The following is a 40,395-nucleotide window of genomic DNA, read 5'->3' on the forward strand; positions in this document are numbered from 1 at the left end:
GCTCGAAAGCGGTGGTGAAGCGCTTCGACATTATCCCCGGCCGGATTCCCGGCCTGCCGCCAAGTCTTGCCCCTGAAGGGTAGACCGCGCACGTGGGGACTGTCTAGAGGATCTGTCGAAGCGCTTCGATAGTTTCGTCCTCCGACGCCACCCGGCGTCCGCGTTTCCCCGAGGCTACCCGGTGAAACCGCCGTGACGCGGCAAGGTGGCTGATGGATACGGCCCCCCGGTCCCGGCGCGGCGGGACCGAGGGGCCGTGGCTCAGGCGGCACGGATCTCGACCTCACGGGTGCGATGGTCGAGCACGAAGACGCGGTCTCCCCGCCGGACCGCCTCCACGCCCTCGGGCAGATCGGGCAGCACCGGCGCGACTCCGGCCTCGGCCGCGGCCCGGCGCAGCACCCGGCCGAGCGCCTCGGCGTCCGGCAGCGTGGCGACGTACCAGGCCGAGCCCTCGCCGAAGGTGTTCACGGTGACCGCGGGATGGCCGGCCAGCACGCCGTCCTCGATCCGGGCCACCACGCGCGCCGTGGTGGACGCGAGGTCGAACCACTCGGCCCAGGTGGAGGCGGTGAACGCGCCGAGTTCGGCCGAGCCGACCCGCAGTTCGAGGCCGTCCACCAGGGGCCAGTACTCCTCGATCCGGATCCCGAGCAGCTCCCGCAGGGACGCGGGGTAACCGCCGAGGCGGATCCGCTCGTCCGGGTCCGTCACTCCGCTGAACGGCCCGACCACGAGCGTGCCGCCGGCTTCGACGTGGCGCTCCAGGTTCCGGCCGGCCTCGTCGGAGAGCTGGTACAGGCTCGGCGCGAGCACCAGCCGGTAGCCGGACAGGTCCGCCTCCGGCGCCACGAAGTCGCAGGTGATGTTCGCCTGCCACAGCGCGGTGTAGTACTCGTAGAGCCGGTCCACGTACTTGAACCCGGAGTGGGGCTGGTGGTCGAGTTCCACGGCCCGCCAGGCGTCCCAGTCCATCACGATCGCGACCTCGGCCGCGACCTCGGTCCCGGCCACCTCGTGCATGCCGAGCAGGTCCTTGCCGAGCTCGCACACCTCGCGGAAGACCCGTGAATCAGGGCCCGCATGGGGAATCATGGCGCTGTGCGTGCGCTCGGCGCCCTGCTTCGAGGCGCGCCACTGGAACTGCAGCAGCCCGTCCGCCCCGCGCGCGAGCGCCTGGAGCGACCAGAGCCGGAACATGCCGGGCGGCTTGGGCGTGGACACCTGGCGCCAGCCGACGCCGCCGGTGGACTGCTCCATCATGATCCAGCCGCCGCCGCGGGTGGCCTTGCCCAGGGAGCGGGTCAGGTCCTGCGAGAACGCGCCCCAGCACGCACCGAGCGGATCGTTCGGGTCCGGATACGAGTCGACCGAGGCGAAGTCCTCCTCGGGCGCCCAGCTCCACGAGTCGGTGTCCTTGAAGAACCCCATGAAGTTCGTGGTGACCGGGATCGCGCGGTTGCGGGCCGAGACGATGTCGCGCTCGGTCTTGAAGCCCTCGAGCAGCAGGTCCGAGGCGAACCTGCGGTAGTCCTGGTCCTGCATCGGGTTGATCACGTACTGGACCTTGCGCGGCGGGATCACCTCGGTCCAGTCGCCGTAGTGCTGCGACCAGAACCGGGTGCCCCAGGCCTCGTTGAGCCCGTCGAGGTCGGTGTACCTGGCCTTGAGCCAGGTGCGGAACGCCTCGGCGCAGCCGTCGCAGTAGCAGACGGTCCCGAACTCGTTGCCGATGTGCCAGATCCGCAGCGCCGGGTGGTGCGCGTACCGCTCGGCCAGCGCGGCGCAGATCGCGTCGGCGTGCCGCCGGTAGACCGCCGAGGAGGGACAGTACGCGTTGCGCGACCCGTAGGTGCGCACGGTGCGGTCCTTGTCCTGCGGCGAGGTCTCCGGCCAGCGGTGGTGCATCCACGGCGGCGCGCTCGCGGTGGGGGTGGCCAGCGCGACGCCGATCCCGCCCGCGTGCAGCAGGTCCAGGACCTCGTCGAGCCAGCCGAAGTCGTACTCACCCGGCTTCGGCTCCAACAGGGCCCAGGAGAAGACGCCGACCGTGGCCAGGTTCACACCCGCCTCGCGCATCAGCCGGACGTCGTCCTCCCAGACCTCGCGCGGCCACTGTTCGGGGTTGTAGTCGCCCCCGAACAGCAGCTGGCCGCGCGTGGCGTCGTGCAGAGAAGCCATGAGCTCTTCCTACTTCTGGTTCTGGCCCTGGTTGTTCTGGTTCTGGCCCTGAGCCGAGACGTCGATCGTCTCGATGCCCCGACCGTTGGTGCCGACGTAGACCCGGCCGTAGTGGTTCGGGTCGCCGACGATATCCGGAATCCAGCCGAAGTTCTGCTGGTCGCTGTTGATCTTGGTCCAGTGCTTGCCCAGATCCGTGGACATGTAGAACCCGGTGACGGAGTCGACCGTGCCCACCAGGTAAAGGGTCTGGTTGTGCGTGCCCGGCGCGGCCGCGCCCTCGCCCACGGCGTAGGCCGCGGAGACGTCCGCCGAGTCCACCTGGGTCCAGGTCGTGCCGCCGTCGGTCGAGTGCATCAGACCGCCGGTCTGCGCGGCGAAGTAAAGCTCGCCGGCGTGGCCCGGGATGGTCTGCAACTGGTCGTTGCTGACCGCGCTCAGTCCGGTGGCGGCCGAGGCGAAGGTCTCGCCGCCGTCGGTGGAGCGGTAGAGCACGCCGGTGCTCGAGTCGATCGCGTAGTACACCTTCGCGTTCACCGGGTCGGCGACCGGAGCCACGCCCGTGGGCAGGCCGGACACGGCGGTCCAGGTCTGGCCGCGGTCGGTCGAGTAGACCGGGGTCGTGCCGTCGGCCGGGTTCCACACGATGCTCGAGCCGTCCGCGGCGACCGCCACCTGGCCCTGGCCCCAGCTCATCGAGCTGGGCATGGTGAACTGCGTCCAGGTCTTGCCGCCGTCGGTGGAGTACTGGCCCATGGCCTCGTTGTTGCCCTCGCCGACGAACGCGATCAGGTCGCCCTTGGCGTCCTGGGCGATGCCGGAGCCGGTGCTGTAGGTCGCGTCGAACGTGTCGGTCGGGGACTGGGTGAGCGAAGTGTGGCAGAACCCGCCGAGGTCGCCCAGGGCACTGATCAGCTTGCAGTCGCTCGGGCCGTTGGGCACCAGCAGGGCCTTGACGGAGGTCTCCTCGACACCCTTGGCCGCGGCGCTGGAGAAGTCCACCGTGCCGCCGCTGTCGAGCGCGCCCATGTTGTCGGTGCCGTAGAGCGTGGCGCCGGTGCCGTACACGACGTGGTTCGAGTCGAACGGGTCGACCGCGATGGTGCCGATCCACCAGCCGAACTTAGGCTGCGCGCCCCAGGCCAGGTACGGCTCGGAGGCGACGTTCAGCGAGGTCGAGGCGGACACGTCGGCCCAGGTGCTGCCGCCGTCGGTGGACCGGTAGATGGTATCCACCGGGCTCCACCGGTCGTTGGTGGAGACGTACACGGTGTCCGGGTTGCTCGGGTCCACGGCCAGGCCGTCGTAGCCCCACCAGGCGGAGGAGCCCTCCGGCGTGATGTCCGTGGCCGCGCCCACCGCGCCGTTGCCGTGGCGCGAGGTGGTGCCGGCGGCGAACTTGTAGAGCTTGCCGGTGCCCATCCAGTACGGGCCGGTGTACTGATCGTAGACCACGTACAGCGAGCCGTCGCCGGAGAACTGCGCCTTGATCGGGAGGGTGCCGGCGCCGCCGGAGACCGTGGTCCAGGTGGCGCCGCCGTCCGTGGTCTCGTACAGCGTCGAGTCGTCCGCGTCGCCGACCACGATGTGCTGGGTCGGGGTGCCGCGGTGCTTCTCGGTCTGGTCGAAGGTCACGAACTGCAGGCCGTTGGTGGAGTTCGAGCCCAGGTCGGGGAAGCTCTTGTCCTGGGCCCAGGTGCGTCCGCCGTCGGTGGACTTCCACAGGCCGTCGTTGCGGGTGCCGAAGTAGAGCACGTTGTCGTCGTTGGGGTCCACGACGAGGCGCTCACCGGAGTCCCGGCCCTGGTCGTTCGAGCCGTTCTCGAACGGCACGCTGAACGAGGTCCAGGTGCGTCCGTAGTCGTCCGAGCGCAGGATGGCCGAGGGCTGGCCGTTGTTCCAGCTCTCCGAGTAGGAGCCGACCGCCGCCCACACCACGTTCGGGTGGATCGGGTCGGTGGCGACCGACTCGACGCCGAGCTCATTCCAGTTCTGGAAGCTGGTCGAGTCCAGCAGCGGGATCCACGTCTTCGACGACGCGTTCCAGCGGTAGAGCCCGCCGATGTCCGTGCGCAGGTAGGCCAGACCCGGCTGGGTCGGGTTGTACACGACGCCGGTGATGAAACCGCCGGCGCCGACGTTCACGTTGTTCCACACATATCCGTTGCCACTACCCGCGGAGCTGCTCGTGGCCGAGGCCGACGGAGCGATGGCCAGCGGGGCAGCGAGCAGCCCGGCCGCGGTGCAGGCAAGGATCGCCCTCTTCTTCGAGGTGCGCATGGGGATGGTCGTGTCCTCTCAGCCCTTGACGGCGCCCGTGAGCATGCCCTTGGCGAAGTGCCTCTGCACGAACGGAGTCAGGACGACGATGGGAATGAGTGAAAGGGTGACCGTGGCCATGGAGAGCCCGGTCTGGGACGCCTGCGCGAGACCGCCGACGCCCGTGGTGCCCATCCCGGGCATGGTGGTGCCCAGGAGCGTGTAGTCGTAGATGACCACGGCCAGGGGGTTGTTGGTGGCGTTCTCGGATTCGTAGAGGATCGCGTTGAAGAACGTGCCCCAGTAGGCGACCGCGTAGAACATGGTGATGACCGCGATGACGGCACGCGAGGTCGGCACCACGACCGACCACAGCACCCGCCACTCGCTCGCGCCGTCCAGCCGCGCGGCCTCGATCAGCTCGGACGCGGTGCCGGTGAAGAAGGCCCGCAACACCAGGATGTTGAAGACGTTCACGGCCGAGGGCAGGATCAGCGCCCAGAGGCTGCCGTAGAGCTTCAGGTCGTTGACGACCAGGAAGGTGGGGATGATGCCGCCGTTGAAGAACATCGTGACGACGAGCGTCATCAGCACCGGGCGCTGGGCGAAGGAGCTGGACCGGGAGAGCCCGTAGGCGCACAGGACGCTGACCACCATCGAGATCGCCGTGCCGACGACGGTGATCAGGACGGTGACGAACAGGGCGCGGCTGACCGTGCCGCCGCTGAAGATCAGCTGGTAGTTCTGCAGGCTCAGGCCGTGCGGAATGAGCACGAGGCCGCCGCCGGCCGAGTTGATCGAGCCCTTGTCGGAGAAGCTGGTGAGCACCACGCCCCAGACCGGGACGAGGATCAGCAGCATCACGACGGTGATGACGGAGCCCTTGCCGAACTGGCCGTACCAGCTCGGCTTCTCCTCCCAGACCGGACGCCGGTTCTGGTCGGGCTTGCGGAATCCGCGGGCGGAGGCGGGACGGAAGCGACGCCCGGTTTCAGTGACAGTGCTCATCGCCGGTACAACCCATCCTCACCGAACATGTGCGCGATCTTGTTCGCGCTCAGAATCAAGACCAGGGACAACACGCCCTTGAACACACCGACCGCGGCGCCATAGCTGTAACTGCCGCCGATGGAGGTGGTCCCTCCGAAGCCGCCGCCCAGGCCGGAATAGATATAGGAGTAGGTGTCGAGCACGTCGGCCGCGCTCGCGCCCACCGCCTGGCGCTGGATCAGCATCTGCTCGAAGCCGACGCTGAGCGCGTTGCCGAGGCGCAATACCAGCATCAGCACCACGATGCCGCGCAGTCCGGGCAGGGTGATGTGCCGCATCCGGCGCCATCGGCCGGCGCCGTCCACCGCGGCCGCCTCGTAGAGGCTGTTGTCGATGGCGGCGAGCGCGGCCAGGAAGACGATCAGGCCCCAGCCCGCCTCCTTCCACACGGCCTGCGCGGTGACCAGGTATTTGAAGGTGCCCGGATCGGTCATGATGTTCCACGACGAGATCCCGTGCTTGTTGAGGAACACGTTGAGCACGCCGGCGCCGCCGAGGAACTCCTGGAACATGGTGATGACCAGGACGTAGCTGAAGAAGTGCGGCAGGAAGACGATGGCCTGGATGAACGACTTGATGCGCGGGCTGAGGATCGTGTTGACCAGGAGCGCGAGCACGATCGGGATCGGGAAGTAGAGCACCAGCTGAACGGCGGCGATCACCAGCGTGTTCTGGAAGGCCTGCCAGAACCCGGGGTCGGTCAGCGCCTCCTGGAAGTTGGCGAGTCCGACGAACTGGCTGTGGATCAGGCCCTGGTAGATGTCGTAGTTCTCGAACGCGATGATGATCCCTGCCATCGGCAGGTAGTTGAACAACACGATCAAGATCAGCGCCGGCAGGCACATCAGCAGCAGCGTCTTGTCTCGCCGCAGCCGGATGCGCCAGTTCAACCGCTGTTGTTTCGGCCCCTTGGCCTTAGCTCGGCCGACGCCCAAGCGCCGACGTTGCGTGGAGGCTTCCGCCTCCTGGGTCGTGATCGCCGCCACCGGCCGCTCTCCCATTCTTACGCGTTGACTCGTGCCGCGGTCTCCCACCGACCACGGCCGGACCGGACGGATCCGGGCATGGTCCATCGCCCGAATCCGTCCGGATTCCCCCGCTCAGACTTAGTTGCCGGTGCCGTACTGCTTGGCCACACCCTCGTAGAAGGTGCGCAGCGTGTTGCCGGCCTGAGACTTCCAGGTGGTCAGCGCGTTCTGGTAGTCGGTCACGGTCTTGCGGCCGAGGCGCACGTCGGTGATGACGGACTCGAGGGCGGTGGTCGCCTTCGAGGTCGAGGACGGCTCGGTGATGTTCATGGCCCAGAACAGCGGCTTGTACGCGTGCGCGACGGCGTCCGCCTGCCAGGCCGCGTAGTCCTGCGTGATCTGGTTGTACCCGGCGTTGAAGGTGACCGCCTGGCAGTTGGCCAGCTGGTCGAAGGTGTCGGTGACGACCTTGTTGCCCTCGGCGGTCAGGGTCGGGCCGGAGGAGGTCATCGTGTAGTCGGTGCCCTCGGTGCCGTAACGCGCCACCAGGTACTCCGCGCTGCCGAACGGCGCCGCGAGGTAGTTCGCGATGTTCAGCACTTCCTTGACCTGGGCGTCCGAGAGGTTCTTGTTCAGGTACGAGAACATGCTCGCGCCGGCCTCGAGGCCGATCTTCGGCGTGCTGCCGTCGAACGAGAAGACCTTGAAGCCCTGGCGCTCGTAGGACGGGCTCGCCGAGGCGCCGGACTGCGCGTCGGCCTTGTTCCAGGCGCCGGTGCCGTCGGCGGTGATGACGGTCTTGCCGGCCCAGAAGCGGCTCTTCGCGTCGGCGCTGTCGCCGGCGATGGCCGAGGGGTGCACGTAGCCGCTGGTCGAGAGCGAGGAGGCGAACGACAGCATCTCGACGAACTCGGGCATCTCGTACTTGCTGACGAAGTTGCCGCTGGAGTCCTTGGTGAAGCCCACACCGGAGGAGACCGGGATGTTGAACACCTGGTAGAGGAAGGTGCCCAGGTCGTCGAAGGCGTACTGGCCCTTGGACTTGACGGTCAGCTCGGCACCGAGCGCCTTGAGCGCGTCGGCGCTGGTGATCGTGGAGGCGTCGATGCCGGCGGTCTTGAAGATGTCCGCGCGGTAGAAGACCATGCCCGCGAACGAGGCCGAGGAGACCCACAGCGGGATGCCGTAGAGCTTGCCGTTCCACACACCCGCGGACCAGCCCGTGGAGGGGATCGCGGCGAGGTTCGGGTAGTCCAGCGACTTGTCGCCGGCCAGGTAGGGCGTGAGGTCCTTGAAGTACTTCTCGACACCCTCGGAGAAGTTCTGGATGGCGGCGGTGTTCCAGCCCGGCACGTCCAGCCAGTCCGGGATGTTCCCGGAGGCGAACAGCGTCGAGAGCATGGTGGCGTAGTTGTTGCCGTCCGAGGGGTTCTCGTTCAGCGTCGCGCCGATCGCCGCGTTCACGGCCTGGTAGTAGCTGTTGCCGGCCGGCGGGACCGAGCCCCAGACCGGGGTCACGGCCTTGTAGGTGCCGCCGGAGCCGATCGTGCCGGTGACGGACTTGACCGGAGTGGCCGGGAAGTTCAGGAAGGCGGGGTCGGAGGCCGCGCCGTTGATCCCCGTCACGGAGGGGATGTCGGCGGTAACCGCGTCAGAGGCCTTATAGGTCGGGATCACGGTCTTGACGGTGTTCGAATTCGTCACACCGGAACCTGAGGCACTGGCGCTGCTGCCACAGGCGGAAAGCAGCGGCATGGCGGCTATCGCGCCGGCGACACCCGCGGACGTGGTCACGAAACCACGGCGGGTGAAAGCGGTGGAGCTCGGCATTGAACTCTCCAAGAGTGTGGGGTCGCGTCGGCCGACCCGCGTTGGAGGGAGTCGTCGAAGCGCTTCAATGTTGGCTTGAGGTTAGGTCAGTAAAACGGCCCATGCAAGGGACTTCGGTTACAATTCGATGACGGGCGGGCGAGAGGCCCGGTGGTCGATACCACTGCTCACCTCCTGCCGGGGTTGACCCTTACAATGCCTTTGACGTGCGAAGATTTTGTTCCGACCGCTCCATCCCGGCTTGTGTGCACGCGCCCGGGGATTGACAGGAAGGGGGGTGGGATGGAACTTTCGAAGCGCTTCGATCAGATCTACGTTTCCGAACCATCGCCTTCGCACCCCCCGCGAGAGAGAGTGGCCCCCGTGACCCCCACGCCCGAACAGCAGGCGCAGGCGCTGCTGGCCGAACTGACCGTCCAGGAGAAGGTGGCCTTCCTGCACCAGCACCAGCCGGTCGTGGAGCGGCTCGGCCTGGAGAAGTTCCTGACCGGCTGCGAGGGGCTGCACGGCGTGGCCTGGATCGGCAAGGCGACGGTCTTCCCGCAGGCCGTGGGCCTGGGCGCGACCTGGGACCGGGAGCTGGTGCGCCGGGTGGGCGAGGCCGTGTCGACCGAGGTGCGTGCGTTCAGCCAGGACACCGCGAACGCGTACCAGGACAGCGGCCAGAACGAGAAGCCGCCGCAGGTCACGCTGAACGTCTGGGCGCCGGTGGTGAACCTGCTGCGCGACCCGCGCTGGGGCCGCAACGAGGAGGGCTACAGCGAGGACCCGTACGCGACCGCGCAGATCGCCACGGCCTTCTGCCGCGGCCTGCGCGGGGACCACCCGACGGTCTGGCGCACCACGCCGGTGCTCAAGCACTTCCTGGCCTACAACATCGAGACCGACCGCGACATCGTGGACGTGCGGGTGCCCGACCGGGTGCTGCACGAGTACGAGTTCCCGGCCTTCCGCGGCCCGATCGAGGCGGGCGTGGTCGCGGGCGTGATGCCCGGCTACAACCTGACCAACGGCGTGCCCAACCACGTCCACCCGTTGATCAACGAGGCGCTGCGCTCCTGGGATCCGGAGGTCGCGGTCTGCTCGGACGCGCAGGCCCCGTCGAACCTGGTCGAGCGGGAGAAATACTTCCCGGACCACGTCGAATCGCACGCCGCCGCGCTGAAGGCGGGCGTGGACAGCTACACCGACAACTCCGCGGACAGCGCGCCCACGATCGAGCGGTTCACCGCCGCGCTCGAACGCGGCCTGATCACCGAGGCCGACCTCGACCAGGCCGTACGCCGCCTGCTGCTGCTGCGCGCGCGCACCGGCGAGTTCGCCAAGGACGCCGACCCATACGCCGGCATCCGCGCCGAGGTCATCGACAGCGCGCCGCACCGGGCGCTGGCCCGCGAGGCGGCCGACGCCTCGGTGGTGCTGCTCAAGAACGAGGACGCCGCGCTGCCCCTGCCGACCGGCCAGGACGCGCCGGGACGCATCGCCGTCATCGGCCACCTGGGCACCCGCGTGCTCACCGACTGGTACAGCGGCACGCTCCCGTATTCGGTCAGCATCGCCGACGGGCTCGCCGCCGCGTACGCCGAAGCCGGCACCGAGGTGGTCACCGCCGACGGCGCCGACCTGGTCGTATTGCGCGTCGCGGACGAGCAGGGCGCCGAGGCGGCGGCCTTCGGCCCGTACCGGCACCAGGACTGGGGCACCAGCGTGCAGTGCCCGCTGCCGGTGCACACCCTCCAGGCCGAGGACAACGGCCGCTACCTGGGCCTGACCGGCGAGGACGACCTGGTCGCGGACGCGGTCTCGGCGACCCCGGACGGCTGGTTCGTCAAGGAGCTCTGGGAGTTCGAATCCGCGCCGGGCACCGCCGCGGACGCCGCTTCCGGTGAAACTTTCACGCTGCGCGCCAACTCGCCGCACAGCCGCAAGTACGTGCGCGTCGAGCCGGGCACCGGCCGGCTGCTGGCCGATATCGAGGACGCCGCCGCGGCCACCCGCTTCCAGCTCGAGGTGGTGCAGGACGGCGAGCAGGAGGCGGAGCGTCTCGCCGCCTCGGCCGACCGCGTCGTGCTGGTGCTGGGCAACGACCCGCACATCAACGGCCGCGAGACGGTGGACCGCGACGGGCTCGCGCTGCCGGCCCGGCAGGAGCGGCTGCTGCGCGTGGTGCAGCGGGCCCATCCGGCCGCGGTGCTGGTCGTGGTCTCGAGCTACCCCTACGCGATCGACTTCGCGCAGGAGAACCTGCCGGCGATCCTGTGGAGCTCGCACGCGGGCCAGGAGATCGGCAGCGCGCTCGCGGGGGTGCTCACCGGAGCGCAGAGCCCTTCGGGCCGGCTGCCGCAGACCTGGTACGCGGGCTCGGCCGTGCTCCCGGACCCCACCGACTACGACGTCGTCGGATCGCGGTGGACCTACCGGTACTCGCGGCGTGACCACCTCTATCCGTTCGGTCATGGTCTTTCCTACGCGACGTTCGAGTACTCGGATCCGACCGCGCAGGTGCGGGCCGAAGGAGCGGGAGCGTTCACAGTAACCCTTGACTTGGACGTGACCAACACCGGCTCCCGATTTGGTGACGAAATCGTGCAGATCTACGCGCGCCGGACGGGCGGCGAGGACTTCGACGCCGAGCGCGAGGCGCTGCGGGTGCTGGTCGGATTCGCCCGCGTGCCGCTGGCGGCGGGCGAGCGGCGCGAGGTCGCCTTCGAGGTGGCCGGCGAGAGCCTGGCGCAGTGGTCCGAGGCCGAGGGCCGCACCCGCGTCCCGGCCGGCGAGTACGTCTTCGAGGCCGGTGCCTCCAGCACGGACCTGCGCACGAGCGTGCGGGTGAAGCTTTCGTGACGGCCCGGCCGACGCGCTACGAGGCGACCTGGGAGTCCCTGGCCGCCTATGAGGTGCCCGAGTGGTTCAGGGACGCGAAGTTCGGCATCTTCATCCACTGGGGCCCGTACTCGGTGCCCGCGTGGGGCAACGAGTGGTACGCGCGCAACATGTACCAGATGGGCTCGCCGGAGTACGAGCACCACCGCGAGGTGTGGGGCCCGCAGAACGAGTTCGGCTACAAGGACTTCATCCCGCTGCTGACCGGCGAGTCCTTCGACGCCGACGCCTGGGCCGCGCTCTTCCGCGAGGCCGGGGCGCAGTACGTGGTCCCGGTGGCCGTGCACCACGACGGTTTCGCCATGTACCGCAGCGAGCTCAACCCGTGGAACGCCGCGGTGATGGGTCCGAAGCGGGACGTGATCGGTGAACTGTCCGAGGCGGTGCGGCGCCGGTCGATGACCTTCGGGGTCTCGACCCACCGGGCCGAGCTGTGGTGGTTCCTCAACGGCGGCATGGCCTTCGACTCGGACGTGCGCGATCCGCGCTACAGCTCGTTCTACGGCCCGGCCCAGTCCCAGCAGCTGGAGCCGAACGAGCAGTTCCTGCAGGAGTGGGTCGCGCACACGCTCGAGCTCGTGGACGCCTATGAGCCGCAGCTGCTGTACTTCGACTGGTGGATCCACCGGCCCGGGTACCTCCCGTACCTGCCGAAGATCGCGGCGCACTACTACAACCGGATGGCCGAGGCCGGCCTCGGGCCCGTGCTCACGTACAAGGACGGCGCCTTCCCGGCCGGCACGGCTGTGGAGGACGTCGAGCGCGGCGCCAGCGCCACGCTGCGGCCGCAGCCGTGGCAGGCGTGCACCTCGATCGGGCGCGGCGCCTGGTGCCACGTCGAGGGCGAGGACTACAAGACCCCGGGCGAGCTCGTCGGCACGCTGGTGGACACCGTCGCGAAGAACGGCAGCCTGCTGCTGAACGTCGGCCCCAAGGCGGACGGGACGATCCACTCCGCCGAGGCCGAGGTGCTGCGCGAGATCGGGGCCTGGCTCGCGGTCAACGGCGAGGCGATCTACGGCACCCGGCCGTGGTCCGTCTACGGCGAGGGCCCGGCCCGCGCGGTGGAGGGGAAGTTCATGGAGCGCGATCAGGACGGCTTCGGCCCGCGGGACCTGCGCTTCACCACCCGCGGCGACGTGCTGTACGTGCTCGGCCTTTCCGCGCCGCAGGACGGGCGGATCGAGATCCGCTCGCTTGGCTCGGACCTGACGCTCTACCAGGGCGAGGTCAAACTGATCGAACTGCTCGGACACACCGGCGAGTTCACCCCGGTGCCGCTGGAGTTCGAGCGCGGGCCGCACGCGCTCACGGTGCGTCTGCCCGAGTCCTGGACCGCAGGGCACCGGGCGGCCGTGCCGCTGCCGGTGCTGCGCATCACGGCTGCCTGACACGCACAGGGAACGCACGGCGCCCGCCCGATCGCGAGATCGAGCGGGCGCCGTGTGGTGTCCGGGGCGGCCGGGCGGCCGGAAGCGGTCCGCCGGGCGGCCTACGGGTAGCCGGGGCCGCCGTCGATCGGGATGTACCCGGCGTACCAGCCGGCCGCGACGGCGAGCACGCCGAGCACGACCCACACCACCCAGCGGCGGCGCAGCGAGGCCAGCCAGCCGGCCGGGGCGAGCAGTAGCGGGAACGCGGCGAGCATCTCGCGCGGCACGACCGAGTAGTCGTGGATCGCGGTGTAGATGATCACCGCGACGATGCAGGTGTAGGTCAGCAGCTGCCAGGGCTGGCGCTGCAGGAACATCGCCAGGATCAGGAACGGGACGATCAGCAGCACCGCGGTGGTGATGTGGGCCTGGCCGGTGTCGTAGCCGCCGTGCGTGGAGCCCTCGAGGCCCAGCTTGATCCGGTGCAGCACCTGGCTGCTGTTGCCGAAGCCGGTGCCCCACTTCTTCTGCGCGCGCATATAGCCGCCGAGGCTGCCCATCCGGTACGCGACGTAGGACAGGAAGCCGACGGAGCCGAGCGGCGCGATGACGAAGGCCGCCCAGGGCCGCCAGCCGGCGCTCGTGCCCTGTCTGCGGGCCCGCAGGAACTCGACCACGGCGCCCACGCACACCGTCGCCACGATCGCGTTCGCGGTGGGGCGGGTGGAGCCGGCCAGGCAGGCGAGCACGGCCGCGGTGACCAGGTTGCGGCGCAGCAGCGCGTACAGCGCCCAGGCGGACAGGCAGATCGCGAGGGTGTCGGCGTACAGGGCGCCCTGGATCACGGCGGAGGGCATCAGCGACCAGAGCACCGCGAAGATCAGGCCGGTGCGCGCGTCGCGCACCAGGGCGCCGATCTCGGACAGCGCCCAGGCGCAGGCGAGGGCGGCGATCCAGGTCACCGCCAGTCCGATCGCGGTGACGCTCAGGCCGGTGATCGTGTGGCCGAGCCCCATCAGACCCGGATAGAGCGGGTCGAAGGCGAAGGGCGAGAGGTTCGGGGAGATGGCGGTGTCGTAGCCGCGCAGGGCGATCTGCTGGTACCAGCCCGAGTCGACATACACGAACATGCCGCGGCTGGCGTAGCCGTGCCCGCTGGAGAGCAGTCCGAAGACCAGCGTGCTCACCAGGCGCGCGGCCAGGTACGCGGCCATCGCGGGCCAGGCCCGCCGGGCCGAGCGCGCCACGGCGCCGCGCGCCGCGGCGAACCGGGCGGGAGCCGACTGCTGATCCGGGGCTTGTTGCTCGGTCGTGCTACTGGTCACGGTCGCGCTGTCCGTCCTTCATGCCGTACCGGCGCTCGGCGCGGGATGCGCGCCCGACCACCTCCGGCAAGCCTGCGGGTGAACCGCGCGCGAACGCGCGGTGTGGGTGAGCTCACGCCGGATCCTATCGCGCCGTCCGTACCGGTCCCGCCTGCGCGTTGTCACGGGATCGGTACGGACTCGGCCGCGCCGGCGGTCACACCCCGGCCGCGCGCATCCCGCGCAGCTCCTTCTTGAGCTCCGAGATCTCGTCGCGGAACCGCGCGGCGAGCTCGAACTGCAGCTGCGCCGCGGCCGTGTGCATCTGCTGGGACAGGTCCTCGATCAGCGCCTCGAGCTCCTCGGCCGGCTTGCCGACGTAGTCCACGCTGGTCACCCCGCGCGCGCCGACGCCGGGGACGGGCGAGCGGCCCTTGCCCTGCGGACGGCTGAGCAGCTCGCGGGTGTCGGCGTCCTCGCGGATGAGCGAGTCGGTGATGTCGGCGATCTTCTTGCGCAGCGGGGTCGGGTCGATGCCGTGCTCGGTGTTGTACGCCCGCTGCTTCTCCCGGCGCCGGTTGGTCTCGTCGATCGCCTTGGCCATGGCCGGGGTGATCTTGTCCGCGTACATGTGCACCTGGCCGCCGACGTTGCGCGCGGCCCGGCCGATGGTCTGGATCAGCGAGGTGGGGCTGCGCAGGAAGCCCTCCTTGTCCGCGTCCAGGATCGCCACCAGCGAGACCTCGGGCAGGTCAAGGCCCTCACGCAGCAGGTTGATGCCGACCATGACGTCGAAGACGCCGAGGCGCAGTTCGCGCAGCAGCTCGACCCGGCGCAGGGTGTCGATGTCCGAGTGCAGATACCGCACCTTGACGCCGAGCTCGAGCAGATAGTCCGTCAGGTCCTCGGACATCTTCTTGGTCAGCGTCGTCACCAGCACCCGCTCGCCGCGCTGCTCGCGCTGGCGGATCTCGTGCACCAGGTCGTCGATCTGACCCTCCGTCGGCTTGACCACGATCTCCGGGTCCACCAGGCCGGTCGGCCGGATGACCTGCTCGACCACCTCGCCGCCGGCCTTGGCGAGCTCGTAGGGTCCGGGGGTGGCCGAGAGGTAGACCGTCTGCCCGATCCGCTCGACGAACTCCTCCCACTTGAGCGGGCGGTTGTCCAGGGCCGAGGGCAGCCGGAAGCCGAAGTCCACCAGGTTGCGCTTGCGCGAGGTGTCGCCCTCGTACATCGCGCCGATCTGCGGCACGGTCTGGTGCGACTCGTCGATGACCAGCAGGAAGTCGTCGGGGAAGTAGTCGAGCAGGGTGTTGGGCGCGGTGCCGGCCTCGCGCCCGTCGATGTGCCGGGAGTAGTTCTCGATGCCGTTGCAGAACCCGACCTCGCGCATCATCTCCACGTCGTAGGTGGTGCGCATGCGCAGCCGCTGCGCCTCGAGCAGTTTGCCCTGCCGCTCCAGCACGGCCAGGCGCTCCTCGAGCTCCGCCTCGATCCCGGCGATGGCCCGCTCCATCCGCTCCGGACCGGCCACGTAGTGGGTGGCCGGGAAGACGTAGATCTCCTGATCGTCCGTCAGGATCTCGCCGGTGACCGGGTGCAGCGTCATCAGCCGCTCGATCTCGTCGCCGAACATCTCCACCCGGACCGGGTGCTCCTCGTACATCGGGAAGATGTCCACGGTGTCCCCGCGCACCCGGAAGGTGCCGCGGGTGAAGGCCACGTCGTTGCGCGCGTACTGCACCGCGACGAGCCGGCGCAGCAGCTGGTCGAGCTCGAACTCCTCGCCCACGCGCAGGCGCACCATCCGGTCCACGTACTCCTGCGGCGTGCCCAGGCCGTAGATGCAGGAGACCGAGGCCACCACGACCACGTCGCGCCGGGTCAGCAGGGAGCTGGTGGCGGAGTGGCGCAGCCGCTCCACCTCCGAGTTGACCGAGGAGTCCTTCTCGATGTACGTGTCGGTCTGCGCCACGTACGCCTCGGGCTGGTAGTAGTCGTAGTACGAGACGAAGTACTCGACCGCGTTGTTCGGCAGCAGCTCCCGGAACTCGTTCGCGAGCTGGGCGGCGAGGGTCTTGTTCGGGGCCAGCACGAGCGTGGGCCGCTGCAGCCGCTCGACCAGCCAGGCCGTGGTGGCGGACTTGCCGGTGCCGGTCGCGCCGAGCAGCACGACGTTGCGCTCCCCCGCCTTCACCCGCTGCTCGAGTTCGGCGATCGCCTGCGGCTGGTCGCCCGAGGGCTTGTAGTCGCTGACCACCTCGAAGGGGGCCACACTGCGTTCCAGATCCGTCGTCGGTCGCGTCATGTCATCCAGGCTAGAGCCGCCCTCGGACAATCGGCGTCAGCGCAGGTCGGCGCGGGTCACCGGACCCACCAGACGCGGATCTCGGTGCTCGGCTGGCGACGCGAGAACAGGCCGGAGGGCGAGGCCTCGGCCAGCAGCAGGCGCAGCTCGGCCTCGAACTCGGGGAGCCGGTCGCCGAACAGGTGCGGCGCCGATCCGGACAGGGAGAACACCTCGGCCACCACGACGTCGGCCGTGCGCTCGAGGGGTCGGCCGCCCGGGACGAGGTGGCACTCATGGCTGCCGAACCCGGCCCGCTCGAGCACCGCTCCCTCGCCGCCCGGTGTGCCGTTCGGCAAGGTGCCCCGGCCGGCCCGCCACACAGGGCCCAGATAGCGCTCAGCCAAGGCCTTGATCCGTGCGGTGGGTGCTTCCGGATGCGGCATCGGGCCGTCCGGCAGAGCGTCCACGTGCGGGGCCGCGACGAGCACCACCGCGCCGCCGGGCGCGAGCGCGGCGCGCATGGTGGCCGCCACCCGGTCGCGGTCCATCCAGTGGAAGGACTGGCCGAACGCGGCGACCGTGAAGGTGCCGAGTCCGTCCGGCCAGTCCTCGGCGCGGGCCTGGATCCAGCGGCTGCGCTCGGCGTGGCCCTCGGCCTCGGCCTGGCGCGCGGCCGCGGCGATCATCCCGTCGTCCGGGTCGAGGCCGACCACCTCGGCGAAGCGGTCGGCCAGGGCGAGCGCGAGCGTGCCCGGGCCGCAGCCGACGTCGGCCAGCCGGCCGGTGCCGTCGAGGTCGAGCACCTCGACGCACACGTCCACCCAGCCGGGCGCGTACGGCGGCCGGCCCGCCGTGTAGAACTCGGACGCGCCCTCGAACAGGGTCTCGTCCCACACCCAGTCGCCGATCGTCACAGCGGTCCCACCCTTCACCGGAAACGGGCAAAGGCTGGATTATGGCAGGGCTCGATGAACGGCGCCGCCGACTCAGGCGGCGTGTCGGTCAGGCCTGCTTGTCCACGACCTTGCGGAAGGCCGGGCGGGGCAGGTGCCGCAGCCCGGAGAAGACGTAGCGCAGCTGGGCCGGGACCCAGACCAGGTCGGCCTCGCGGCGCAGGCCGTCGACGATGCCCTCGGCCACCGCCTCGGGGGTGGTGGACATCGGCGCCTTGGGCAGGCCCGCGGTCATCTTCGAGTCCACGAACCCGGGCCGCACCACCATCACGTGCACGCCGGTGCCCTGGAGCGAGTCGCCCAAGCCCTGCGCGAAGGTGTCGAGGCCGGCCTTGCTCGAGCCGTAGATGAAGTTGTCCTTGCGCCCGCGCTCGGCCGCGACCGAGGAGAGCACCACCAGCGCGCCGTGGCCCTGCTTCTTGAGCGCCTCGGCCACCACCAGCGAGGAGGTGACGGCGCCGACGTAGTTCGACTGGACCACCTTCGCGGCGGCCAGCGGGTCGCGCTCGTCGGTCTTCTGGTCGCCCAGCACGCCGAAGGCGAGCAGCACCACGTCGATGTCGCCCTCCTCGAACAGCGGGGCGAGGACCTTCTCGTGCTCGCCGAACTCGAGGGCGTCGAAGTTCACCACCCGCACCTCGGCCCCGAGGCCGCGCAGCAGGTCGGCGCCGGCGTCCAGCCGCTCGGAGGGCCGGCCGGCCAGGATGATGCGCTTGGTCCGGTCCTGGGCCAGCTTGCGCGCGGTGGCCAGGGCGATGTCGGACCCGCCGCCGAGCACGAGCAGCGACTGGACCGAACCGAGGGAGTCCTTCATGGCAGATTCCTTACAGGCTGAGTCGGCGGGACTGGTCGGAGACGAACACCCCGTGCGGATCCACCTCGGCCCGCACCTTCCGGAAGTCCTCGAGCCGCGGGTACATCGCGGCCAGGTCTCCGGGAGACATCCTCGAGTCCTTCGCCAGGTAGAGCCGTCCGCCGGCCTCGAGCACCTGCGCGTCCATCCAGCGCAGCAGCCCGGCCAGCCCGGGCGTCCCGGTCGGGAAGTCGTAGGTGAGCGTCCAACCGTCGGTCGGGAAGGACAGGTAACCGGGGCTGGCCGGCCCGAAACGCTTGAGCACGGTGACGAACGAGGGCGCGCCCTGCACCGCCACCCGCTCCACGACCCGGCGCAGCGTCGCGGCCGCCTCGAACGGCACCACGAACTGGTACTGCAGGAACCCGGCCGCGCCGTAGACGCGGTTCCAGTCGTGGATCGCGTCCAGCGGGTGGAAGAACCCGCCGATGCTGGCCAGGTGCGGGTGCGCGTCCTTGGGGGCGCGGCGGAAGTTCGCCTCGTTCATCAGCCGGATGGTGCGGCGGTTGAGCAGGCCGCTGGGGAACAGGTCCGGCATCGCGGCCAGCGGCTTCGGGTGGAAGGCCAGCGGAGTCTCGCGCAGCTTGGCGGGCAGGTGTTCGAGCCCGGCGAAGTTGCCGCTCTCCACCCAGCCGCGGCCGAGCGAGGGGCCGGTGGCCAGGTTGTCCAGGGAGGCGACGGAGAAGCGGTAGTCCGCGTCCGTGAGCGTCATCCGCTCCATCGCCTCGTCGAGGTCGGCCACGCGCTTGGTCTCCACCAGGATGCGCGAGGTCTCGACCCGCATCATCTTCAGCTTCGCCCGCACGATGACGCCGGTCAGGCCCATGCCGCCGGCCGTGGCCCAGAACAGCCCGGGGTCGGACTCGGGTGTCAGGGTACGCACGGAGCCGTCGGCGAGCAGCAGGTCGAGCTCCAGCACGTGCTGGGCGAAGGAGCCGTCGGCGTGGTGCGACTTGCCGTGGATGTCGCAGCCGATCGCGCCGCCGACGGTCACGTACCTGGTGCCGGGGGTGACCGGCACGAAGTAGCCGAAGGGCAGCATCGCCTGCATCAGCTGCTGCAGGCTGACGCCGGGCTCCACCTCCACGGTGCCGGTTTCGAGGTCCACGCCCAGGATCCGGTTCATCCCGGTCAGGTCGAGTACCCGGCCGCCGGCGTTCTGCGCCGGGTCCCCGTAGGAGCGGCCCAGGCCCCGCGCGACGATGCCGCGCGCTCCGGCGCCGGCCACCGCCTCGGCGACCTGCTCCCGGGTGCTCGGCCGCACCACCTCGGCCACGGACGGCGCCGTACGGCCCCATCCGGTCAACTTCTCCCGACGCGGCTGCGGCACCGCCGCCACCTCCAAGTCCGTGCCGGGCACGCGCGTGCCCGCTCGATCAGTGCCCATTGAAGACTCCGATGGCGAACAGCACCAGCCAGCCGGCGCCGATCGCCATGATGACCTTATCGCCCAGCACGACGTCCTCGGGCTCGCCGGCCTTGCCCGCGTCCACGAACATCGCGTAGCGCAGGAACAGGAAGGACCAGGCCACGATGGAGATCTCGTGCCAGTGCACCCCGTGCGCGGACCGGTCGAGGTCGAAGGCCCAGAGGCTGTAGGTCAAGATGGCCAGGCCCGCCATGGTCTGCCAGATGAAGCGCAGGTACGAGGTCGTGTACATGGCCAGCGAGCGGCGGGTGGTCGCGGCGCCCTCACCCATCAGGATCATCTCGGAGAAACGCTTGCCGGCCACCATGAACAGCGAGCCGAAGGCCGTGGTCAGCAGGAACCACTGGGACAGGTCGATGCCCGCGGCCACGCCGCCCGCCATGGCCCGCAGCAGGAAGCCGCCGGCGACCAGGGCGAGGTCGACCACCAGGACGTGCTTGAACCAGGCGCTGTAGGACAGGTGCATGGCCAGGTAGATCGCCACCAGTGCGGCCAGCCCGGCGTTCTCGGACGCCGCCACCACCAGCGCCGCCGCGCCGAGCACGGCCGCGCAGACCCAGGCCAGCTTGATCGGGACGATGCCCGCGGCGATGGGCCGGCGGCACTTGGTCGGGTGGGCCCGGTCGGCCTCCACGTCCAGCGAGTCGTTGGCGTAGTAGACCGCTGAGGCGGCGAGGCAGAACGCGACGAAGGCCACCGCGACCGGTCTCAGCGTCTTCGTGTGCCCGATCGTGCCGGCCGCCAGCGGCGCGGTGAGCACCAGCAGGTTCTTGATCCACTGTTTGGGCCGGGCCTCGCGCACCAGGCCGCTCAGCAGCGAGCCGCCGGAGCCGAGCGCGACGGCGGCCGGGTCGAGCGCGAGCTCGGAGTCTGCCTGGAGCTGAGCTTCGTCGAGCATGTCCGACTCGTGTTGTTGTGCCGGGAATGAACTCACGACGTGCTCCTCACAGCGCTCTGAGAGCCGGGCAGACGGGTGCTCGCGTCGGCGGGGTACGGCTTGGGAACCCTATCAGGATCTGTGATGCAGCTCGGTGAGCTCTCGCCAGAGTGCGTCGACGGCCTCGACGAGCTCGCTCTCGGTCCCGTCGTTGGCGAGGAGGTGGTCGGCCGCCGCGTTGCGCCGCTCCCGGGGCGCCTGGGCCGCGATCCTCGCCTCGGCCTGTTCCCGGCTCATCCCGCGCAGCCGCACCAGCCGGTCGATCCGGGTCTCGTCGCGCGCGTCGACGACCACGACGACGTCGAACAGCGGCTTCAGCCCGCTCTCGACCAGCAGCGGGATGTCCTGCACCACGACGCTGCCCTCCGGCGCCGCCGCCGTGCGCTCGGCCATCCAGGTGCGCACCCGCGGGTGGATGATCGCGTTGAGCTCGCCGCGGCGCCGCTCGTCCCCGAACACCAGCTCGGCCAGCGCGGCCCGGTCCAGCGCGCCGTCGGGCCCGAGCACCTCGGGTCCGAAGGCCTCGGCCACCGCGGCGAGGCCCTCGGTGCCGGGCTCCACCACGGCCCGCGCGGCGAGGTCGGCGTCGAGCACGAGCGCACCCAGGGCGGCGAGGCGGGCGGCCACCGTGCTCTTGCCCGCGCCGATGCCCCCGGTCAGTCCGACATGCAGCGTGCGCATCAGTGCCCGTACCTTCCCTCGCGGCCGTTCGGAGCAGAGTCCGGATATCCGGAGGGTACCGTCCGCGCCCGCGGGCACGACGAAGGGGCCCGCCCACCGTGTGGTGGACGGGCCCCTCTCAGGCTGTCTCAGACCTCAGCCGGGCCCGGGGGCCCGAAGCGGTCCTCGGCTCAGCTCTGGCCGCCGGCCAGCTTCTCGCGCAGTGCGGCGAGCTGGTCGTCAGAGGCCAGGGTGCCGGTGGCCTCACCGGACGCCGTCGAGGAGTAGCTCGACGGGGCCGGGCCGCCCTCGGGCGCAGCAGTGCCGTTCGCAGCGGCCTCGGCGTCGGCCTTGCGGGCCTCGGCGATCTGCTTCTGGTGCTGCTCGAACCGGGCCTGCGCCTCGGCGTACTGCGCCTCCCAGGCCTCGCGCTGCGTGTCGTAGCCCTCGAGCCACTCGCCGGTCTCCGGGTCGAAGCCCTCCGGGTAGAGGTAGTTGCCCTCGGCGTCGTAGGAGGCGGCCATGCCGTAGAGGGTCGGGTCGAACTGGTCGACCGTCGAGTCTCCGGTCAGGCCCTCGTTCGCCTGCTTGAGCGAGAGCGAGATGCGCCGGCGCTCGAGGTCGATGTCGATGACCTTGACGAAGATCTCGTCGGACACCTGGACGACCTGCTCCGGGATCTCCACGTGGCGCTCGGCCAGCTCGGAGATGTGCACCAGGCCCTCGATGCCCTCGTCCACCCGGACGAACGCGCCGAACGGCACCAGCTTGGTGACGCGGCCGGGGACGACCTGGCCGATCTGGTGGGTCCGGGCGAACTGCTGCCACGGGTCTTCCTGGGTCGCCTTGAGCGACAGGGAGACGCGCTCGCGGTCCATGTCGACGTCCAGGACCTCGACCGTGACCTCCTGGCCGACCTCGACGACCTCGGAGGGGTGGTCGATGTGCTTCCAGGACAGCTCGGAGACGTGCACCAGGCCGTCGACGCCGCCGAGGTCCACGAACGCACCGAAGTTGACGATCGAGGAGACCACGCCGGAACGTACCTGGCCCTTGAGCAGGGTGGTGAGGAAGGTCTGGCGGACCTCGGACTGGGTCTGCTCGAGCCAGGCACGGCGGGACAGGACCACGTTGTTGCGGTTCTTGTCCAGCTCGATGATCTTGGCCTCGAGCTCCTTGCCGACGTACGGCTGCAGGTCGCGCACGCGGCGCATCTCGACCAGCGACGCGGGGAGGAAGCCGCGCAGGCCGATGTCGATGATCAGACCGCCCTTGACCACCTCGATGACGGTACCGGTGACGATGCCGTCCTCGTCCTTGATCTTCTCGATCGTGCCCCAGGCGCGCTCGTACTGGGCGCGCTTCTTGGACAGGATCAGTCGGCCTTCCTTGTCCTCCTTCTGGAGGACCAGGGCCTCGACGTGGTCGCCGACCGACACGACCTCATGGGGGTCGACGTCGTGCTTGATCGACAGCTCGCGCGAGGGGATGACGCCCTCGGTCTTATAGCCGATGTCGAGCAGGACCTCGTCGCGGTCCACCTTGACGATGGTGCCGTCGACGATGTCGCCGTCGTTGAAGTACTTGATGGTCTCATCGATCGCGGCGAGGAAGTCCTCCGCCGACCCGATGTCGTTGATGGCGACCTGCGGCGTGCGGGGGGTCTCGGTGCTGCTCGTCATGGGGGAAAGGGCTCCGGGGCGGATGTGGTCGACTATTCACGCGGCGGAGGCCTGACTCGGGTGGCTGTTAACGTCCTGGTCGCGACGAGCGGTTCGAGAACAGCGGTTCAGTCGGTGCGGTTCCCTCGGTCTGAAACCACACGGGTTCCGCAGCGCAAAAGCCAGGATAGGCTCTGTGCGTATCCATGGTCAATCGCGCACGCCAAGACGGTGCGCCGGGCGGCGTCACGGGCCCGCGGAAACGTCGCCGGAACAACACGGCGAACGGGCACCCGGGCCTGGTCAGGAAAGGATAAGGGCGTGGAGGGCACGGAGTCGAGAGGTTCGGCGGACGGATCCGCGACGGCGGTGGCCGAGCTGGTCGCGCGGCGCGAGGCGTCGCAGGACGAGACGGTCCGGGCCAACCGCACCTGGTGGGACGCGAACGCGGACGAGTACCAGGCGGACCACGGCGAGTACCTGGGGGACGCGCGGTTCCTGTGGGGTCCGGAGGGGCTCTACGAGGAGGACGCCGGCATGCTCGGTGAGGTGGCGGGCCTGGACGTGCTGGAGATCGGCTGCGGCGCGGCGCAGTGCGCCCGCTGGCTCGCGGACCGCGGCGCCCGGGTGGCGGCGCTTGACGTCTCGGCGCGCCAGCTCCAGCACGCCCGCCGGATCGACGAGCAGCAGGGCCGGGCGCCGCTGCGGCTGGTCCAGGCGGACGCGACCCGGCTGCCGTTCGCGGACGAAAGTTTCCACATCCTGTGCTCCGCCTTCGGGGCGATTCCGTTCGTGGCGGACTCGGCCCTGCTGATGCGCGAGGCGGCCCGGGTGCTGCGGCCGGGCGGGCGCTGGGTGTTCGCGGTGCCGCACCCGGTGCGCTGGGCCCTGCCCGACCTTCCGGGTGAGGAGGGCCTGGTGGTGCGCCACTCCTACTTCGACCGGCGCCCCTACGTGGAGCAGGATGAGGACGGCTCGGCCGGCTACGTCGAGCACCACCGCACCCTCGGCGACCGTATTAGGGAACTGACGGCGGCGGGGCTGCGGCTGGTGGACCTGGTGGAGCCGGAGTACCCGCGCGACCTGGGCGAGCCCTGGGGCGGTGGCTGGTCGGCGCTGCGCGGCGGGCTGATCCCGGGCACGGCGATCTTCGTGACCCGCAAGGACGGCTGAGCCGGAGCCGGCGGCGCGCCGGGCGCCCGGACACGCCCGGGCGGCGTCGCTCAGCGTGCCCGTGCCGTGGCGGATACTGGAGCACGGGCCGCGGCCGGTTTACAGTTTCGGCTGACGGGGGGTCACCGCTCCGGCCCCGGCCGACCACTCCCAGAGAGGGGCCGCATCCCATGGCCCGACGGCTGCTGGCCGACAGTGCGATCGTCGCGGTCGGGATAATGGCGGGCAACGTCCTGTCCTACGGGTTCAGCTTCGCCCTCTCGCACCAGCTCGGCTCCACCGGCTACGGGCAGATCGGCGCGCTGCTCGCGCTGTTCCTGATCGCCTCCATCCCGGCCACGGCGCTGCAGGCGGTCACCGCCCGGCGGGTGGCGACCGCGACCGCGCAGGACGGCGGGATCGCCGGGGACCACGTCAGAGCCCTGGCCGGACCGCTGATCCGCTGGTCGGCACTGGTCGGCCTGGGCGAGGCGCTCGTCCTGCTGCTGCTCTCCCCCGCGCTCTCGGCCGCGCTGCCCGCCGTCTCCGCCGCGCAGGTCGCCTGGACCGCGCTCTCGCTGCTGCCCTACACCGTGATCTCCGGCTACTTCGGCCTGGCCCAGGGCACGAGCCGGTTCGTGGCGTTCACGACGCTGTTCATCGCCATGAACGCGGTGAAGTTCGGCTCGGGGCTGATCGTGGGCGGGGCGGTGCGCAACCCGACCGTGGTGATGGGCGCGGTCGCGCTGTCCTGGTTCGCCGTGTGCGCGCTGTGCCACTACGTCCTGCGCGACCTGGTCACCACCCGCCGGCTGGTGCGCGGAGACGGGTACCTGCGCGAGCTCGGCACGGCCAGTTGGGGCATGGGCGCGGCGCTGATGCTCTCGCTGCTCGACGGCCTGCTCTCGGCGCACTACTACCGGGGCGCGACCCTCGGCAACTACCAGGCCGGGGCGCTGTTCACCCGGGCGGGGTATTTCGGCCCCCAGTTCGTCGCGATCCTGGCCTATCCGCGGCTGGCCGTGCCCGCCACCCGCCGGGTCGCGCTGCGCGCCGGGGTGGCCGCCTCGCTGGCCATCGGGCTGGTCACCACCGTCCTGGTGGCGGCCACGGCGGGCCCGCTGGTGCGCATCGCCTTCGGCAGCCACTACACCCAGGGCGCCTCCTTCTCGCTCGAGTCGGCCGCCTGGCTCTTCGCCCTGGCCGGGGCGGTGCAGGCGCTGGTCCAGCTGGTGCAGCTGGACGCGGTGGCCCGCGGCTCGGCGGCGGTGGGCTGGCTGGTGCTCACCGGCATCGCGGCCGAGCTGATCGCCATCACCGTCTTCGCGCACGACACGCCGGTCCGGCTGATCACCACGGCCGCCGTCGTCGGCACGGTCACCGCCGCGGCCGGCCTCGCCCTGGCCGCCCGGGCCCGGCACCCGGCCGCCCGCCCGCTGGCCGCCACCGAGCACGCGCCGGCCGCCGCGTAGCCGGTCCGCCGCCCGCGATCCGGGCCCGCGATCCGGGCCCGGGCTCCGGGCCGTGGATGGGGCACGTCCACACGCGTCCCGGAGCGGCTGTGTGGACCGCTCACATGCGAGCGCCCGGGCGGCGGCCGTACGGTCGAGCTCATGACGAGGATCGTGGACGCGGCCGCGTGGGCCGCCGGCGGAGGCAGGGTGGACCTCGGCGGCCGCACCGCCGTGGTGACCGGCGCGGCCAGCGGGATCGGCCGGGCCTGCGCCGAGGCCCTGGCCGGCGCCGGAGCGAAGGTGCGGGTACTCGACCTCGACGCGGAGGGCGCGCGGCGGGTGGCCGAGGCCGTGGGCGGCGAGGCGCACCCGGTGGACCTGGCCGACCCGGCGGCGGCCGCCCCGCTGGCCGCGGACGCCGACATCGTGGTCAACAACGCCGGGTTCCAGGTGGTGCGGCCGCTCGAGCAGTTCCCGCCCGAGGTCTTCCACCGGATGCTCACCGTGATGGTCGAGGCGCCGTTCCACCTGGTGCGCGCCGCGCTGCCGCACATGTACGGCCAGAGCTGGGGGCGGATCGTGAACATCTCCTCTGTGCACGGCCTGCGCGCCTCGGCGTACAAGGTCGGCTACGTCACCGCGAAGCACGCGCTCGAGGGCCTGTCCAAGGTGGCCGCGGTCGAGGGCGGCGCGCACGGGGTGACCTCCAACTGCGTCAACCCCGGGTACGTGCGCACGCCGCTGGTGGAGAAGCAGATCGCCGAGCAGGCCGCCGCGCACGGGATCGGCGAGCAGGAGGTGGTGGAGAAGGTGCTGCTGGCCCGGTCCGCGACCAAGCGGCTGATCGAGCCCGGCCAGGTGGCCGACCTGGTGCTCTACCTGTGCTCGCCCTCGGCCGCGTTCGTGAACGGGGCCTCGCTGGCCATGGACGGCGCCTGGACCGCGCAGTAACCTCCCGGCACCCCTCGATCATCCGGAAAGGACCCGTCGGAGCATCATGACCAGCGCGGATCTCGTCTATCTCGGCCTGCTCGCGCGCGACGCCCCGTCCGCCGAGTACGACGAGCCGGTCCGCCGGGCCCGGACCGAGAGCCGGGATCCGGAGCAGGCGGCGGCGGTGGAGCAGGCCAGGACCCTGGCGCTGCGCATCCGGACCACGCTGCGCGAGCAGCGGCGCCGGGAGAACGAGCTGACCGCGCTGTTCGAGACGGCCGGGGACCTGGCCGGGCTGCGCGACCTCGACGACGTGCTGCGCGCGATCGTGATCCGCGCCCGCAAGCTGCTCGGCACCGACGTGGCCTACCTGTCGCTGCACGACGAGCACGCGGGCGACACCTACATGCGGGTGACCGCGGGCTCGGTCTCGGCCGAGTTCCAGCGGGTGCGCCTCGGCATGGGCGAGGGCCTCGGCGGGCTGGTGGCGCAGACCTCCTCGCCCTACGCCACCGCGGACTACTTCAACGACGACCGGTTCCGGCACACCCGCGCCATCGACAGCGCCGTGCACGACGAGGGCCTGGTCGCGATCCTGGGCGTGCCGCTGCTGGTCAACGGCAAGGTGATCGGGGTGCTGTTCGCCTCCGACCGCTCGGTGCGCCCGTTCACCCGGGACGAGCTCGCCCTGCTCGGCTCGCTCGCCACCCACGCCGCCATCGCCATCGAGTCGGCGAATCAGCTCGCCGAGACCAAGGCGGCGCTGGCCGAGCTGGCCGAGGCCAGCCGCGTCATCCGGGAGCACAGCGCCGCGGTGGAGCGCGCGGCAGAGGCGCACGAGGCGCTGACCGGGCTGCTGCTGCGCGGCGCCGGGGTCGGCGAGCTCGCGGCCTCGGTCAGCGATCTGCTCGGCGGCACGGTGTGTCTGACGGACGATCAGGGCCGGGTGCTGCACGGCGCCGAGGCCGACGCGCGCGGGCCCGGGGTGCAGGCCGCGGCCGCGCAGTCCGAGCGCACCGGCCGGGCCGTACTCGCCGCCGGGCGCTGGGTGGCCGCGATCCAGGCGGGCGGCGAGCGTCTGGGCACGCTGGCCTTCCGCGGCCCGGCCGATCTGGACAAGGCCGAGCAGCGGATCCTGGAGCGGGCCGCGATGGTCACCGCGCTGCGGCTGCTGACGGAGCGTTCGGTGCGCGAGGCCGAGTACCAGGTGCGCGGCGAGCTGCTCACCGACCTGCTCGACGCGGTCGGGCGGGCCGACCCGGACGCGGCCGGGCTGCGCGAGCGGGCCAGACGGCTGTCCGCCGACCTCGATGCCGCGCACGTGCTGGTGGTGGCCAGGGCCGAGGACGCCGACCGGCGCCGGCTGGTCTCCGCCGCCTCCCACCTGGCCGCGACCCGGCACGGCCTGGCCGGGGAGCGCGCGGGCACGATCGTGCTGCTGTTGCCGGGCACCGAGCCGACCGCGACCGCCCGCGACGTGGTGCACCACCTGCACGCCGCCATCCAGCGGCCGGTGACCGCGGGCGCCGCGGGCCCCGCCTTCGGCCCGCTGGCGGTGGCGGCGCTGTTCGAGGAGGCGGAGCGCTGTCTCGGCGCGCTGCTCGCCCTCGGCCGCATCGGCGACGGGGCCTGCGCGGCGGACCTGGGCTTCGTCGGCCTGCTGCTCGGCGGCGGCCGGGTGCCCGGCTTCGTCGAGGCCGTACTCGGCCCGGTGCTCGAGTACGACGCGCGCCGCCAGACCGACCTGCTGCGCACCCTCGAGGCCTACTTCGCCTGCGGCGGCAACCTGATGCGGGCCAAGGACCGGCTGCACGTGCACGTCAACACGGTCACCCAGCGGCTGGAGCGGATCGGGAAGCTGCTGGGCGCGGACTGGCAGGCACCGGACCGCGCCCTGGAACTGCAACTCGCGCTGCGGCTGCACCGGCTGCGCTAGCCGGACGCCATTACCGGCGTAACAGGGCCCTGACGACCGCCCGCGCGCCCGGGCCCGGGCCGATGACCGTGTAGTGGTTCGTATCCGGTACCAGCTCCACCCGCACCCGCGCCGGATCGAGGCCGCCGAGCTCGAGCCGCGCCGCGTCGTAGAGCGCCTGGTCCTCGTTGAGCATCCCGCGCGCCGCGTGGACGAAGTCCACCGGGCACGTCAGCTCATTGATCGCGGTGCGCAGGCGCGGGTCGAGCAGCACCTGCTTGCCGTCGGCGCGCACGGCGTCCTCGATGCACGAGGAGACGACCTGGCCGTCCGGCAGCACGAGCGTGTCCCGGCGCAGGTAGGCGATCATCGGCTCGGACCAGTGGCCCGAGAAGGACGGGTGGGCGCGGTGGAAGTCCAGGTAGGCCTCGGGATCGGCGAAGGTCATCGAGAGCTTCTTGACCGCCGGGCCGACCACCGCCTCCAGGATCGCGTCCGGGTCGGCCGCGGGCGGCAGCGGGAAGCCGAGGCCGCCGTCCACCGCGACGAAGCGCCCGAACCGGTCCGGGTACGCCAGGGCCGCGCTCGCGCCGATGAAGGCGCCGAGCGAGTGTCCGCCGAGCACCGCCACCCGCCCGATGCCGAGCGCGTCGAGCACGGCGACCAGATCCTGCGCGTCGCGGTCGATGCCCCAGGGCCCGGCGATCTCCCGCGAGCCGGCCCGGCCGCGCAGGTCGAGGGCGTACACCTCGGCCCGCCCGGCCAGCTCCTCCACCACGCCCGCCCAGGCCAGCGCGTTGCCGGTGATGCCGTGCACGAGCAGCACGGTCGGCGCGTCCGGAACCGCCGCGGCCCAGTGCAGCACCGCCAACCGCCCCCCGGGCACCGCCACGTGCGACTCGCTGTACTCCTGCCACCCGCCCATCAGGCCTCCTCCCTCCTCATCCTCCCGCCGAAGCGGCCGGTCAGGCCGCCCGGCGCGAAGAAAACCACCAGGACGAACGCGGCGCCGAGCAGGAACAGCGGCTGCTCCAGCGGTCCGCGCAGCACCCCGGGCAGCCCCGCCACCGCCGAGGATCCGGAGACCCGGGTCAGCGACTGGCCGGCGTACCCGTACAGCACTCCTCCGATCATCGCCCCCCAACGGCGTCCTGTCCCGCCTAGAACCGCCATGACCAACAGACTCAAGGTGAAATTCGAGTCGGAGACGGTCGGGGTGGCGCCGCCGAGCAGCAACAGGTACACCACCCCGCCGCCGGCCGCGAGCACTCCGGCGACGACGAAGGCCAGCAGTTTGAACAGGTACGGGTTCAGTCCCAGCACCTCCACCCGCCGCTCGTTCTCCCGCAGCGCGCGCATCACCCGGCCGGGCATGGAGGCCGCCAGACCCCAGACGACCAGCGCGCACACGGCCAGGTAGGCCAACGCGATCCAGTACAGGTTCGCGGTGTTACGCACCCCGCTCAGGACCGCGGGCACGGCGCCGGCGTCGAGCGTCTCGCCCTGCTCGCCGCCGGTCAGCTGGGGCGAGCCGGAGACCACCAGGATCGCCACTGCCTGCCCGAAGGCGAGCGTGACCATGGCGAAGCCGATCCCCTCCACCCGCAGCGCCACCGCGCCGAGCACCACCGCCGCCGCCAGCGCGACGGCCAGGCCGATCGCGGCGGAGGTCCACAGCCCGAATCCGGCGTGGTCCACCAGGATCGTGGTGGCGTACATGCCGCCAGTGACGAACATGCCGTGGCCGAAGGACATCACGCCGGTGTGCCCGAACAGCAGGTCGTAGCTCATCGCGAGCCCGGCGAAGACCAGGCACACCGCGAGCAGCTGCAAGACCCCGGGCGCGTCCAGCGGTCCGTCGAAGACCCCTGGTATCCGCAGGGTCGAGTAGGGCAGGGCGTAGAGCACGGCGAACACCAGGCCCGCGCGCACCCAGCGGGAGGCGAGCGGGCCGCGCCGCCACGTCGATGTCAGAGTATTCACGCGGGCCTTCCACGCAGGTTCCGGCGGCGCAGCAGGAGCACCGCGGCGAGCAGGATCACGACGGACTCGTCGCCCAGGCTGGCCGAGGCGTAGTCGGCGTACTGCTGCACCAGGCCGACCGCGACGGCGGCCAGCGCGGTCCCGGTGATCGAGCCGGCGCCGCCGAGCACGACGACCACGAACGCGTAGACGAGCAGCGAGGTGCCGTCGCCCGGGGAGACCGAGCCCTGATACAGGCCGAACAGCGCCCCGCCGAGCCCGGCCGCGGCGCCGCCGAGGGCGAACACGGCCAGGTTGGCCCGGCGCACGTCGATCCCGAGCGCGGTGACCATCTCCCGGTCCTCCACGCCCGCGCGCACCACCAGCCCGGCGCGGGTGCGCCCGAGCAGCAGCCGCAGCCCGAGCAGCAGCGCCATGGCCAGCCCGATCAGCAGGAAGCGCACACTCGGGATCCGCGCGCCGAACAGCCCGACGGTGCCGGCCAGCCAGCCCGGCAGGGTCCAGGTGCGCGCGTCCGCTCCCCACACCGCCTGCAGCAGCGCGGGGATCGCCAGGCCGAGGCCGACCGTGGCCAGCACCTGGTCGAGCGGCCGGCCGTACAGGGGCCTGATGACGGCGAGTTCGGTCACCGCGGCCGTGGCGGCGCCCGCGGCCACCCCGGCGAGCAGCCCGAGGACCAGGCCGGGCGAGCCGGGGAGCCGGTCGGCCACGGTCCAGCCGACGTACCCGCCGAGCCCGACGAACGCGCCGTGGGCGAAGTTGAGCACGTCCATCAGGCCGAAGATCAGGGTCAGCCCGGAGGCGACCAGGAAGTAGAGCGCGGCCACGCCCAGCCCGGTCGCGGTCAGCAGCAGCACGGTCGTCATGCCGTACCCCCGCGTGCGTCGGCCCGGGCGGTGTCGGCCCGAACGGGGTCGGCCCGGGCGGTGGAGACGCCGAGCAGCGCGTTGGTGCGGGCCGGATCGGCCAGCAGGTCGCGGGTGGCGCCGCGGTGCGCGACCCGGCCGGTGTCGAGCACCACGGCCTGTCCGGCCAGCGTGCGCACCACGCTCAAGTTCTGCTCGATCAGCAGGACGGGCACGGTCTCGGCCACCTCCTTGAGGGCACGGGCCACCTCGGCGGCCACTTTCGGGGACAGGCCCTTGGTCGGCTCGTCGACGACCAGCAGGCGGTTGCGGCGCAACAGGATCCGGCCGATGGCGAGCATCTGCTGCTCGCCGCCGGAGAGCGTCCCGGCGGGCTGCGCGGCGCGGGCCTCGAGCACCGGGAAGAGCTCGTAGACGCGCGGGTAGCCGGCCTTGGGCTGCTCGCGCGGCTCGGCCAGGCGCAGGTTCTCGGCCACGGTCAGTCCGGCGAACACGCCGCGGTCCTCCGGCACGTAGCCGATGCCGAGGCGGGCCACCGCGTGCGTGGGCAGGCCGATCAACTCGCGCCCGTCCAGCCGGATCGAGCCGGTGGCCGGGTAGAGGCCCAGGACGGACTTGGCGGTCGTGGTCTTGCCGACGCCGTTGCGCCCGAGCAGCGCGGTGACCCCGGCGGCGGCCACGGTGAAGGACACGCCGTGCAGGATCGCGCTGCCGCCGAGGCGCACCCGCACGTCCTCGAGTTCCAGCAGGTTCGCTGCGGTGTTCACGGGCTCCACGGCGCTCACAGCGGCTCCCCCAGATAGGCCTCGCGGACCACCGCGTTCTCGGTGATCGCCTCGGGCACGTCGCAGGCGAGCAGGGCGCCGTGGTGCAGCACCGCGATCCGCTCGGCCAGACCCAGCACGACCTCCATGTGGTGCTCCACCATGAGGATCGTCGCGCCGCCGGCGTGGATCTCGCGGATCAGGGCCGTGAGTTCGGGCACTTCCTCCACCGCCATCCCGGCCATCGGCTCGTCGAGCAGCAGCACCTGTCCGGCCGCGGCGGACTCCGGCCGGGCGCCCTGCCCGGCGAGCAGGATCGCGAGTTCGAGCTTGCGCTTGCCGCCGTGCGAGAGCGACCCGGCCCGGCGTGCGGCGTCGGCGTCCAGCCGGGTGCGGGCGAGCGCGTCGGCCGCGGTCGCCCTGGCCTTCGGGCCGATCCAGCCCCAGGGCTTGAGGCTGCCGTAGGGCCCGCTGAGGGCTGCCTGCGCGGCCAGTTGCGCGTTCTCGGCCACGGTGAGCCCGGGCAGCACGCTGGAGGTCTGGAAGGTGCGCCCGAGCCCGGCGCGTACCCTCCGGTGCGCGGGCAGCGCGGTCACGTCCCGGCCGTGCACCAGGATCCGGCCGCCGCTGGGCCGGGTCAGGCCGCTGATCAGGTTGAACAGCGAGGTCTTGCCCGCTCCGTTCGGCCCGATCACGGCCAGCAGCTCACCGGGGCCGACCTCCAGGGTGACCTCGTCGAGCACGGTGCGCCCGCCCACGCGCCAGCCGAGGCCGGCCAGCGCGAGGGCGGGGCGCACGTCCCGCGCGGGCACGGTGCCGCGCGCTTCGGCGGTTCGCAGTTCCATCACGACCCTGACGTCGACCAGGCCGGGGTGGCGGGCACCGGGGGCGCGATCGTGTTCGGATCCACCGCCTTGACCAGCTGCGGGATCCAGCTGGTGCCGGAGCCGGTGAGCTTGGCCTCGAACTCCGGCTGCAGCAGCGCGTGGTCGGCGGCGCGGACGGTGTACTGGCCCTCGACTCCGGCGAAGGACCAGCCCTCCAGTGCCTTGATCATGGCACTGACGTCGGTCGGGGAGGCCTCGAGCGCGTGCGCGAACATCTGCATCGCGGTGAAGCCGTCCGGGGTGAACAGGTCCACCGTACCGCCGGACTCGGTCACCGTCTTCGTCATCGCGGCCTCGTACGCGTTGCCGCCGCCGGCGCCCGGGAAGTAGTGCGCCAGGAACTCGATCTTGGATCCGGCCGGCCCGGTCGCCGGGTAGGTGGCCGTGTTCGCCAGGCCGGTGACCACCTTCGTGGCCGAGAGCACGCCCTGCTGGTTCAGCGTCGTCCACATCTGCGTCGCGTTGGTCCCGGCCCAGGCCACGAACAGCAGGTCGGGCTTGGCCGCGAGGATCTTCGCGGTGAACGGGGTGAAGTCGGTCGCGCTCAGCGGCACCAGCACGCTGCTGACCGAGGCGCCCTGCCCGCCGAGCACGGCCTTGACCCCGGCCACGTTCGCGGTGCCGAACTCGCTGTCCTGCGCGAGCACCACGACCTTCTTGCCGGTCAGGTCGCCCACGAACGTGCCCGCGGTGGCGATGTCCTGGTAGGACTCGCGGCCGGAGCGGAAGGTGTAGCGGTTGAGGCCGTCGAGGGAGTCGACCGCGGCGGGCCCGGCGATGTAGAGCACCTTGTTCTGCGCCGCCACCGCGGCCACCTGCAGCGCGATCGCGGAGTCCACCGTCCCGCCGATCATGTCCACGCCCTGGCCGATCAGGTCCTTGGCGTCGGCCACGGCGGTGGCCGGGCTGTCCGCGTCGTCGTCGATCACCAGCTGCACCTTGTGCCCGTCGATGACGTCGGTGCCGTTGCTCAGATAGCTCAGGCCCGCCTTGAGCCCGGCCAGATACTCCTCGCCGTACGGGGCGTAGGGCCCTGATTCGGCGGTGATGATGCCGATCTTCACGCTCGACCCGGTGGAGGCGGCGTTCGAGGCCGCGCCGCCGCCGGTCGGGGACGCGCAGCCGGCCGCCAGCGCGGCCAGCGCGACCAGGCCGGTCGCGGCCAGGACGCGGCGCGCCCGGGCGGAATACGGATCAGGACGCGTCATTGCGGCTCCTACGTCGAAACTCCGGGGATGGGGTCGGGATGGACCCTAGGAACAGCGCCGCCGCGCCCCCATGTGAGCCGGGGCCACAATCCCGGCGCCGCGCATGTGCCGCCGCGACATCTGATCGTCCAGGCCGGGCGGGCGAGACTACAGTGCGGGGAGAACGACCGTTGTCACAGACGACACGACGACAAGGAAGTCAAGGGAAGTCACATGGACAAGGTGGTCGCCGCGGCTGTTGCCGTGGCCGACATCCCGGACGGCGCCACGATCGCCGTCGGCGGGTTCGGACTGTGCGGGATCCCCTCCACTCTGATCGCCGCTCTTCTCGCGTCCGGTCCACAAGACCTGCGCGTGGTGTCGAACAACTGCGGGGTCGACGGCTGGGGCCTCGGGCTGCTGCTCGAATCCGGCCAGATCTCCCGCATGACCAGCAGTTACGTAGGCGAGAACAAGGAGTTCGCCCGGCAGTACCTGAGCGGGGAGCTCGAGGTGGAACTCACCCCGCAGGGCACGCTGGCCGAACGGCTGCGGGCCGGCGGCGCGGGCATCCCCGCGTTCTACACCGCCACCGGCGTGGGCACCCAGGTGGCCGAGGGCGGGCTGCCCTGGCGCTACCACAAGGACGGCACGGTGGCCGTGGCCTCCCCGCCGAAGGAGGTGCGCACCTTCAAGGGGCGCGAGTACATCCTGGAAGAGGCCATCGTCACCGACTTCGCCCTGGTGCGGGCCGCGGTGGCGGACCGGCACGGCAACGCCGTGTTCAACGGCTCCGCGATGAACTTCAACCCGCTGGCCGCGATGGCCGGGCGCGTCTGCGTGCTCGAGGCCGAGCGCATCGTCGAGCCCGGGCAGATCCCGCCGAGCGAGGTACAGCTGCCCGGGGTGCACGTGCACCGGGTGATCGAGGCGACGGTGGCGGAGAAGCGGATCGAGCGGCGCACCGTGCGCCAGCGCACGGAAGAAGGAGTCTGATCATGGCGCTCGACCGCGACCAGATGGCCGCGCGCGCGGCCCGGGAACTGAGCGACGGCCAGTACGTGAACCTGGGCATCGGCCTGCCCACGCTCATCCCCAACCACGTCCCGGACGGGGTGCACGTGGTGCTCCAGTCCGAGAACGGCATCCTCGGCACCGGCCCGTACCCCTACGCCGGGGACGAGGACCCGGACATGATCAACGCGGGCAAGGAGACGGTGACGCTGCTGCCCGGCGCCGCGCTGTTCGACTCGGCCGCCTCGTTCGCGATGATCCGCGGCGGGAAGATCGACGTGGCCGTGCTCGGCGCGATGCAGGTCTCGCAGACCGGCGACCTGGCCAACTGGATGATCCCGGGCAAGATGGTCAAGGGCATGGGCGGCGCGATGGACCTGGTGCACGGCGCCAAGCGCGTCATCGTGCTGATGGAGCACACCGCCAAGGACGGCGATCCCAAGATCGTCGAATCCTGCACCCTGCCGCTGACCGGCAAGCAGGTCGTGCACCGGATCATCACCGACCTCGCCGTCATCGACATCGAGCCCGACGGCCTGGTCCTGTGCGAACTCGCCCCCGACGTCACCGAGGAGCAGGTCGTCAAGGCCACCGGCGTGCCGCTGCGCATCGCGCTCTGATCCGTCCGGCTCTCCACGGCGCACGAACGCACGAACGCCCCTGACGGTCCGTCAGGGGCGTTCGCGGCGTGTGCGCGGGTGCGCGTACGCGTTACGGCTTGAGCGGCGGGTAGGCCGGGTCGAGCAGGTCGTTGTCCTTCAGGAAGCCGTGCAGCGGAGTGGTCTCCGGGTAGTGGCCCCACTGGTGGTCGCCGTAGGTGTGCTCGAACCGCGGCTGGTGCAGCGACTCGCCGAGCAGCTGGCGCTGGACCGGGGAGTAGGAGGCGAACTCCGGGCTCTGCTGCACCGCGACGACCTCGTCGCGGATCGCGATCCAGCGCAGCGTGTACGCGAAGAACATCGCCTTGCGGGTCACGTCCGAGTAGTTGTTCGTCCGCGTGTGCCAGATCCGGCGGTCGAAGAACACCGCGTCACCCGGGTTGGCGCACACCTCGACGGCCCCGGGCGGCTCCGGCCACTCCACGTCCCGGCGCGGCGGACCCTCTATCCAGTTCTGCAGGTGGCTGCCGGGCACGACCTTGAAGTTGCCGCGGCCCTCGACCGAGACGTCGGAGAGCCAGTAGGCCAGCTTCACCGACAGGCGCGGACGCGGGTCGGTCTCGAGCTCGCGGTTCTGCCGGCCGCCGTCCTGGTGCCACTCGAAGCGGTAGGGCTTGGGCACGCGGATGGGCGGGTGCACGTCGAGGTGCGAGTGGTAGATGTGGACGTTCCAGCCCAGTATCGACCACACCAGCGGGAAGGTGGTGGGGTGGTTCACCAGCGGAGCGACCTCCGGGCAACGGTGCACGGCCGAGAGGATGTGCATCGCGCCCTCGGGCGACAGGCGCGCGGCCTCTTGCTCGGCCGCGTACACCCGGTCGATGATCTCGGTGTAGTGCTGCACCTCGGCCGCGCTGAGCGCGCCCGGGATGACGATGTAGCCGTCGCGCTCGAACTGCTCGCGCTGCTCCTTGGACATGGGCGTGGTAGCCGGTTCAGCCATCCCGGTTATCTCCGTGACTTCCATGGGTCCACCTGCTTCTGGTCAATGTGCTCGCCACCCTACCGCTGCCCGGCACGCCGGACACAAAGCGGTGACAGTCCTGTGACAACACCGCCGTGGCGGTTTCGCCCCAGGTCCGCCGCGTGCGCCGGGCGGCGTCGCGGGGTACGCGAGCGCGTGCGCTCAGTGACCCGCCTCGCGCCAGTCGGCACCGACGCCGACCGAGACGTCGAGGGGGACCCTGAGTTCGTAGGCGCCGGCCATCTCCCGGCGCACCAACTCCTCGACCTTGCTGTGCTCCTTCGCGTCGAGTTCGAGCACGAGTTCGTCGTGGACCTGCAGCAGCAGCCTCGAGCGCAGGCCCGCTTCGCGCAACGCGTGTTCCACCCGAAGCATAGCGACCTTGATGATGTCGGCGGCCGAACCCTGGATCGGCGCGTTGAGCGCCATCCGCTCGGCCATCTGACGCCGCGGCACATTGGTCGAGGTCAGATCCGGGAAGTAGCGCCGACGGCCCAGCAGGGTCTCGGTGTAACCCGTCTGGCGGGCCTCGTCCACCACCGCGCGCAGGTAGTCGCGCACCCCGCCGAAGCGGGCGAAGTAGCCCTCCATGATCTTGGTGGCCTCGAGGTTGGTGATGCCCAGCCCCTGCGCGAGGCCGAAGGCCGACTGCCCGTAGGCCAGGCCGTAGGAGACCGCCTTGACCCGGCGCCGCAGCTCCGCGTCCACCTGCTTCGGGTCTACGCCGAACACCCGCGCGGCGACGGAGCTGTGCAGGTCCTCGCCGGAGTTGAAGGCCTCGATCAGCGCCTCGTCGCCGGACAGGTGCGCCATGATGCGCATCTCGATCTGGCTGTAGTCCGCCGTCATCAGCGCGTCGTAGCCCGGGCCGGCGATGAAGGCCTTGCGGATGCGCCGGCCCTCCTCCGTGCGCACCGGGATGTTCTGCAGGTTCGGGTCGGTCGAGGACAGCCGCCCGGTGGCCGCGATCATCTGATTGAACGTCGAATGGATCCGGCCGTCCTCGGCCACCGTCTTGATCAGGCCCTCGACCGTGCTGCGCAGCTTGCTCACGTCGCGGTGGCGCAGGATCGCGAGCAGCGCCGCGCTATGCCGCGGGTCGGTGGCCTTGCCCACCAGCGTCTGGAGCGCGTCGGCGTCGGTGGTGTAGCCGGTCTTGGTCTTCTTGATCCCCTTGGTGGGCAGGCCGAGCTGCTCGAAGAGCACCTCCTGCAGCTGCTTGGGCGAGCCGAGGTTGAACTGCGTGCCGACCGCCGCGTGCGCCTCCTCCACCGCGTGCTTCACGTCCGCGGCGAACATGCCCTCGAGCTCGCCGAGGTAGTCGCGCCCGGCCGCGATACCGCGCCGCTCCATCCGCTCGAGCAGCCCCACCAACGGCAGCTCCACCTGCGCCAGCAGCCGGTCGGTGCCGGCCTCGGCCAGCTTCGCCGCGAGCACCGGCGCCAGGTCCACGATCGCGCGGGCCTCGGCCATCAGCGCCTGCGCCCCGGCCGCGCCCTCCGGCTCGGCCAGCGACTCGAGCGAGAGCTGCCCCGACTCCTGCTCGGCCGGGGCCAGTTCGCGGTGCAGGTACTGCCGGGCCAGGTCGGCCAGCTCCACCCCGCGCTGGCCCGGGTTGACCAGGTAGCCGGCCAGCGCCGTGTCCGAGGCCAGCCCCTCGAGGGTCAGCCCGCGCGCGTCCAGCGCCAGCAGCGGCCCCTTCGCGTCGTGCAGCACCTTGGGCTTCGCCGCGTCGCCCAGCCAGGCGCGCAGGGCCTGCTCGTCGGCCGGGTCGAGCTCGGTCGGGTTCAGCCAGGCCGCCGGGCCGGCGGCACCCGAGATCGCCAGGGCGGTCACGTCCCCGCCGCCGCGGCCCCAGCGGCCGGTCAGCGCCACACCGAGCGGCTCGGTCCCGGCCGCGTGCTCGGCCAGCCAGGGCGCGACCTCGCCGGTGCCGAGCATCTGCCCGACCACCTCCACCGTCGGCAGGACCGGCGCGTCCTGCTGCGCGACCTCGCCGTCGATCCCGAACACCTCGGCCACCCGCGGCCGCAGCACCCGGAACTGCAGCGTCTCGAACAGCCGGTCCACCGCCTCCGCGTCCCCGGGCTCACGCCGCAGGTCGTCCGGGCCGCGGCCGAGCGCCACCGCGCGGTCGAGCTCGGTCAGCCGCCGGTTGAGCCGCACCGCGTCCAGGTTCGCGCGCAGGCTCTCGCCCACCTTGCCCTTGATCTCGTCCGCGTGCTCGAGCAGCGCGTCGAGCGAGCCGTACTCGCGGATCCACTTCGCCGCGGTCTTCTCCCCGACACCCGGCACCGAGGGCAGGTTGTCCGACGGATCCCCGCGCAGCGCCGCGAAATCCGGGTACTGCCGCGGGGTCAGGCCGTACTTCTCCTCCACCGCGGCCGGGGTGAACCTGGTCAGGTCCTGCACGCCCTTGCGCGGGTAGAGCACCGTGACCCGGTCCGTCACCAGCTGCAGCGCGTCCCGGTCGCCGGTGACGATCGCCACCTCGAACCCGGCCGCCTCGGCCTGCGTGGTCAGCGTCGCGATCAGGTCGTCCGCCTCCGAGCCCTCGCGGCGGAACACCGGCACCCGCAGCGCCTGCATCAGGTCGGCGATCAGGTCGATCTGGCCGCGGAAGGGCTCCGGCGGCGCCGCGCGCTGGGCCTTGTACTCGGGATACAGGGCGGTGCGCTCGAGCGCGGCGCGGGAGACGTCGAAGCACACCGCGAGGTGCGTCGGCTTCTCGTCGCGCACCACGTTCACCAGCATCGAGGTGAATCCGTAGACCGCGTTCGTGCACTGGTCCCCGCCCGCGACGGTGAACTTCTCCGCGGGCAGGGCGTAGAACGCCCGGAACGCCATGGAATGTCCGTCGAGCAGCAGGAGTTTCCCCCCGCTGGTGTCGTGTCGGCCCTCGGCCCCCGCGGTGTTCGCGCTCGTCGCCATGCTTGAATCCTAGGCGCAGGCACCGACACGAACGGGCCCGACAGCCACAACCGCCGAAAGGAATCGCCATGAGCGACTCACCCGCGCCCTCCGCGCCCTCGATCCCCGCCGATTTCGAGGAGATCTTCGGAGACGTCTACCGGGACGGCGGCCAGCTCGCGGAGAAGCTCGGCATCGAGTTCAAGGAGCTCGACCCGCAGCGGCTGGTGGCCACGATGCCGGTGGAGGGCAACCGCCAGCCGCTCGGCCTGCTGCACGGCGGCGCCTCGGTCGCGCTGGCCGAGACCCTCGGCTCCATCGGCGCCGCCCTGCACGCCGGCCCGGGCAAGCTCGTCGTCGGCGTGGACATCAACGCCACCCACCACCGCGCCGCCGCCGCGGGCCTGGTCACCGGAACCGCCACGCCGCTGCACCTCGGCCGCGGCACCGCCACCTACGAGGTCGCCATCACGGACGAGCAGGGCAAGCGGGTGTGCACCTCGCGTATCACGTGTCTGATCCGGGAGAAGTAGCCGCGCACGCGCGCGCTCAGGCCCCCGCGCCCTCGGCCACGGCGGGGGCCTGAGCCGCCTCGGACGTCTGGGCGGCCGCGGCGGGGGTCGCGCGGGTGGCCAGGTAGCTGCCGGCCAGTACCAGCGGGAACCCGACCAGGATCCCGCCGGTCACGCTCTCACCCAGCACCGCCACCCCGCCCAGCAGCGCCACCACCGGATTCACGTAGGTGAAGACGGTCGCGCGCACCGATCCGGCCTCGGCGATCAGGGCGAAGAAGCACACGAACGCCAACGCCGTGCACACCACGCCCAGCGCCGCGATCGAGGCCAGCACGTCGGCCCGGGGCAGATGCGACGGCGCCTGCAGGATGCCGAAAGGCAGATAGACCAAGGCGACCGCGCTCAGCGACAGCGTCACCACGCCGAGAGACGGCACGTCGCCGAGCATGCGGTCCGCGATCATCGGCGCCACCGCGTACCCCACGCAGGCCACGCAGACCGCGCCGAGCGCCCACACCGGCGTCCCACCGGCCGTCAGATTGAACCCCACCACGGCGC

31 protein-coding genes are annotated in these 40,395 nt (G+C 71.3%); 9 read left to right on the forward strand and 22 right to left on the reverse strand.

Annotated features, from left to right (window positions below; all coding sequences use genetic code 11):
* Window positions 1-261 precede the first annotated feature (261 nt).
* The 5 genes from KDL01_RS13025 to KDL01_RS13045 all read right to left on the reverse strand — a co-directional run bounded on the left by KDL01_RS13025 (window position 262) and on the right by KDL01_RS13045 (window position 8,162).
* A complete protein-coding gene (locus tag KDL01_RS13025; protein WP_212528709.1) occupies window positions 262-2,181 on the reverse strand; it encodes a beta-galactosidase in 1,920 nt (639 codons plus the stop codon).
* 9 nt (window positions 2,182-2,190) lie between these two features.
* Window positions 2,191-4,461, reverse strand: coding sequence for a WD40/YVTN/BNR-like repeat-containing protein (locus tag KDL01_RS13030; protein ID WP_212528710.1), 2,271 nt, complete (start codon window positions 4,459-4,461; stop codon window positions 2,191-2,193).
* Window positions 4,462-4,479: 18 nt separating this feature from the next.
* A complete protein-coding gene (locus KDL01_RS13035; protein WP_212528711.1) occupies window positions 4,480-5,448 on the reverse strand; it encodes a carbohydrate ABC transporter permease in 969 nt (322 codons plus the stop codon).
* On the reverse strand, window positions 5,445-6,380 hold the full coding sequence (locus tag KDL01_RS13040) for an ABC transporter permease (RefSeq protein WP_212528712.1): 936 nt from the start codon (window positions 6,378-6,380) through the stop codon (window positions 5,445-5,447). The genes KDL01_RS13035 and KDL01_RS13040 overlap by 4 nt, the downstream gene beginning before the upstream one ends.
* A gap of 216 nt (window positions 6,381-6,596) precedes the next feature.
* Window positions 6,597-8,162 carry an ABC transporter substrate-binding protein gene (locus KDL01_RS13045; RefSeq protein WP_212528713.1) on the reverse strand — a complete coding sequence of 522 codons (1,566 nt, stop codon included), beginning with the start codon at window positions 8,160-8,162 and terminating at the stop codon, window positions 6,597-6,599.
* Window positions 8,163-8,651: 489 nt separating this feature from the next.
* On the opposite strand from KDL01_RS13045, the gene KDL01_RS13050 reads away from it, so the two are divergent.
* Both KDL01_RS13050 and KDL01_RS13055 read left to right on the forward strand, forming a co-directional pair.
* Entirely contained in the window at window positions 8,652-11,132 is a 2,481-nt protein-coding gene (locus KDL01_RS13050; RefSeq protein ID WP_307846283.1) for a glycoside hydrolase family 3 C-terminal domain-containing protein, read from the forward strand.
* Window positions 11,129-12,562 carry an alpha-L-fucosidase gene (locus tag KDL01_RS13055; RefSeq protein WP_212528715.1) on the forward strand — a complete coding sequence of 478 codons (1,434 nt, stop codon included), beginning with the start codon at window positions 11,129-11,131 and terminating at the stop codon, window positions 12,560-12,562. Before KDL01_RS13050 ends, KDL01_RS13055 begins: the two co-directional genes overlap by 4 nt.
* Window positions 12,563-12,663: 101 nt before the next feature.
* On the opposite strand, the gene KDL01_RS13060 is transcribed toward KDL01_RS13055, so the two are convergent.
* The 8 genes from KDL01_RS13060 to rpsA form a co-directional block, all read right to left on the reverse strand.
* Window positions 12,664-13,869 carry a hypothetical protein gene (locus KDL01_RS13060; protein WP_212528716.1) on the reverse strand — a complete coding sequence of 402 codons (1,206 nt, stop codon included), beginning with the start codon at window positions 13,867-13,869 and terminating at the stop codon, window positions 12,664-12,666.
* A 196-nt stretch (window positions 13,870-14,065) separates the two neighbouring features.
* Complete coding sequence (gene uvrB / locus KDL01_RS13065; RefSeq protein ID WP_212528717.1) at window positions 14,066-16,159, reverse strand: excinuclease ABC subunit UvrB; 2,094 nt, start codon at window positions 16,157-16,159, stop codon at window positions 14,066-14,068.
* Between the two features lie 56 nt (window positions 16,160-16,215).
* Window positions 16,216-17,049 (reverse strand): class I SAM-dependent methyltransferase, encoded by an 834-nt coding sequence (locus KDL01_RS13070; RefSeq protein WP_368861559.1) that lies wholly within the window; start codon window positions 17,047-17,049, stop codon window positions 16,216-16,218.
* 94 nt (window positions 17,050-17,143) lie between these two features.
* The gene (gene dprE2, locus KDL01_RS13075) at window positions 17,144-17,908 is read right to left on the reverse strand and encodes a decaprenylphospho-beta-D-erythro-pentofuranosid-2-ulose 2-reductase (RefSeq protein WP_212528719.1); all 765 of its coding nucleotides are present in this window, start codon (window positions 17,906-17,908) and stop codon (window positions 17,144-17,146) included.
* Window positions 17,909-17,918: 10 nt separating this feature from the next.
* Window positions 17,919-19,334: a decaprenylphosphoryl-beta-D-ribose oxidase gene (dprE1, locus tag KDL01_RS13080; RefSeq protein ID WP_212528720.1), complete on the reverse strand. Its 1,416-nt coding sequence runs from the start codon at window positions 19,332-19,334 to the stop codon at window positions 17,919-17,921.
* Entirely contained in the window at window positions 19,324-20,310 is a 987-nt protein-coding gene (locus KDL01_RS13085) for a decaprenyl-phosphate phosphoribosyltransferase (protein ID WP_307846285.1), read from the reverse strand. The genes dprE1 and KDL01_RS13085 overlap by 11 nt, the downstream gene beginning before the upstream one ends.
* Before the next feature lie 75 nt (window positions 20,311-20,385).
* The gene (gene coaE, locus KDL01_RS13090) at window positions 20,386-20,994 is read right to left on the reverse strand and encodes a dephospho-CoA kinase (protein ID WP_212528721.1); all 609 of its coding nucleotides are present in this window, start codon (window positions 20,992-20,994) and stop codon (window positions 20,386-20,388) included.
* 170 nt (window positions 20,995-21,164) lie between these two features.
* Window positions 21,165-22,655 carry a 30S ribosomal protein S1 gene (rpsA, locus tag KDL01_RS13095; protein ID WP_212528722.1) on the reverse strand — a complete coding sequence of 497 codons (1,491 nt, stop codon included), beginning with the start codon at window positions 22,653-22,655 and terminating at the stop codon, window positions 21,165-21,167.
* A 300-nt stretch (window positions 22,656-22,955) separates the two neighbouring features.
* On the opposite strand from rpsA, the gene KDL01_RS13100 reads away from it, so the two are divergent.
* The 4 genes from KDL01_RS13100 (at window position 22,956) to KDL01_RS13115 (ending at window position 28,109) form a co-directional block, all read left to right on the forward strand.
* Complete coding sequence (locus KDL01_RS13100; RefSeq protein ID WP_212528723.1) at window positions 22,956-23,807, forward strand: class I SAM-dependent methyltransferase; 852 nt, start codon at window positions 22,956-22,958, stop codon at window positions 23,805-23,807.
* A gap of 170 nt (window positions 23,808-23,977) precedes the next feature.
* A complete protein-coding gene (locus KDL01_RS13105) occupies window positions 23,978-25,258 on the forward strand; it encodes a hypothetical protein (RefSeq protein WP_212528724.1) in 1,281 nt (426 codons plus the stop codon).
* 141 nt (window positions 25,259-25,399) lie between these two features.
* A complete protein-coding gene (locus KDL01_RS13110; RefSeq protein ID WP_212528725.1) occupies window positions 25,400-26,191 on the forward strand; it encodes a 3-hydroxybutyrate dehydrogenase in 792 nt (263 codons plus the stop codon).
* A gap of 46 nt (window positions 26,192-26,237) precedes the next feature.
* Window positions 26,238-28,109, forward strand: coding sequence for a helix-turn-helix domain-containing protein (locus tag KDL01_RS13115; RefSeq protein ID WP_212528726.1), 1,872 nt, complete (start codon window positions 26,238-26,240; stop codon window positions 28,107-28,109).
* 10 nt (window positions 28,110-28,119) lie between these two features.
* Here the strand turns inward: KDL01_RS13115 and KDL01_RS13120 are convergent, their stop codons facing one another.
* Genes KDL01_RS13120 through KDL01_RS13145 form a run of 6 tightly spaced genes read right to left on the reverse strand, consistent with a single transcriptional unit; the run spans window position 28,120 to window position 33,796 of the window.
* Window positions 28,120-29,013: an alpha/beta hydrolase gene (locus tag KDL01_RS13120; RefSeq protein ID WP_212528727.1), complete on the reverse strand. Its 894-nt coding sequence runs from the start codon at window positions 29,011-29,013 to the stop codon at window positions 28,120-28,122.
* Window positions 29,013-30,071, reverse strand: a complete 1,059-nt coding sequence (locus KDL01_RS13125) for a branched-chain amino acid ABC transporter permease (protein ID WP_212528728.1) — start codon at window positions 30,069-30,071, stop codon at window positions 29,013-29,015. The genes KDL01_RS13120 and KDL01_RS13125 overlap by 1 nt, the downstream gene beginning before the upstream one ends.
* Window positions 30,068-30,937, reverse strand: a complete 870-nt coding sequence (locus KDL01_RS13130) for a branched-chain amino acid ABC transporter permease (RefSeq protein WP_212528729.1) — start codon at window positions 30,935-30,937, stop codon at window positions 30,068-30,070. The genes KDL01_RS13125 and KDL01_RS13130 overlap by 4 nt, the downstream gene beginning before the upstream one ends.
* Window positions 30,934-31,722, reverse strand: coding sequence for an ABC transporter ATP-binding protein (locus KDL01_RS13135; protein ID WP_307846286.1), 789 nt, complete (start codon window positions 31,720-31,722; stop codon window positions 30,934-30,936). The genes KDL01_RS13130 and KDL01_RS13135 overlap by 4 nt, the downstream gene beginning before the upstream one ends.
* The gene (locus KDL01_RS13140) at window positions 31,719-32,546 is read right to left on the reverse strand and encodes an ABC transporter ATP-binding protein (RefSeq protein WP_212528730.1); all 828 of its coding nucleotides are present in this window, start codon (window positions 32,544-32,546) and stop codon (window positions 31,719-31,721) included. Before KDL01_RS13140 ends, KDL01_RS13135 begins: the two co-directional genes overlap by 4 nt.
* Window positions 32,546-33,796: a substrate-binding domain-containing protein gene (locus KDL01_RS13145; RefSeq protein WP_212528731.1), complete on the reverse strand. Its 1,251-nt coding sequence runs from the start codon at window positions 33,794-33,796 to the stop codon at window positions 32,546-32,548. The genes KDL01_RS13140 and KDL01_RS13145 overlap by 1 nt, the downstream gene beginning before the upstream one ends.
* A 213-nt stretch (window positions 33,797-34,009) precedes the next feature.
* Here KDL01_RS13145 and KDL01_RS13150 point away from each other — a divergent pair, with 213 nt between their 5' ends.
* Both KDL01_RS13150 and KDL01_RS13155 read left to right on the forward strand, forming a co-directional pair.
* Window positions 34,010-34,771: a CoA transferase subunit A gene (locus KDL01_RS13150; protein WP_212528732.1), complete on the forward strand. Its 762-nt coding sequence runs from the start codon at window positions 34,010-34,012 to the stop codon at window positions 34,769-34,771.
* 2 nt (window positions 34,772-34,773) lie between these two features.
* Window positions 34,774-35,409, forward strand: coding sequence for a CoA transferase subunit B (locus KDL01_RS13155; protein WP_212528733.1), 636 nt, complete (start codon window positions 34,774-34,776; stop codon window positions 35,407-35,409).
* A gap of 91 nt (window positions 35,410-35,500) precedes the next feature.
* On the opposite strand, the gene KDL01_RS13160 is transcribed toward KDL01_RS13155, so the two are convergent.
* Window positions 35,501-36,391, reverse strand: a complete 891-nt coding sequence (locus KDL01_RS13160; protein ID WP_212528734.1) for a phytanoyl-CoA dioxygenase family protein — start codon at window positions 36,389-36,391, stop codon at window positions 35,501-35,503.
* Window positions 36,392-36,574: 183 nt separating this feature from the next.
* Window positions 36,575-39,343 carry a DNA polymerase I gene (polA, locus tag KDL01_RS13165; protein ID WP_212528735.1) on the reverse strand — a complete coding sequence of 923 codons (2,769 nt, stop codon included), beginning with the start codon at window positions 39,341-39,343 and terminating at the stop codon, window positions 36,575-36,577.
* A gap of 68 nt (window positions 39,344-39,411) precedes the next feature.
* Here polA and KDL01_RS13170 point away from each other — a divergent pair, with 68 nt between their 5' ends.
* Window positions 39,412-39,855 carry a hotdog fold thioesterase gene (locus KDL01_RS13170; RefSeq protein WP_212528736.1) on the forward strand — a complete coding sequence of 148 codons (444 nt, stop codon included), beginning with the start codon at window positions 39,412-39,414 and terminating at the stop codon, window positions 39,853-39,855.
* A gap of 16 nt (window positions 39,856-39,871) precedes the next feature.
* Here the strand turns inward: KDL01_RS13170 and KDL01_RS13175 are convergent.
* Window positions 39,872-40,395, reverse strand: a 524-nt coding sequence (locus KDL01_RS13175; RefSeq protein ID WP_212528737.1) for an EamA family transporter, incomplete at its 5' end; no start/stop codon positions are given.

Origin of the sequence: Actinospica durhamensis (assembly GCF_018139695.1) — a bacterium.
Classification (GTDB): Bacteria; Actinomycetota; Actinomycetes; order Streptomycetales; family Catenulisporaceae; genus Actinospica; species Actinospica durhamensis.

Bases quoted from the DNA above. Each gene is read 5' to 3' on its own strand.
- KDL01_RS13025 (WP_212528709.1), bottom strand. From the start codon at position 2,181: ATGGCTTCTCTGCACGACGCCACGCGCGGCCAGCTGCTGTTCGGGGGC.
- KDL01_RS13030 (WP_212528710.1), bottom strand. From the start codon at position 4,461: ATGCGCACCTCGAAGAAGAGGGCGATCCTTGCCTGCACCGCGGCCGGG.
- KDL01_RS13035 (WP_212528711.1), bottom strand. From the start codon at position 5,448: ATGAGCACTGTCACTGAAACCGGGCGTCGCTTCCGTCCCGCCTCCGCC.
- uvrB (WP_212528717.1), bottom strand. From the start codon at position 16,159: ATGACGCGACCGACGACGGATCTGGAACGCAGTGTGGCCCCCTTCGAG.
- dprE2 (WP_212528719.1), bottom strand. From the start codon at position 17,908: ATGAAGGACTCCCTCGGTTCGGTCCAGTCGCTGCTCGTGCTCGGCGGC.
- dprE1 (WP_212528720.1), bottom strand. From the start codon at position 19,334: ATGGGCACTGATCGAGCGGGCACGCGCGTGCCCGGCACGGACTTGGAG.
- coaE (WP_212528721.1), bottom strand. From the start codon at position 20,994: ATGCGCACGCTGCATGTCGGACTGACCGGGGGCATCGGCGCGGGCAAG.
- rpsA (WP_212528722.1), bottom strand. From the start codon at position 22,655: ATGACGAGCAGCACCGAGACCCCCCGCACGCCGCAGGTCGCCATCAAC.
- KDL01_RS13105 (WP_212528724.1), top strand. From the start codon at position 23,978: ATGGCCCGACGGCTGCTGGCCGACAGTGCGATCGTCGCGGTCGGGATA.
- KDL01_RS13110 (WP_212528725.1), top strand. From the start codon at position 25,400: ATGACGAGGATCGTGGACGCGGCCGCGTGGGCCGCCGGCGGAGGCAGG.
- KDL01_RS13115 (WP_212528726.1), top strand. From the start codon at position 26,238: ATGACCAGCGCGGATCTCGTCTATCTCGGCCTGCTCGCGCGCGACGCC.
- KDL01_RS13120 (WP_212528727.1), bottom strand. From the start codon at position 29,013: ATGGGCGGGTGGCAGGAGTACAGCGAGTCGCACGTGGCGGTGCCCGGG.
- KDL01_RS13130 (WP_212528729.1), bottom strand. From the start codon at position 30,937: ATGACGACCGTGCTGCTGCTGACCGCGACCGGGCTGGGCGTGGCCGCG.
- KDL01_RS13140 (WP_212528730.1), bottom strand. From the start codon at position 32,546: ATGGAACTGCGAACCGCCGAAGCGCGCGGCACCGTGCCCGCGCGGGAC.
- KDL01_RS13145 (WP_212528731.1), bottom strand. From the start codon at position 33,796: ATGACGCGTCCTGATCCGTATTCCGCCCGGGCGCGCCGCGTCCTGGCC.
- KDL01_RS13150 (WP_212528732.1), top strand. From the start codon at position 34,010: ATGGACAAGGTGGTCGCCGCGGCTGTTGCCGTGGCCGACATCCCGGAC.
- KDL01_RS13155 (WP_212528733.1), top strand. From the start codon at position 34,774: ATGGCGCTCGACCGCGACCAGATGGCCGCGCGCGCGGCCCGGGAACTG.
- KDL01_RS13160 (WP_212528734.1), bottom strand. From the start codon at position 36,391: ATGGCTGAACCGGCTACCACGCCCATGTCCAAGGAGCAGCGCGAGCAG.
- polA (WP_212528735.1), bottom strand. From the start codon at position 39,343: ATGGCGACGAGCGCGAACACCGCGGGGGCCGAGGGCCGACACGACACC.
- KDL01_RS13170 (WP_212528736.1), top strand. From the start codon at position 39,412: ATGAGCGACTCACCCGCGCCCTCCGCGCCCTCGATCCCCGCCGATTTC.